Below are 57,671 nucleotides of genomic sequence, written 5' to 3'. Positions count from 1 at the left end.
AATACCAAAAATTGATAATATCAAACCTGATGAAGCAACAAAAAATGGGAAAAGTGCTCCCTTAGCAGAAAAAACGATACTTCCTAAGACTGAGGCAGAAAAAATAGAACCAACGTAGGATTCGTACAGATCAGCTCCCATACCTGCAACATCTCCCACATTATCTCCCACATTGTCAGCGATAACTGCCGGATTTCTTGGATCATCTTCTGGAATATTTGCTTCAACCTTACCAACTAAATCAGCTCCTACATCGGCGGCTTTTGTGAAAATGCCCCCTCCCACTCTTGCAAAGAGTGCCACAAAAGATGCTCCCATAGCATAACCACTCATTAGTTCAGTATTTCCTTTGCCAAGAAAAAATATACCTCCCAATCCCATTAATCCTAAAGAAGTAACAATCATACCCATAACCGCTCCGCCATTAAAAGACACAGCCAATGCGTCTTTTAAATTGTTTATTGCTGCATTGGTTGTTCTGGCATTGGCTCTGGTGGCTATTGACATCCCTAGAAAACCTGATAAAACAGAAAATACTGATCCTAAAATAAAAGACAAAGCCATTTGATAAGAACTTACAAGCCACAGAAAAGCTGCGAATAAAAATATAACAACAAAAAGGATCCTATATTCAGAGAATAAAAAAGAGCGAGCTCCCACTTGAATAATTTTTGAAAGTTTCTGCATTTTTTCATTCCCAGGGGATTTTTCTAAAATATTGAACACCAAAAAAACGGTAAAAATTAATCCGATAAACCCAGATATAACCGATATGATTTGAGAAATAGCACCCATACTTTTCCTCCTTTGATAATTTAATTAATTATACCATATGTTTTTGAGTGATAGATAAAAAAATACTGATGAGGTAGATTAAGATACCTTATGCCTAATAAATATCTTTACTATTTCATTAACTACCAAAGGAACTATAGATAGCAATACAACAATTGACCAGTCATAAAGTCTTAAATCGAAGACCCCAAACACATTTCTGAGAAATGGAACTGTTATGACAATTTCCTGGAGGAATATCCCAAATAGGATAGAGGCGATAAGGTACTTGTTTGTAAACCAACCAACTTGGAATATGGATTTGGTTGGATGTCTCATATTCAAAGAGTGTATTAGTTGAGATACACTTAATACTACAAAAGCCATGGTTTGTGCGTGAGTTAACGCATCATCTGAAATATTCGCAGGAAATATTGGGAATAAATTAGTAGTACCTGTATAAACTCTTGCCCCAATTACAAAGGCGGTTAATGTTACTAAACCAATTAATGCCCCGTTTAGTATTAAACTTACTCCTGTACCGCCTGCAAACAAACTGTGATTTGGATTACGTGGTTTTTCTTTCATAACATCTTTGTCCCCTGGCTCTACTCCAAGAGATAATGCAGGAAAAGTATCAGTTATTAAGTTAACCCATAGTATGTGTATAGGCTTTAACGGTGTAGCCCAACCAAATAATATGGCAAAGAACAACGTAATTATTTCACCAATATTGCATGACAGCAGGAAGACGATGGACTTTTTAATATTATTGTATATATTTCTTCCTTCCTCAACAGCAGAAACTATAGTGCTAAAGTTATCATCTGTTAAGACCATGTCAGAAGCACCCTTTGCAACATCTGTACCTGTAATCCCCATTGCAATCCCAATGTCTGCAGCCTTTAATGAGGGAGCATCGTTTACCCCATCTCCAGTCATGGCAACGATGTTATCTTTGGCTTTAAGAGCTCGAACTATTTTTACCTTATGTTCAGGTGAGACTCTTGCAAATACTCTCAAGTTATCGATCTTACTAATTAACTCCTCCTCGGTAAGCTTATCTAGTTCAACTCCGGATATTACCTGTGAAGGATCATCAGTTATACCAAGTTCTTTTGCTATAGCAAAGGCAGTATTTTTATGATCACCTGTTATCATAATAGTCTTTATACCAGCCTGTTTGCATAAAGATATAGAATCCTTCACTTCGAGTCTTGGCGGGTCGATCATACCTATTAAGCCTATAAAGGTTAAGTCGGTTTCTAATTTATCAATATCTCCGTGAGGAGAATCTATTTTTTTGAAGGCTGCTCCTAAAACTCTAAGGGCATCCTGAGACATTGAATTTACTTTATCCATTATGTTATCTATAATTTCCTGTGTTAGTGGAACAATCTCACCATTGACAAATGCATTGTTACATATCTTAAGAAGATTATCCGGGGCTCCCTTAGTAAACACTAAATACTCATTATCATATTTATTTACAGTGGACATAAGCTTTCTATCCGAATCAAAGGGTACTTCATTTACTCTTGGGTGTTGCTCTTCAAAAGCAGTTTTAAATATATTGAATTTAGCTCCCATCTCAAGTAAGGCTGTTTCAGTTGGATCACCAGTCTTTGATTCCTGCGAATAAGTAGCATCGTTACATAGTACCAAACTCTCCAAAAGGAGTTTATGAGCTGGATTATTAATATTAAGTGAGTCAACATCGCCAAAAGCATTGTCTGCGTAGAATTTTACCACAGTCATCTTATTTTGAGTTAAGGTACCCGTTTTATCAGAGCATATTATGTTTACAGAACCTAAAGTTTCAACCGCCGGAAGCTTTCTAATTATGGCGTGCTTTTTAACCATCCTTTGAACACCCATAGCAAGTACTATTGTAACTATTGCAGGAAGTCCTTCTGGAATTGCTGCTACTGCAAGACTTATTGCCGTAAAGAACATTTCAAATAAAGGTCTTCCTTGGAGGATACCGACAAGGAACATAGCAATAGAAATTCCAAGAGCTGCAAAGCCAAGTATTTTACTAAGCTCAGTAAGTTTCTTTTGAAGTGGAGTCTGTTCTGTGTCAGTTTCTTCGAGCATCTTAGCAATTTTACCTATTTCTGTTTTCATACCAGTAGCTACTGCAACCCCAACACCTCTGCCATAAGTAGCAAAAGTTGACATGAAAGCCATATTCTTTTGGTCTCCAAGGGGAGTATCAAGCGTCTCTAAGATTAAATCAGCATTTTTATCAACAGGTACTGATTCACCTGTAAGGGCAGATTCGTCAATTTGAAGGTTGACAGTTTCGATAAGTCTTAAATCACAAGGTATATATCTTCCCGCATCAATAATAACTATGTCTCCAGGGACTACCTCTTCTGAAGGAATTTCAAGAATTTTTCCATCTCTTTTAACGATGGACTTAGGTGTAGAAAGCTTTTTTAAAGCCTCCAAAGCTTGTTCAGCTCTATACTCTTGTATAAGTCCGACTACTGCATTTATTAAGATAACAACAGCAATTATTATTGCGTCACTGAGTTCCCCCAATATTGCAGAGATCAAAGCTGCACCCAACAAAACATAGATCATTGCATCATTGAGTTGAGCAAAAAATAATTGTAGCAAGCTCCTGTTTTTTTGGGTAGCAAGCTTGTTTTCCCCATATCTGCTCAAACGTTCCTTTGCTTCTTGGGTTGAAAGTCCTTGAATAGTATTAACCTGAAGATCTTTGATAACTTCGTCTTTGCTTTTTGTAAACCACACAAACTTCACCTCTCTCAGATTATAAATAGAAAAAATTTATTTGATAAACAAAAAAAGACCTTTGCTCACTAATAAGAACAAAGGTCTTGCAATCTCTTTATGAGCTAACCGTCCGGGCTTGCGCCGTACTGACGAACAGTTAGAAGCGAAAAGCTTATGCTACTCCCCTTTTTTTGAATTATATCATAAGGTAATTAAAAAGACAATATAACAAAACTTGACATTTTAAAATTTTTGTTGTATAATGCTTATGCAAATCAGTTGCAAAAACAAATCGTTTGCATTTTATGCTATAAACAGTTTAACATCATCCATGTTTATCCCGAAGAGGTGAACTTTTCATGAGAAACACTAAAGCTCGCAGAGACATTTTAGGCGTGTTAGATGAGTACGATTATCCACTCAACGCCGAACAGATTTATGAAAAACTCAACGAAGATTACGATAAATCTACAATTTACAGAAACTTGAAAAATTACGAAGAAAACGGAGAGATTAAATCCATAGTTTTTTCCGACAAAATCAAATATTTTTTCAAGGGACAAGGGCATTTCCATTTCATATACTGTATAAAATGCAAGAAATTTGAAAGGTTCGATCTATGCTACTCTGAACAAATGAGTAAATATATAAAAGAAAGATTGGGCTTCAGAGTTTTGACTCATACGCTTTATTTTGAAGGAATATGTAAAGAATGTCAGAAGATTACAAAAGACAACTAATATGATAATTTCGATGAGTAGAAGGATTTTTGAAATAATCAAAAATATGAAAAGTAGGTGAGAGAAGGTATGAAAAAAACGATTTTAACAACCATCGTTTTATTAGCTTCATTCTTAGTATTCGCTTTAAACGTTTCAACGTCGATATTACCCTATTACTATGTAAGTAAAGAAATAGTACAAGAAAAAGGTCAAGTGAACCTTGTTGTTCCTCCAGGCAAGAGTCCACATACATACTCGCCAACACCAAAGGAACTAGTGCCCTTGTACGAATCTGATATTTTAATTACAAACGGTTTAGCTTTAGAAATTTTTATCTCTAATCTAACCAAGAATCTGGAAAATCAGGGTGTGAAAATAATTGAAGTTTCCGATTTTATTCCACGTGAAGAACTTATAAGTATGAGCGGAATTGACGAAGATCATGAGCATGAAGATTTTGCATACAACCCGCACATTTGGTTAGATCCATATATTATGTATACTTACATCATTCCAGGTTTGGCAGAGGTTTTTGGAGAATTAGACCCTTTAAATAAAGATTACTACACTCAAAACGCTGAAAGATATATAAACAGATTGATTTTGCTTGATAAATACCTTGCTGAAAAAGCGAAGGTCATCGATGGGTCAATATTTACGCTTCATAACTCCTACGATTATCTCGCAAGAAGATACGATATAAAAATTGCTGGTGTAATTCAACTTTCTCCCGGAGTAGAACCAACTCCAAAGCAGTTAGTTGAATTAACGAACGTTGCTAAAGAGGAAAATGTTAAGGCTATTTTCAATGAACCTCAACTCAGTGATAAGGCTGTGAATGCTGTAGCTGAAAACTTGAATTTAAGTATAGGGGTTTTGGATCCTTTAGGAAGTGTTGAAAGAGTATTCGATTTAGAGTCTTTATACATATACAATTTGTTTGAAATTATACGGGTGGTGAATTATGGCTACTGATCCTTTAATATCCGTTAGAGATTTGAATTATTCAGCTGAAAACAACAATATACTGATCAATATATCTTTCGATATTTATAAAGGAGACTTTGTAGGGATAATTGGACCTAACGGAGCTGGAAAATCAACCTTAATAAAAACTCTAATCGGGGAAATACAAGATTATACGGGAGAAATAAAGATAAATGGAAAAATAGGATATGTTCCACAATCCGAGGAAAGGGAAAGAGATTTTCCGATCAAAGTATATGAAGTCGCTTTAATGGGTTTGTACAATGAAGTTGGACCATTTAAAAGGTTTAAAGAAGAACATTATGAAAAAGTAAGACAAACCCTCAGACTTTTACAAATTGATCATCTATACGACAGGTTAGTGGGGAAATTATCTGGAGGAGAGTACAGAAGGTTGATGGTGGCAAGGGCTTTGGTTTCCGATCCCGATATATTAATATTGGACGAACCTGAAGCAAATATCGATAAAGAGGGACAAAATATACTTTATGGAACTCTTAGAGATCTCAAACATAATAGCAATATGAGTATAATTTTAATTAGTCACGATTTGAACATGATTTTCAAAGAAACAAACAAAATTATGTGCATGAACAAAACACTGCATTGCCATAAAAACACCGCTGATCTCGATATCAATGATTTACGAACTTTGTACTCTAAAGACTTTGAACTATTTATTCACATCAATGAAAAGATGAAGGTGGTTAGCAATAAAGATGATTGATATTCTAAGTTACCCTTTTATGAGATACGCCTTAATTGGTGCCATTCTTTCAGGTTTTGGTAGCGCGTTGTTATCAAATTTCATAGTCCTAAAAAAGATGGAGTTTATTGGAAACGGAGCGGCCCATGTGGCGTTTGGTGCTATCGCCTTTGCTCTTTTCTTTGGATTAAATATGAATCTTTTGTCTATAATAGTTGCCATTATATTTGCAATAACTATACATCAACTGGGCAAGAAAGAAAGAGTGCAAGAAAATAGCGTGATAGGTATGCTCTTATCGCTTTCTATGGCTATAGGTATAATTTTACTTTCATTCAAAAAAGGATACGTTCCCGAAATCGATAGTTTCCTATTTGGCGACGTATTAATGATAACTCAAGAAGATTTGATTTTATTGGGAATTTTTGACTTACTTATTCTTTTTATGGTTATTTTTTTAAACAAGGAGCTTAAATATTACTCGTTCAATCAAAGATTAAGTAAAATATTTGGGGTACCCGCAAACATAATAAACTTAGTGTTTTTAACGATCACATCTGTTACAATAGTTGTTTCCGTTAAAATAATAGGTATCATACTAATAACGGCTCTACTTATAACCCCTGGTGTTATTGCAAAGCTTTATGCAAAAAGTATAAACCAAATGCTGATAATATCTGTAATAGTTGGTGTTTTTTCATCTGTTTTGGGTATTTTTTTATCTTACTACTTAAACGTTCCATCAGGTCCAATGATAGTCCTGACAATGTTTCTAATATTTCTAATTGCATATCTTTTAAGAAAAACTGTTCTAAAGTCTTTTGCTCAATAGATACTTTTTGCTTTAAGTCACAAATTGCACTATAAATAAAATATTCTGCTCTTTTTAAGATAGTACTGAGAGAGCAGAATATTTTTTCTTTTAACTAGTTAATATCTTATTTTAGACGTTTATCGATTGTTCCATCAGGTAACATATTGTCTGGATGGTACCTCCCCGTTTCTTCCATTTGGTAGCGTACGCAACTTTTATAGTCACCATGACAATAATTTTCTATCCACTTTTTATCTAATTTACCCTCATCATAATATCTCTTCATTGGACAAACGATATACCATTTGCAAGTCATAATAATATTCTCCTCGTTTTTTTGAGTTTCTTTTTTATCCCTTCTTTTGGAAAAGAACTAAATACTCATTTTGATTTGTTTTCTTCAAATGATTTTTGTATTAGACTCTTGGCATTTTGAAATCTCTCGAGACTATCGATTGTTAACTCAACATTTCCAACTCCCCAGTGTCCGATATTTGAAACATCACGAACATATTCAGCTGGACTCTCTAAATCTGAATAATTCAATTTCAACCAAACACGAAGTCCACTTTTGTGAATATGAACACAACAAAAGATGTTATTACCATGTGTATATTTTATGTAGTGTTTAAGAGCTTCTCTTTGGACGCCCCTTGGATCAAGTTCTCTACAAAATTTATCAAATGTCTTAAATAATTCTACGACTTCTTGCGGTTTTCCATTTAGGTGATGCTCTTCATTATACTCTTTTACTTTAGATTCTGATGAAGGAACTGGCTTTTTAGTATGTTTATAAGTTGAAGGTATTTCTTTTTCCGATGGTTGGATCCAAAGCATCTTGAGGGCTTTCGTGATTTGAACTGGTTTAATGGAATCGTCCTCTAATGTTGAGCGTATAAGCTTAATTAATGTGTTTGGGGGGTCCATAAAAAGTTTGTCTAAAGCTTTTCTTATCTTTCCTGTCGTAAAGATTTGTTCACCAATTTCATCAAGCAGACCTTTAGCCATTGAATCACGTGAAAAACGTGCAAATTGTTCTGCAACTTGCTGAATCGACATGCCTTCTGTTTCTTTTGGATCAAGAGAAATTTCAAAAAGTAGTTTATTCGGGGCCTCTTCCTTTTCGGTACTATGATAAACCTTATAGTTAATACCGTTGGTAAGGATACACCATTCCACACCGGCATTGGCAGCGTAACCAACTACCTGTGTAATGGCTTTGACATCTGTAAGTGGATCATTTAACGCTTTCGCTTCGATGAATAAGACAGGCTTACGGTTTATTTTAGCAGCATAGTCAACAGACTTTCCATCAATAGTGGGATACTCAAGTTCCAATTCATCAGGGTCTCTAATATCCCATCCAAGAGATTGAAGTAATGGGTCTACAAATATCGTGCGTGTTGGATATTCTTTAAGACCACCCTTTCGGTACTTATTCAGTTTCATACGAAGGTCTTCGATACATCTAATTAAGGTATTTATTTTTATAGAATCCATTTTTTCCATCTCCTCAAGTTTCTGGATAATTCTAATTTACTTTATTCCACGGTTTCTTTCAGCTTCTCTTAGCACTTCGCCGTTTTCATTCACAGCCTCGTAAGCTCCATTAATTACAGCAGATTTTATTTGCCCTTTGGCAATAGAGTTGCCTTGTAACCCAACTGCATCTAAAATCCCTTTTTTTACCGCTAAATAAAGAGTTTCAGGATCGGTTAAAGGATCCTCTTTTTGAGGGGAGAGACTTTTAATTTTTTCTATTATGACCATGGCTTCTTCTTTCAATAAATTTACCCTTGCTTTGATCTCGGGATCACTGGCAAAATCAGGTAATCCACGAGATGCTAAAGAGTTTGCCCTTTTTACCATCTTCACACTTTCTATTATTTCTTTTGAAGTCGCCCTTTTCATTGCTTCACAGTACGCCACCACATGGATTATATGTGGTTGTAAGTAAGATGAATAAAACATGGAAGAAACAAGTTGACCCATTGCGCTGTTTGGGTCGGCTGGAAAAGAAAGAAGTCCTGTTCTTATCATTCTGTAAGGTGTAAAGGTTTCATCCTTTAGTGTTTCGACCAATTCTAATTTGGCTAAAGACTTAGCTATATCCATCTTTGGAGATAACTTTGGGGGAGTGTTCATCATATATTGTTGAACATACCATCTTACCCCAAGTTTTTTCGCTACATAAGCAGCTAAATAAGTAGTTGCAACAGCTAAACTGTCGTGCGCGTACCTTAGTTCCCATTGGTGAGAGTCGTTAATTTCTACCGGTATGTTGTTCATGGCATTCCACTTTATTCCTTCCATATTTTCTTTTATTGCATCTAATAAGTTCCTTTCAGATCTTCTATCAAGTTCAGAATACCAAAAAATGGGTATCGCTGCCCATGCGTTGTTGACAGTTCTTTTTAACACTTGGGAAAATTCGACCATGTGGTTGGTTCCTGAGTAACATCTTACCAAAGGATAATTCCCTCTTCTACTTGCTTCATACATGGTAACAAAATCTTTTTCATTTCTAATAGGAGCTCCTCCTGCCCCGTCTTGGTTGGGGTCCATCTTTTCTTGATCAAAAAAGTATTGTTGGCAGTTTTGATCCGGTGCCAAAGAGATGATATCCAAGAGTTCGGATTCTGCAAGTTTTTTGATTTCCTCTATGGTTTCCTCCATTGTTTGAAGTCCAATATGGTGTCTAATTAGCGGATATGGGGATTTAAATTCAATCCTTTCAGCTAAGGTTGATGGGAAATTTTCCTCTTCTTTATATTTGATTTGACCTCTTAAAAATAAAACCACATCTTCTTCTTCCTCTGAACCATCAAAGATCTTTTTGAAGAAGTTGTATTTTCTTGCAACCTGTGAGGTTTCAATCGTTCCTCCGAAGATAAAATCAATTTTTTCATAATTTTTTAATTTTTTAGCCTTTTCTATAAATTCTTTTATAAGATTTTCGAAGGCATCGGCTCCCAACCGGTAACTTATTGAAACTACATCAGGGGTTTCTTCATCTATCTTTTTAATAATTTTCTCGATCGGAACCGCTCCACCTAAGTAAATAACCTCATATCCTTCATTTCGTGCCAATTCCAAAAAGTTTAAAATACCTGCTGTATGTACATCACTTCCCATAGAAGCTCCAAGAATTTTTTTCATGATTCTCCCTCCTCAACAAGTCTTATTATATCTTCTATGCTCATTCCTTCTAAGCCCAAATCTTTTACGGTTCTACCTTCTTTCCAAAAATTTTTCCCCATCATTATATTGGCAAGATTTATAATAGAATCGATTACAGGGGTCTTCACACCATATTCTTCTCCAAAAGATGAGATAGGTACAAGACTCATTGGAAGATCTTCAAGAATATACCTGTTATCCAACGTTGGTGGTGCATATATGCCTCTATAACCAACGTTGTTTCTAATAGCTTCGTATAAAGAGTTTCCTCTTACATCGTAAGCATAGTTTAGCCAATCCTTTGCAGTCATAGGATCAGCATTAAAAAGCTCCATGACCTTACATCTTTCCTCATCTATTTTTTCTAAAACCTTTGCTACGGATGGGGAGATCCCTTCGAAGTAGAATTCAAACTTTCCTGCCGTTGTTTCAACCCTTGCTGCGTTCAGTATTAATGTTGCCGGGTGAAAAACAACGCCAATATTGTTAAAACTAGTGTAAATTACATTCTTAACTATTTCAAACTCAGGTATTGCATTACACAATACTTCTTCTAATTCGGCATTTCTGGTGGCGGGTAGTGCAGAAACAGGAACGGCATTTTTTATTCTAAACACTTTAGCCACCCCTGGATTGGACATTCTTGAGGCAAAAATGAAAGTTTGGGCTTCAGCTACTATAACGTCTTTTTTCACGTTCTCTTCTTTCAATACATTGTTGAATTCTAAAGCACCACCTGTCCTGCCAGGGTTCAACACTATTATTTGACCATCTTCTAAATAAGGAGCCATCCTCTTTGCTATCTCTTTATGTGCGAAAGCAGGAACAACTACCATAATCAACTTTCTGCCCTTTATCGCTTCTTCCATATTTGTTGTGGCAAAAGATATATGATATTCACCTACTACTTGACCTTCTATTTTTATTGAATGTGAGTCTATGATGGGAGATATTCTTCTTTTTGATCTATTAAAGAGAGATACATCGAACCCTTTCATAGCTAAATATCCAGCTAATGCCTGGCCTCCATTCCCCGCTCCAACTACCGCTATCTTAACCATGTAACCACCTCCATATTGTAATTCACTGTGTAGATATATATTATAGCAAGATAAATTGATTGTTGCAAAAATTACCTTTTCATTATATATTTTACATCATTTTTAGAAAATTATTTATGTTGTCTTTTAAAGCTCTAAAACTTGCTTAGCGCTCTTCCTCTAGCACCCGCCCATGAGGAATTATAAGGGCTTAGCATGAATTTTAAGGGATTAATTGAAAATTAAAAGTTTACTTGACATTACACTCTAATTGGAGTATGATACTCAATAAGGAGTATTAATTATGGGACGGAGGGATACAGATTGCAAACTTTATGGTTTTTTATAATCGTTGGATTCCTTGCCCAAGTCGTAGATGGGGCTTTGGGAATGGCTTATGGTACTATTTCAAATGCTTTATTGTTATCCGCTGGTGTACCTCCCGCTATCTCAAGTGCTTCAGTTCATTTTGCTGAGATTTTCACAACCTTTATATCAGGATTTTCTCATCTAAAACTTGGTAACGTTGATAAAAGCCTTTTCAAAAAACTTTTAATACCTGGCATAGTAGGGGGAGTTTTGGGGGCTTATATCTTGACAAATATAGATGGAGACAAAATCAAACCGTTCATTGGTATCTATTTATTGATTATGGGGGTAAGAATATTGTACAAAGTTACCACCATGCATAAACATTCAGAAGAGAAGATTACAAGAAGGAGGCATTACTCTATTTTAGGTCTTTTAGGAGGCTTTTTCGATGCCATTGGAGGTGGAGGATGGGGGCCTATCGTCACATCAACGTTGGTTTCTGATGGAAAGAATCCAAGAAAGACTATAGGTTCAGTGAATGCTGCTGAGTTTTTTGTTACTATTTCTGAAGTTGTGGCATTCTTTGCCTTGCTATCACAATTCAATTGGAGCGTTATTATTGGATTAATTATTGGGGGAAGTTTGGCAGCTCCAATCGCCGCTTTGATAACCAAGAAAATTCCTGCTAAAGTGTTGATGATTTCTCTTGGTTGTATTATTACTTTTCTAAGCATTAGAATGATCGTATTTTAATTTCAATCAGACAAATAATTATAAACTATCGAATTAAAAAAATCGGTAATTTTGTTGATTTTCAGAATTTTGTTGTTGCTTATAAAAATCCCATGGCTGGCGTGATTGGCATCATCAGGACCAATGTCGTTGTTATGTGTGTAAATGCTTTCATTACCTATGGTACCTTGACATCTCCAAGATAGATCATCAAAGTAAACAATCAAATCGGGAGGAATATTATTTACCTTATTATAAATTTTTTGGGGTTCATACACGTTTGTATTCATCTCATTTCCATCTTCATTCTTAATGTCTTTCAGCTCTTGTATAAGCTTAGTTTTGAAATTATCTAATTCATTTTTTTCAATTACCCCTAAAGGTTCCCTTCCTTTTATGTTAAAAAATAGCTTGCCATGGTAGCCACCATTTCCCCACACTTTGGTTTTACTCCAATCTATCTTTTTTTCTCTTATCAATTTGTTTATAGAAACGGGCTTTTTTGGATACTCCTTTAAAACCAAATAACCTTTCTTGATGAGCCAATCGTTAATAGCTATGCCACCGTACATAGGTTTTATGCCGTGATCTGATACTATTATAACGTCGAAATCGCCGTGAATACCATTCAAAAATTCTCCTATCTTGTTGTCTAAATGAATATAATAATCTCTAATGGCAGAATTAAATCTACTTTTTATATGTTTTGGATGTTTTTTATCGTGCAAAGCCCAAAATCCGTGGTGAATTCTGTCTGTTCCCATTTCAACCATTACAAACAAATCCCAGCGTTTGTTTCTTGCTAAATAATTCGCAATTTTAAAATGATTATCCGTCATTTCGTAGATATCTTTTAACAATCTTTCTTTATCTTCGGTTCTAAAATCATTTACATCAAAAATGAAATGTCCTGTATTGGCTGTCAATTCATTTTTTAAATATTTTGGATAAGTATAATTTGATTCAAAAGAAGGTGTTAAAAATCCAGTAATCATATGTCCTTTCAGGGGAGAAGGAGGGTAAGTCAATGGTACACCTATAACGATGTTTTGTTTGCCTTTTTGTGTAAAAATATCCCACAATTTTTTATATTTCACGCTTTTGGAAGAAACCAACGAGAAAGAGTGATAATCATAATTTTGCCTATTTGTAAAGCCGTATATTCCAAGCTCACCAGGATCTTTACCTGTAAACATGCTCATCCAGGCTGGTACAGTTATTGGAGGGATAGTCGACTCTAATTCATTGTACACTCCATTTTCCATAATTTTTCTTAAATTGGGTAAATCATCGAAAAATTCATCAAAGATTAAATTTGGTGAAGCACAATCTAATCCGATGATTACGATTTTTTTGTTCATTAAGCCACTCCTTTTAAAGAAGCTATAGACAAATAATAACATAAAGATCTTTCAAAAAGAAAAACCTTTGATTAATCAAAAACGACGTGATATAATACAATTAAAAGGATCATTTGGAGCGTGACTTTCATGTCTGATAAGGTGACCTTAAAAATACCAAAACCGTTGTATGATAAACTTAAATCCATAGTAGAAAATACTGGTTATTCCAGTGTTACAGAGTTTGTCGTGTTTGTGCTTAGAGATTTGGTGTCCTCTGAAGAAATCCAGCAAACCAAAAAGAATAACAAATCCACTAACCAAATTGAAACATTGACCGAAGAGGAAATAAAGGCGATCAAAAAAAGATTGAAAAATTTGGGTTATATAGATGAATGATATCATTTTTTAAGTTGATATTTTGAACGAAGGTTATTCAAAAGTGCTTGCAACTGTGTTGAAAGTAAGTTAAGGAGAGAGTTCAATGAAAAATTATAGCTTCATAAGTGAACAAAAACGCCAAGAGGAAATATTAAAAGAAAAATTAAATGGAACTCCAGATCTTGAAATTGGTCAAAAATACGGAGTCTCATTTAATTATATTGAGAAAGTAATTACTAAAATGCAAGGAGTAAACGTTAATTCTTTTAAAACTTCCAAAAAAATAAAAACACTTCATCCGAAAAACTTTAGAGAGGAACAAACGTCTGTTTGGAGTTTTAAACAAAGAGGAAGTTGGGCAACACACAGCAGTGAATATAGAGGAAATTGGTCTCCCTATATTCCTAGAAATGTAATTCTTAAATATTCAAAACCGAACGAATTAGTGTTAGATTATTTTTGTGGTGCTGGAACAACAGCCGTAGAAAGTAAGCTTTTGGGTAGAAAATGTATCGCTTTGGATATCAATGATAAAGCAATTGAATTAGCAAAAAAGAACATTGATTTTGAGGTGCAAACAGAACAATTAAACCTTTTTAATTCTGAGAATAAATTAAAGATTTATGAACCAAAACTAATGGTTGGAGATGCTAGGGATCTCTCATTTTTAAGAGAAAATTCTGTTGATTTAATCTCAGCTCATCCACCCTATGCTAATATTATTCAATATACAAATTCTAAAGAAGGAGATCTTTCCTTTTATAGTATAAATGAATTCTTAAATGAGATGAAAAAAGTAGCCAAGGAAAGTTATAGAGTGCTTAAACCAGGGAAGAAATGTGCTATATTAATAGGAGATACACGTAGAAAAAAACATGTGATTCCATTGGGTTTTATGCTTATAAATGTGTTTTTAGAAGCTGGTTTTAAATTAAAAGAGTTAGTTATAAAAAGACAACATAACTGTAGAACATCTGGTTTTTGGTATACAAATAGTATTAAATACAATTTTCTTCTTTTAGCCCACGAGTATCTTCCAATTTTCGAGAAACCGGTGGAAGCTTTATCTTATAATGCAATGGAAATGAATGATAATTATTCAAGTTCATTGATCCCATCTTTAAGGTCGCTCCCTTTAAAGAAGGAAATAAGTTCGTTTGAAACGACTACAGTATGGGTTTTACCAAAAGATCAATTTGAGCAAACCTTGAATAGAAACGTTATTGATAGATATTCAAAAGGGAAGAAATATTTGGCAATGAGTTTTAACTCTCATAATTTAGAAAATGAAAATACTCTCAAAGCAGAACAAAAACAGAGTAATTTACTTTTTATCAAATCACCTATTTTGAATAAAACAAATATTTCTAATTCTGAAATTGAAAGTTACTTAGTAAAACTAAAAGAAACTATTATAGATAAATTATCAAATATTTCAAAAGATGGTTTTATAGTAGTTCAAACTAAAGACGTCAGAATTGGTGGTTATATTGAGCCGCTCGCAAAAAGAATCATTGATTTTCTGAAAAGCAATAAATTATGGCTTAAAGAGATAATAATAGTTACTCAAAATGAAACAAACTCCATACCTTATAATTTCAAGAATTCTAAAGAACATTTGGAAATAGTTCATCAATATTTGCTTGTTTATGAAGTAGTTAATCATAAATAAGAACAACAAGTTGAAATTTAAATGCCCTCTATCATTCAGTGATTTGGCCCTTTTGTAAATTTACAATCCATTTTATCCAACCTCTTACGGTTGAAGCTCTTCTGTCAAATGTTGAAAAGGACGAAATATTGTAAAGTTTGGCTTGCTTCATAATGTTAACTATTTCTTCTTTAGAAGGAATATTTCTATATCGTAAGTATAATTTAAAAGTTTCACCAAACGTTTTGTGTTTCAAAATGGCTTCAACAAGTTTGAGATGCCTTTGCTTATAATCCAAATGAAGAATTTTATATCCTTCTGGATTCAATGAAAATGTTATTTCATGATCTTTTATACTCTTGTTTATTAATCTCAAATATAAAGCAGCATCTGTATAATATTTAGTTTGTCTTTCAGTAAAAGCATAGTTTAACGTTATTTCGTCTTTTGTCATATCACCCTTTGAAAGAATTTCACAAAGATTGATTATTCTCTTGAAATTATCAGCTTGAGGGAAAGGAACTTTTGGTTCTTCAATGTATTTAATTTTTTTCATAACGTTGATAATATCTGTTAAAGTGATTTCAACAGCTTCTAGGCTGTAATTTTTTTGTTTAACTAATACCAGAGAGTTATAATTTTCCGCATCTTCAAATTCGTATTGATACAGATTGAACGTCCCGTTTGAATAAATCATAAACACAGGTACAATTTTTTTCGAAACCTTCTTACTCCAAAGTCTAAATGGATAGTAAAGTTGTCTTATTAAAAAGTCCTCTGAAATAAAAAGTTTAGCTTCAATAATGGCTAATTTTTTTTCACCTTCAAATCCTCCGTCAATTTCTATTTGAGAGTTTTTAACATCTATTTTCATTTTTGAATTAATATCAGTGTTTCTTAAATAAAAGGAAAAAGTGCCGGAACTCATCCTTCCACTAACCGTCGGTACAAGCTGTTTATCTTCCAAAAAATCTGAAAGTATGCTTGACACATAGGCACAATTTAAAGCCATAGATTCGCTGGTTAGGTTATTGTAGTCAATACTTTCAATATACTTAGGGAGAGAAACCTTGATGATTTCATCATCTGATTGTTCTAAAATTTTATATGCTTCAAACTTTGAGATAATATAACTCCCTCTGGTAATAGGTAAAATGGCCAAATTGTTTTCAGAGAATAAATTTGGTAGGTTTACAGAGTGATCAAACTTTGTCATCAATCGAGCTTCTCTTTGAATTTCATTTATTTGCTTGGATGTAATTATAAAAAATCCCTTACGTTGTACTTTTTCCAATATCTTATATTTAATAAACAATTTTTCCCAAGCTACTTCATTTTTTGTTAATTTTTGGTTACTCATCAAAATTTCTTTCCCCTTTCTTTAATTCAGATATGACTAAGAGAATTGATTTTTATTCGTTTAATCTTTAATATACTGTCTAAAAAGTATATATCTTCAATAGATGTAAAATTTTATGTTTCTCATCGAAGATGAAGAGAATTTTCTCAATAGAATATTTAAATTCCGTTACTAACATAATTTTCTAGTATCCCTATTTTCTCTATTTTAACTGCCACCTTATCTCCAACATTCATTGGTCCCACCCCTGAAGGTGTACCTGTGGCAATTACATCACCAGGATTTAAGGTCATTATTTTTGATATGAAACTTACGAGTTTTTCCACAGAAAAGATCAATTGATTAGTATTTGAATTTTGTTTGATTTGATCGTTGAGTAAAAGTTGAATATTTAGGTTACTTGGATCAATATCCGTTACAATTGTAGGACCAAAGGGCGCAAAAGTATCAAAGGATTTTGCTCGTGTCCATTGTCCATCTTTCTTCTGTAAATCCCTGGCGGTAACATCGTTAAAGCAAGTATATCCTAAGATATGTTCTTTTACGTGGTCTTCTTCTATGTCTTTGATTTTGTCTTTAATTACAACTGCCAGTTCTGCCTCATAATCTACTTGATTGCTCATTTTTGGGTATATAATACTCTCTTTTGGCCCAATCACAGCCGTTGACGGTTTTATGAAGAGAACCGGTTCTTCTGGAATTCTGTCTTTCATCTCTTTTGCGTGATCTCGATAGTTTAAGCCAACGCAAACGATCTTGCTAGGATTACAAGGAGCCTTTAACGTAACCTCAGTGAACGGATAGATATTATCGGTAACTGTGAATTCGTCAAAGATATCGCCGTTAATAACTTTTATAATGTTTTCTTCCAAAACGCCGTAACTTATTTTTCCATCTTTTTGAAATCTGACGAGTTTCATAATTTTACCTCCGTTTTTGTTTTTGATAACCGCCTTGAGAAATTCTAAAACCTTGTATATAGCGCCCCTTCGCCCGATACTTCGCTGTGCTCTTTTATATATTTTTCAAGGGTTTTAATATCTCTGTATTCATTATACATCCAATCTGAATATTTTAAATCATCTGGTATAAAAGATTTCATTTCTTCTAAATCGTCTTTTGTTGTCATGGGTGGGTATAGTGTGGTTCTTAAGATCAGATCACCTTTGAAATCTTTTAGTAGATTCAAACTTTCTTTTAGTATAACACAATTTCCACCTATAGTTTTATACTTTTGACAGCTAGTTTTTATGTCTATCGCTATCATATCCACAATATCTATAACCGTATTTAAAACTTTTGGATTGTGCCCGTTGGTATCAAGCTTTACAGAAAATCCCATATCTTTTATTTTAATGATAAAATCTCTTAAATCTTTTTGAAGTGTTGGTTCTCCTCCTGTGATAACAACTCCTTCTAAAGTCCCGACTCTTGATTTCAAATAAGAAAATATACTTTCTTCGTTAACCAATTTGCCTGTGAAAAAAACTAATTCAGGATTATGGCAATAGGGGCATCTTAGGTTACAATAGGGACAAAATAGCACGGCAGCTATTTGGTCCGGGTAATCAATAAAGCTTACTTTTTGAATCGATGCAATTTTCATACCTTATACTCAAGCCTTTCTTTGAATTCTTGTTGTTTTCCTTTATTCCAACTTTTCACAGGCCTGTAATATCCAACAACCCTTGAATAAACTTCGGTAGGTTTGCCACAAATTGGACATTCAAAATGTTCTCCTGCAATGTAACCATGGGTTTCGCAAATGGAAAAAGTAGGCGTTATGGTCATATATGGAACTGGGTATTGACTAAAAGCTTTTTTAATAAAAGTTTTTAAAGTACTTGCTTGGGGTTTTTCCTGCAAAAAGATATGTACTACTGTACCCGATGTGTATAAAGTTTGTAATGGTGCTTGATGCTCAAGTACTTCAAATGGGTCTTCGGTGATTCCGACTGGTAAAAATGTCGAGTTTGTGTAGTACGGTTCATCGTCACCTGAAGTTATTATGTCAGGATAAAGTTGTTTGTCTTTTTTAGCTAATCGATAAGATGCTCCCTCTGCAGGTGTCGCTTCTAGGTTGTATAGGTTTCCAGTTTCTTCTTGATAATCTTTTAAAACCGATCTCATATAATTCAAAACTTCTATTGCAAGTTCTCTTCCTTCAGTGGTTTCAATACCTCTTCCCATGAAATTTAAAAGTGATTCATGCATTCCTATTATTCCTATGGTTGAAAAATGGTTGTTGAAATGGCCCAAATAAACTTTTGTATAGGGCATAAGATTTTTGGAAAGATTTTCTTCTATCACGTATCTTTTTATTTCTAAAGAAGTTTTAGCCAAATCCATCATTGATTTTAAGTTTTCAAAATATTCTTCTTTAGTTTTAGATATATATCCTATTCGAGGAAGATTGATTGTTACTACACCTATGGAACCTGTTTTGTCTGCTGAGCCAAAAAGGCCCCCACCTCTATTTTTTAATTCCCTTAGATCGAGTTGTAACCTGCAGCACATACTTCTTACATCGCCCGGGTTCAATGAACTTGAGATGAAGTTTTGGAAGTAGGGTAACCCATATTTGGCTGTAGCTTCCATCAATAAATCGACATTTTCACCTTCCCAATCGAACTCTTTGGTAATATTGTAAGTTGGGATGGGGAAAGAAAAAATTCTGCCATTTGCATCTCCTTCAAGCATAGTTTCTAAGAAGGCTTTGTTCACCATATTCATCTCTTTTTGATAATCTCCATATACTCCAATTTCCTTTCCGCCAACAATTGCAGGTTCGTTTTTTAGATCATCAGGAACTGTCCAATCAAGTGTAAAGTTTATAAAAGGTGGTTGCGATCCCCATCTAGAAGGTACGTTCATTGCGAAGACCATTTGTTGAATGAACTGTTTCACCTCATCATAACTTAATTTATCCGCTCTTACAAAGGGTGCGAGCAAAGTGTCTACAGAGTTAAAAGCCTGGGCACCTGCAAATTCCATTTGCATAACACCCAAAAAATTCACCATTTGTCCAGTTAAGGCGGAAAGGTGTTTGGCAGGCTTGGCATTGATTTTCCCTTCTACACCCCCAAAACCTTTCTTTATTAGATCCATAAGTGACCATCCGGCACAGTAAGCGACTATACCATGGGATAAGTCATGAATATGTAAAGCACCTGATGAATGAGCCTGTGATATTTCTGAAGGGTATATTTCGTTTAACACATAATTTGCTAAAGCGCTCCCAGCTAAGTGTAAGTACAAACCCGGATAAGAATAAGTAGTGTTTGAATTTTCGTTGGTTCGCCAGTCTTTCATTTCGATATATTCATTTATCGTTTTCCTTACATCAAAACTCATTTTTTCTGCATTTGAATAATTCTCTACACTGCGTTTTTTTTGTTCTTTAATTAAATTTTCTTTCCTTAATTCTCCTTCTTGGCGTTTATTTATAGTTACTGGTTTCAACAACAAACTGTCTTTGATAGAATCTAAATCCATATTTTTCAACCCCCTTATAGTTAAATGTCAAAATGTTTTACAAAAGACTCAATTTATTGTGTTATATTTTATATCATACCACTGTATATTGTATTTGTCAATGTTGTTTATCTTACAAAAAAATGGTATAATACAAAAAGTAATTTTACTTAGACTCATAAGAAATTTGGGGGGGCCACAGGGCGAAGGGGTACTAAAAGAGGCTTTAGAATTTTAGAGAGAGTAGAAGAGAAATTACTTGGGAGGGATTCTTATGAAAAATGATTTTTTAGGGAGAAGTTTAACGGTTATGAATGATTTAACGGTTGAAGAGCAGTTATTTCTTTACAACCAAACAAAAAGGCTAAAAGCAAAATGGGCAAATAAAGAAGATCTTACTGAGTTTCAAATAAAAAATCAAACAGGTATTTATATAGTATTCCTCGAATCAAGTACCAGAACCAAAGAATCCTTCATTAATGCTTCTAAATTCCACAAAAACGCTAAAATCAACATCTTCGAATCAGAACACTCCTCGTTTAATAAAAATGAAAGTTATATAGATACCTTCAATATGTTAACGGGCTATTCGGATTATTCTATATTCATTATCAGATCAAAACTGGAAGGTACATGTAAGTTATTAGACGAAAAGGTATCAGAATTTGCTTCAAGGCATAACCTACCACATCCTTCTTTTATAAACGCCGGAGATGGTAAGCACGAGCATCCTACTCAAGAGATATTAGATGAATTCACATTTTTAGAACAGATGGATTTCAGCAACGAGTACATTCATATAGCTCTTATTGGGGATCTTCTTCATGGAAGAACGGTCCATTCCAAAGTGGAGGGTTTAAAAATATTTAAAAATGTTGAGGTTGATTTGATAGCCCCGGAAGAATTACAGATGCCAAAACACTATATTAGCAAAATGAAGCAAAAAGGGTACAACGTTAGAATCTTTTCTTCCATAGAAGAGTACCTAAAACAAGGTAAAAAAGCGAACATTTGGTATTTCACAAGGCTTCAATTAGAACGAATGGGTGAAGATATTCTAGAAAAAGAACATATTTTGAGAAAAAGTGTGACTTTTACAAAAGAATTTCTCCCCCTTATTTCCGAAAACGTAAAATTTTATCACCCCCTCCCTCGTCATAAAACTTACCCCACTATCCCAACCTTTTTAGATCCCTTACCGCTTAACGGCTGGGAAAAACAAGCAATAAACGGATATTGGACAAGGATAATCTTACTTTCTATGTTTGGTGGTGCATTGACTGCTCCTTTTGATACCTCAAGAAAGAATGTTGAAATTAATGAAGAGGATTTCATTATCCCTGCTCCGATAAAGGATGGTAAAAAAGGGTTGTTGAGCGAAGGAAAAAGAGGGATCAAGCCGATTGAAAATGGGACGGTAATAGATCACATAGCCAAAGGGCAAAAGTCGGAAAAGATATATGAGACTATCATGAAGATAAGGAAGATTTTGAAGTTTTATAATATTGATAGTGCAGACGGAATATTTAGATCAGCCGATGGTAGATTAAAGGGTTATATTAGTTTGCCCGACGTTCATCTATCAAAGAAAGAAATAAAAAAGCTTTCAGCTATATCTCCAAATACAACTGTGAATATTATTGAAGGTGGAAGAGTAAAAGAAAAATACAGAATTTCTTTACCGCCTATTATATACGGTTTCGAAGAGTTAAGGTGTAAAAATGAAAACTGTATAACCAACCCTCAAAACAACGAAAACGTACAGGTCTCTTTCATTAGAAATGAGGAGAATGAGTTAATATGTGAATATTGTGAAACCCCTCATACCTTTGAAGAAATATGGCGCTTTTAATAGTAAAAAATCTTTTTTTATCTTTGTTTTTAATCTTTTAATATTTTTGTGATAAAATTTAGTCGAAGGGTAGAGACTAAAGAAGGGGGATTTTTTTTGAGAAATATCGTTTTTGATTTGGGAAATGTCCTTTTTAAATTCGATCCTGATGAGATTTTAGATGGTCTTTTCAAAGATCCGCTTATAAAAAGGAAGTTAAAAGAGGCTGTTTTTAAAACAAGTATATGGAAAGAATTGGATAGGGGGACCTTGTCTTTTGAGGAAGCCAAAAAGATTTTCATCGAGAAAAATCCTGATTTAAAAGAAGAAATAGATATATTGCTCAAAGACTGGAAGAATTATCTTCATCCCATAACTGAAAACATAGAAATTCTACCTGAATTGAAAGAAAACAACAAACTTTTCATATTGTCTAATTTTCATGAAGAGGCCTTCAATTATATAAGAGGGAAATACTCTTTTTTCGATATCTTTGATGGAATGATTATTTCCTACAAAGAGAAGCTATTGAAACCCGAAAAGGAAATTTATCAACTTTTGCTTAATAGGTATAATTTGAAACCAGAAGAAACTTTTTTTGTGGATGATATTGTTGAGAACATAATGGCTGCCGAAGAAGTTGGAATTAAAGGTATATTATATACGGATCCTGAATCCTTGAGAGAATTGTTAAGAAGAATAGGTGCCTTATAATTGTGAAAGGAGGCAATGAAGTGGATAATGTTTTTGATAAACATTGTGTATTTATCACTTCAACCGGAAGGACAGGTACGAGATTTCTCGCAAAAAGTTTATCAAAAATGGTTGAAGATTGTTATGCGGTCCATGAACCTGCAAATGTGTTTATTAGAGATCTAAAAAAATGGAGTGATGATATAAAAAGGTTCGGTTTTTATCAAATGACCGTGGGGCAGTTTTTGCCTTCCAAATCTATGTGCAAGTTGAGTACTTACAGGAGAAGAGGAAAAATAACAGATGAAAAAACTAAAGAGTATATAAAAGGTTTGAGAAAACAGATTTTGGAAGAAACAAAAGAAAGCTTATACGTCGAATCAAGTAACCATCTTCACGGAGTTATAGATCTATTGGGAGATGTCTTTCCCAATAGTAAAGTCGTGTTTATTATAAGGGATCCAAGAACATGGATCCGTTCAGCCATAAGTTCTCCTGTTTATTTATTGTATAGTAAAGTTGATTTTTCATTTTTGGGAATGAGCATGAGAGCTTTCCATTTCAAAGATGATCCTTACTCGACGAAATGGAATAGTATGAGTAAATTTGAAAAGTTTGCCTGGTATTATAATAAACTGAATACCTTGGTATTGGAATCTATGAAAAATAAAAAGAATTTCAAATTGTATCGCTACGAAGACTTATTCCTTGGTGAGAAAAAAGAAGAAAATTTTATAGATTTATTAGAATTTTCTACAAAGTTTGATGATGGGTTCAGTAGAAAGTATACTTTTGAGCCTTCTTTCCTAAAGAAGAAAATAAACTCTGCGTCGGATGAGTATAAGATACCACATTGGAAAAATTGGGATAAAAAGAGGGCTCAGATACTTCAAAAACATTGTGGGAATTTGATGGATATGTTTGGTTATGGAAAGGAACCCGAGTGGTTAGAAAAGTTGAATTCGAATTATAAAGAAGAGTATGCCTAATTTATAGGGGTATTAAATGATTTCAGAAGATCTTAAACTCAGCTTGTACGCAGAAGGATGCGATATTAAGCAAAATGAATTTCTCAAATATTATACGAGTTTTAGAATAGGTGGACTTGTTCCATATATATTATTTCCAAAAACTCTAAATGCTTTTATAAATGCTTTATCGCAATTAGTTAAAAGGGACATTCCTTTCAGAATTATAGGGCAAGGAACCAACCTCATCGTAAGTGATGAGCCCTTAAAATTTGTAGTACTTTCCACGAAATACTTAAATAAAATGAATTTTGAAGAAAAAAATAATATGGATTTGATTGTAGAAGCGCAGAGCGGAGTTTCTTTATCTGCTCTTTCTTTTTTGCTTTCGGAAGATGGATACTCTGGACTTGAATTTGCTTGCGGCATTCCAGGAAGTGTAGGCGGAGGAGTTTTCATGAACGCAGGAGCCTACGGCGGTGAGATAAAAGATGTCGTTTTGGAAACAACGGTACTCGATTTAAAGGATGGAAAAATAAAGACTTTAAATAAATGTGATTTAGAGTTTGATTATAGAACCAGCATTCTCCAGAAAGGTTCTTTCGTCCTTCTATCTACTAAATTGTTACTAAAAAAAGATGACCTTAAAAAAATTAAAAATAAATTGATAGATTTTTCAACCCGCAGATGGGAGAAACAACCAATCGATTTACCATCTGCGGGAAGTATATTCAAAAGGCCGAAGCCAGATTTTTTTGTGGGTACTGCGATAGAAAATTTAGGATTGAAAGGCTTTTCCATAGGTGAAGCTCAAATATCAACAAAACATGCAGGTTTTATAATCAACAAAGGCAACGCTACTTTCAATGATGTGATTTCATTAATTGAGTATGTAAAACGTATTGTAAAAGACGAATACAATGTTGATCTACAGGTCGAGCCAGAGATTTGGAAATGACTTATGATTTTTTCTTTTTTTTCTTATTTTTTTTGTTAACTTTTATTTTGGCATGAGGATGATCCTTTTTCAATTTTTCAAAATCATCTTCCGTATATGGGATAAAATCTACTTCAGTTCCGATTTTATCCGCTCTTACCACTTTGGCTTGTAACTTGTCTCCGATTCTATAAACTTTGCCAGTTCTTTCGCCTTTCAACGTATTGTCACGTTCTTCGTAGATATAATAATCATCGCTCAACTCTGATATATGTATCAATCCATTTATCATCTTTTGGGGTATTTCTACAAATAAGCCAAACCTTGTTACACCTGTTATGTACACCCAAAAGACTTCTCCTATATGTCTTGAAATGTATTCAACTTTTTTCATATCTATTAGATCCCACTCGGCTTGGTCTGCTACCCTTTCCATTTCAGAAGAATTTTTAGCTATTTCAGGAAGCATTTCAGAATACCTCTTAATTTCTTTCTTTGAAAGGGTTCCTTTATGTTTGATGAATTCTTTCAACAATCTATGAACCACTAAGTCAGGATATCTTCTTATTGGTGATGTGAAATGTGTATAGGATGATGAAGCGAGGCCAAAATGCCCTACGTTCTCCTCTGAGTACAACGCCCTCTTCATAGATCTAACGAGCATCATTTGTATATTTTTACTTAAAGGATGGTCCTTTGTTTTTTCCAAGATTTCTTGTAGAACCTTCGGATGAATATTTTGAGGAAACTTTATATTTATTCCCAATATATCCAGATAATTTCGCAGCTGAAGCAATACATCAGGGTCGGGATTTTCATGGATTCTATAGATAAAGGGTAAGCCTTGAACATCAAAGTATGAAGCAACTGTTTCGTTGGCCAAAACCATGAACTCTTCAATCATTTTTTCCGATAGGCCTCTTTCAACAGGGATGATATCCTTTACATAACCCTTTTCATCGAATTCAAAATATACTTCGTTGCTTTCTATATCAATTATGGATCCTCTTTCTTTTCTTTTTGCAGCAAGTATTTCCATCAGTTCTTTCATCATCTCAAGCTCTGGCTTTAAAAAGCCTATCTCTTTTTTTACCTCTTCACTACAGTTGTGGGATAAGAGTTCGTTAAATTTGTTATAGGTCAATCTTTTGGTACTTCTTATCACTCCATTGTATATTTTTGAGTTTACTAAGTTTCCATAAGGGTCAATTTCCATTACTAGGGACATTGTCAATCTGTCTTCACCTTCAACCAAAGAACATATCCAGTTGGATAACTCAAATGGAAGCATTGGTATGACGGTGTCGATAAGATAAACGCTTGTACCTCGTTTGTATGCCTCTCTATCAAGAGCACTGTTGCTTTTCACATAATGAGATACATCTGCTATATGTACCCCAAGTAAATAATTACCATTATCTAGCTTTTTTATACCAACGGCATCATCAAAATCTTTTGCTGTATCACCATCGATGGTAAATATGGTTTCTTTTCTAAAATCTTTTCTTCCCTTAATTTCATTTTCAGAAAGTTTTTTTGGAAGTTCTTTGGCTTCTTGTAACACTTTTGAAGGGAAATAACCTGGTTCAGGTAAATCATGTTTGAAAATCACTATAGGTAAATCTATGGAAGGGTCATCTTTATCCCCAAGGACGTTGACTATCTCGACTTCTGGCTTTTTCGTGGGAGATTGATATTTTGTTATCTGGGCTTTCACTATTTGACCATTCTTAGCTTTTCCTATACTTTCTGGGGCTACGTAAAAATCGGTGTTTATTTTTCCATCAATGGGTATAACGAATCCAAAGATCCCTTTTCTTACGAACTCACCTACTACATATTTTAACCCTCTTTTTAATATTCTAACTACCCTACCTTCTTTTAAATCCCGCCATTTGCCAATTGTTTCGACTAAAACTAAATCTTTATGTAAACTGATTCCAGAATTTTCAACCTTTACAGCAATTTCGCTTCCATCTGGGCATTGTACAAATGCCATATTTCCACTCTTTGTGAATTCGATGATTCCAATAGCCATGTTTTCATCTAATTTTCTGTATCTGTTTTGTGAATCTTTAATTATTTTCCCCTCACTTAGAAGTTTGTTTAAGGTTCTTCTGACTTTATCCTTTTCCGATTTTTGATATGCATTTAGATTTTCATATAGTTCTTTTTGTATCGTAGGATTTTTGTCTATTATTTCTAATATTTGTTTTTCTAAGTTGTCTTCATTCATATTTTACCCCCTTTCAATGTAATTATACTTTTTAAAAAAGCTAAAACTTGTTTCAATGCCCCTGTAATCCTTTTAAATCAGAGTCTTATTTTTAAACTTACTGATATCCTCTATCAGAGGTGTAAAAAGTTGCAAGTTTAGGATTGAAAGTTAGTTTTATTGTTCCAACGGGCCCGTTTCTTTGCTTACCTAGAATAAGTTCTGCTTCATGTTCATCATTTAAAGTATCTTTTCCGGGCTCATCTTTTTTTCTTTTGTAATATGAATCTCTATACAAAAACATAACGAGGTCGGCATCCTGCTCAATTGCTCCTGATTCTCTGAGATCACTTAAACGAGGCCTTTTATCTTCTCTTTGCTCAACCGCACGGGAAAGTTGAGACAAAGCAACGACGGTGATATTTAACTCTCTAGCGAGCAATTTCAGGGATCTTGATATTTCTGTGATTTCTTGTTGCCTACTTTCATAACCTTTAGATCTAGAAGTCATCAATTGTAAGTAATCGATAAAAATTACTTCGATGCCATACTCTCTTTTCATTCTCCGTGCTTTAGCCCTCAACAGTCTGGGGGTCAAATCTGGTTCGTCGTCAAAGATAAGCCTTGATTTCGATAATTCTCCTGCTTTTTGAACTAATTTTTCCCACTCTTCGTCAGAGATTTGTCCAGTTCTAACCTTGTGTAAATCGACTTTGGCTTCAGAACATAAGATTCTGTTAGCTAGCTGCTCTTTCGACATTTCTAAACTAAAGATTGCCACAGCAATATTTGCCTGTAAAGCCATGTTAGTTGCAATATTTGCTGCAAAAGAGGTTTTACCCATTGATGGTCTAGCGGCGATGATAATTAACTCGGATCTATGAAATCCCGAAGTCATGCTGTCTAAAGGTTTGAATCCAGTAGAAACTCCTGTAACGAGATCTCCCTCGCCTTTTTGAGCCCTGTTTTTCAATTCTTCTATCTGTTCAAAAACATCATGCATTACGTTGGATAAAAGATCATATGTTCTGGTTGCGCGGGCTTCGGCTATAGAAAATATTCTCTTTTCTGCATACTCTAAAACTTCTTGGGCATCTCCAATATTTCTTACGGCATCAACTATCTCTGAAGATGCGTTTATTAAAGCTCTTAAAAGGGCTTTCTCTTTTACAATTTGAGTATAATACATCACATTAGCCGTTGTTGGAACAACCTGGGCTAAATATATTATTGTATCTTCTCCACCGATTTTCTGTAAAAGATTGGATTCTCTTAGTTTTTCAATCACCGATACAGTATCAACAGGTTCCCCTTTGTCAAAAAGTTCTTCCATAACTTTAAATATTATTTTATTATTTTCGTAGTAGAAGTCTTCCCATCTTACCTCTTCGATTACGTCAGGAAGTATGGAAGGGTCTAAAAAGATGCTGCCTATGACCGACTCTTCGGCTTCTTTACTATTAGGAGGGGTAAAAGAAGTAAGTTCCATTTGTATCCACCTCTCAAACTAATAAGCTCAAAAAATAAGATAAAACAAAAATTCCAACACTTATCAAAAGGCCTAACAGTCCATTTTTGTCCATTTTTTTTACGTCTTCATCAGAACTTTTACTACCGTTTCTTATCATTTTAGCAGATCTCCATAAAAATACCGTTGAAATTATAAAAAGGATCATTGCAATTACAAAAAGAGTGTTTATAAAAGCAAACATTAAAGTATCACCTTTTCAACATAAGGACTTGTGAAGGCTCTCAAAACGGAGGAATAACCTAGCCTAAATCTTATCTTATCTCCTACTTTATACCTCACTTTAGATTCAGTTAAATCTACGATCGTATGATCACTACTTGCATGGAGTATTTCAATATCGTCATCCAACGGATGCATGCAGGTAGGATCAACATCTTGCTCTCCCACCGCTAAAATGCCTTTCATTCTATTACCTTTATCTTCAAATGTTGGTTTACGACCAAATGCATCATAACCAATGTTGCCAAACGGGACGGAAGGTTTTTCTTTCAATTCCACAATTTCTGCTTCCAAGATTATCGTATCTTGCCTGGTGCCTGGAACGTTGCGGTTGTTAGTTGCGTCCGTTCCACAGATGATCGCTTCCCCTAATCTAAATTGGTTTATACCCTTTGGTAAACTTCCTTTTTCAATTAAAGGTAAGGCAGCAGTATTTCCACCGGAAATTATTTTCAGACTTCTTCCAGTTTCTCTTTGGAGTTCTTCTTTTATTTTCACAAGCCTTCCCATATTAGTCTTATCGGGGATTACTCCACCAAAACATCCTAAGTTTGTGCCTATTCCAACAATATCTATTCCTTCTATGGTCATTGCATTTGAAATCTCAGAAACAGCTTTTTCAAACCAAACTCCTTCCCTTAGATCCCCAACGTCAATCATGTAGATGACTTTAGATCTCTTATTGAATTTAGAAGAAACGTTCCCCAATCTCTTAGTGATTTCTAAGTCACTTACTAAAGTATAATCAACATAATTTGCGACGTCATCAAGTTCAGAAATCATAGGTATTCGAAGTAACATAAAAGGTCCTTTTATACCAGAATTCCTCATTTTCTTTATGTTTTGAATCCTTGAGTCACCCAGTATTTCAATTCCAGATTCTTTAAGTGCACGAGCTATTGTAGGTTCACCACAAACTACTTTAGTGACACCTACCATTTCAACACCCGAATCGTCACACAATGATTTTAAAAATTTCGCATTTTCTTGAATCCTTTCCAAGTAAACGTAAACCTTTGGATACAAGGAAAATCCTCCTTTATTTAAAATTGCGGGCAATCTTGGCCCGCAATTAAGAAAATTTTACTTAGGTTAAAACATCCAAATTTTGACCTTGATACAATTCACCAACGGTTCTAACTAATTTCATCGAAATTCCAGTTTGTTTGTAAATTACAAAAGATAAAAGTTTTTCCATCTCTTCCTTGGACATCGTGGGACTCTGGTTAGTGTTTTGACTATTCACGCGCGGAAGTTGATCACTTCCATAATCAAAACTCCTTAAATAAAGTGGCTTGTATTGTTGAGAGGATATAGGATCGATCAATTTGATCCCCCCTTTTTAATTTTGTTTTAGTAGTTTTAATATTTTAGAATCGTCTTCCCCACTTTCCTCATATATTTTGTTCAATTCATCAATAGACATCTTAGAAATTTTCTCTAAAAGTTCTGGGACTCCTTGAGCTTTACCAGGAACGCAACCGTCTTTTCCGACCTCTCCCTTGATAAATGCCTTAGCGAAGGCTGCACATCCAGGATAACCACAAGATCCACAATCGTTGTTTGGCAATACCGCTTTAACAATAGCCTCTCTTGGATCTTCCTTTACTTCAAATTTTTTTGCAGCAAAAGCCAAAAAAGTGCCGGAAGCAAACCCTAAAATTCCTAATAATAATACCGAATAAACTATTGTGATCACTGCAAAAAACACCTCCAAAGAAATTCTTTCTAGTATTATTATATCACATATTAGTTATATGTTAATTTAAAAGTGTCGACAGTATTTCGCTTATTTTCTTTCCATCAGCTCTTCCTTGAACCTTTTGAATTATCAATTTCATTACTTTGCCAAAATCTTTTTTTGATGTTGCATTGACTTCGCTTATAGTTTCTTCTATTATTTTTTTCAATTCTTCGTCAGAAAGTTGTTCAGGAAGATAGCTTTGTAAGATCTCAACTTCTTTTCTTTCTTTTTCAGCAAGATCTATTCTATCTGCTTTTTCGAACTGTTCAATCGAGTCTTCTCTCATTTTTATCTGCTTTTTTATTACTTGGATTATTTCTTCCTCTGTTAACCCTGCTCCTTTTTCAACCTCTTTATTTTTAATCTCAGATATTATAGATCTAACCGCATTTAAAGCAAGGGTATTCTTTTCTTTCATATATTTTTTTAAATCATTATTTAATATATCTTTTAACATTTATCGTTCCTCCTTATTCAATGCTTCATTTCTCTTTTTTCTTAGATATTTTAATTCTAAAAAGAATATCATTATGCTTAGTATACCAAAGATTATAACATAAATATTTAAATTTATTTCGGAAAATTCACCTGCTAACATAGTGAACAACATATCCAAGATTTCATAAGCTAAAAGAAATAGACCGATAAAAGAGGAAACTATTATATGCGCTGATTTATGATACCATATTCTATTGTCATTAGAAAAACCGTAGATCGAAATTAAGAGTATAACAAAAAAAGAAAAGACGTAGAAAAAGTTTTTCTGTATATTCAGCAACATGAAAATAATCGATAATATTGCTATCAAAGAAAGAGTGAAGTTTTTGTGTTTCATAAAAAGATTCCTCCTACAAAAAATACCACATTAGCTATAAGATAAGCAACAACGGTGGTGTAAACAAGACTGAAAACCGCCCATTTCCACCCATTTGTCTCCGCCTTAATCGTGGCTAAAGTTGCAAAACAAGGAATATAAGCCATAATGAAGAATATGAGTGCTAAAGCAGATGCCGGGGTTAATGCATTTTGTAAAGCGTAGGTTAAAGAGCCTTCTCCAACATTAAAAATTGTGGCATAGGAAGACACAACTATTTCTTTTGCGGCGACACCAAAAATCAAGCCGGTGTTTATTCTCCAATCCCATCCCAAGTGATTAGTTAAAGGTTCGAACACTCTCCCTATAGAAGCGGCAAAACTATTGTTTATATCTGTGCCAAAATTAGGGAAGAAAGACAAAAACCAAATTAGTATGGTGGCTATTAGAATTATGCCTCCGGCTTTTTGTAAAAAGTGCTTTCCTCTGTTCCATGTATAAATGGATAAATTTTTTAAAGTAGGCATCCTAAACCTGGGCAGTTCTATTATGAAAGGGATGTCTTCTGATTGGGTAATGAATCTTTGCAAAAATTTTGAGGATAGTAAGACCAACGCTATACTCGATAAATAGACTAGTAGCATTATAGTAGCTGCGTGTGTTGAAAAGAACGCACTTATTAAAAGTATGTAAACTGGTAACCTAGCACTACACGATGCAAAGGGAAGGCTAAGAATTAAAGCCAGCCTTTCTTTTTTATTGGCAATCGTTTTGGTAGAGATAATGGCTGGAACATTGCAACCGAAACCTAAAATAATAGACATAAAAGATCTACCACTTAATCCAAAATTTCTCGCAATTCTGTCAACTAAAAAGGCTGCTCTTGGCAAATATCCTGATTCTTCCAAAAATCCTAAGAAGAAAAATAAGATAAAAATCTGTGGAATAAAAATCAAAACCCCACCAACGCCGGCTATAACCCCATCAACTAGTAGTGACTCTAACCAAGGAACAGTTACCATTTGGCTGATTGAATTACCTAAAAAAGTAAAAGCCGAATCCAGCAAATCCGATAATGGTTGAGCGAGGCTGAATGTTAGAGAAAACACTGCAAACAAAGCAAAAACATATATCAGTATTCCCAAAATCTTATGTGTAAAAACGTGGTCTAAAATATCTCTCAAAGACCAGTCTATACCCTCTTTTATTATCGAAGAACTAACTAGATAAGAAATGAAATTAAACTTCCAATTTAAATATTTGTTTTTAAGTTCTTCTATATCAAAATTTTCTTTTAACTCAGTCAAAAAATCCTTGGGAAGTTCTAAATCTTCACTTCCAAACTCTAAAAAATATATTGGTAACCAACTACTATCTATATAATTTTGATATTTCGAACTTATTTTATGATACTTTGCGATTTTGTCTTGAAAAAAATTGATAAAATTCTCTATTTCTTCTGGATACATTATTTTCTTTTTTGTAAGATTTTTTTCTTTTGAAAGCTTATATGCTTCTTCTAAAAGTTCTTCCTTACCTTCACCTGTCTTGGCGGAAGTCAATATGACAGGGATGTTTAAAGTTTTGGAAATTGGGGATGGATCGATGATTCGTCCTTTTTCCCGAGCTTCATCTACGGAGTTTATAACCAAAATAGTCTTCACACCAATTTCTATGAGTTGAAACAATAAAAACATAGAACTTTCCAAGTTCAAGGCATCTGCTACGACAATTACTATCTCTGAAGTATTACTTATTAAGTAATCCTTAGCAACTCTCTCATCTTCACTTTTAGCTGAAAGGGTGTAAACACCTGGAAGATCAACTAATTTAAAGGTTTTACCTTTATACTTAAAACTTCCAATTTTCTTCTCTACTGTAACCCCTGGCCAATTGGCAACATATTGTTTTGTGCCCGTTAAAAGGTTGAATAGAGAAGTCTTTCCAACATTAGGATTTCCAATTATTGAAATCTCAGCTTCATTGTCAACGGTTTCAACGTCATCTTTGAGGGTATCCTTGCTCATCCATGCTCCTCCCCATATTAAATTTGTTTTGTAGAGTTATTAGTGTAATAACAGTTATTTAACAGGCCTTTTCCACATTTATCTGACAATGGACAACTTTTACATACAGGTTCTATTTTATTTATTTTTTTAATTTCAACATCCATTATCCTTAAAAAAGGGATCAAAAGTTTTATTTCACTTTGATTTAAGTGAAATTTCTCTTTTAATTCCAAAATATCAACTTCTTTATTCTTTCTTACGTATTCTTCTACAACAGATATATCCATTTTCTAATCCACCTTTTTACAGAATATCTTGGCAGCTCTTCCTCTACCCAATTCGTATTTGCTTCCATCAACCTCAACAATTATTCTGTTTCCAAGCTTATTAACTAAATTAATATTAACTCCTTTATACAACCCCATACTTTTCATTTCCTCTATGAAGTTGCTTCCCCCTTTAAGATCGATAATTTCATATTTTCCAGTTTCACTTTCCAAAAGGTTGAATACTTTGTAAGGAACATCGACAAGGATCTTAGAAGCTTCGCTTTTTCTTAAAACTACTTTTTTTTCTCCAATTTTAAATACTAAAGGATCTCCAAAAGGAGAAACATGAGCTAATTCTATAGATTTACCTGGCGTGATTCCCATTGCAAGAAGACGATTTTTCGTACTTTCTTCTTCATTGTTTAAACTCACTATCTTACCCTTTTGCCCAATAAACAAATCGTGTAAAGGAATTAGCAAATTATAATCACCTCTTTCGAATATTTCAATTCAATTATAACACTTTTTAAAAGAGTTAGCTGTGCCTAAAATTAACAATAAAATGAACTATTATAACGCAACAGTTAAGTTATATACAGTTTGTAGTATAGTCACTAATCTTATTAGACAAGTTATTATTTTTCGATTTTTTTATTGGTATTCACTTCGATTAAAAAATATGATAAAATCAATTATAGAATAATAAGAATTCGGGGCGTAGCGCAGTTGGTAGCGCGTTGGTTTCGGGAACCAAAGGTCGCTGGTTCAAGTCCAGTCGTCCCGACCATTATCAAATTCTTTTTCTATGAAAGCTCAAAATCTTTTTCGGATTTTTGAGCTTTTTGTTTTTTATTTAAAAATTATTGGTAGAATGAGTTAACTTGACTTTTTAATATTCTCTGTGGCATGATTTAAATAAAACTTATAATCATAAAAAAGGAGAAGAGCATTTTGCTTACCCTCATAAAGAATGCAACAGTTTACTCGCCTAAAGCTTTAGGGGAAAAAGATATATTAATTGGTGGAGAAAAAATCTTAGAACTAGTCGATTCGATAGAATTAAATTCTAATCTTAAAGTTGAGATTATCGATGCTGAGGATTATATAGTAGTTCCAGGTTTTATAGATTCACACGTTCATATAACAGGGGGAGGTGGAGAAGGGGGATACAGCACAAGAACTCCCGAAATATCCCTTTCCAAGATAATAAGTTCTGGAATTACTACATTAGTAGGTGTTTTGGGAACCGACAACGCAACTCGAAGTATGCAAAACTTAATTGCAAAAGCAAAAGCATTAAAACAAGAAGGGATAAGCTGCTATACGTATACGGGTTCTTATCATCTACCAGTAAAAACTTTTACCGGCAGAATTATAGACGATTTGGTTTTCATTGAAGAAATAATAGGTGTTGGAGAAGTTGCTATTTCAGACCATAGAGGTTCCCAGCCAACCTTAGAAGAGCTGATAAGATTGACTTCAGAAGCTCGAGTGGGTGGAATTTTATCAAAAAAGGCGGGCATTGTAAATATTCATGTTGGCAGAGGAGAAAAATTCATTCAGATATTACTAGATGTTGTTGAAAATTCAGAATTACCTATTACACAGTTCCTTCCAACTCACATGAACAAGGGAGAAAAAGCTCTTCAAACATGTAAAAATTTCATAGAACAGGGTGGAAGGGTAGATTTCACAACTAGTTCGTCAAAAAAGAAAGACAAAGAGGATCCATCAAAACCATCTAAAGCCTTGAATCTTTTACTTGAAGATGGGGTAAATATTGACAATATATCTTTCTCATCTGATGGACAGGGGAGCTTACCACAATTCGATGAAAAAGGAAATTATATAGGTCTAACAGTAGCAGATGTAGGCACACTCTTTGAAGAAGTAAAGGATTGTGTAATACAAGAAGATATCCCTTTGGAAGAAGCTTTGAAGGTAATCACTATCAATCCTGCAAATTTTCTTAAATTGGAAAACAAAGGCCAAATAAAAGAAAACTTTGATGCAGATATAGTGTTCTTAGATAAAAGTACTCTGGAAATAAAAAAAGTTATGGCAAAGGGTCGCACTATTTAAAAAATCTTGTGGAGGGCAGAGAATGAAAATAACAGATTTAAAATTTGAAAAAATCAAAATTAAACTCAAAAAACCTTTTGTTATCTCGCGAGGATCAACGGAGTATTGTGAATCGGTGCTTGTAAAAATAACTACTGATGAGGGATACTTCGGCTTTGGAGAAGCTACTCCCTCTTGTTCAGTAACGGGGGAAAGCATCGACAGTGTAACAATAGTTCTTAAAACATTCAAAGAAATATTAATAGGGCAGGATCCACTCGCAATAGAAAGAATTCATTATATATTAAACAAAGCAATCGCAGGAAATACAGCAGCAAAAGCAGCGGTTGATATCGCTCTCTACGATATAAAAGGGAAAGTAATGCAAGAACCCCTTTATAAGCTTCTTGGTGGATTTGAAAGCAAAGTACAGACAGATATCACGATAGGGATTGGTGCGCCACAAGAAATGGCAAATGAAGCCAAAGAGAGCGTAGATAAAGGATTTAATATATTAAAAATCAAAACTGGCGTTGATCTTAAAAAAGACGTTGAAGCTATCAGGCTAATAAGAAATAGCGTGGGAGATAAAGTAAGATTGAAAATAGATGCCAACCAAGGATGGAATATACACGATACGTTAACTGCAATCAAGATGATGGAAAGTTACAACGTTGAAGCCTTTGAGCAACCGTTAGCTGATTGGGATCTTGATGGATCTGCACTTTTGAGAAAAAAGACTGATATGAAGATTATTTTAGATGAATCAGTTCATAACGCTCACGATGCAATGCATGTGATAAAAAAAGATAGTGCCGATATGATCAATATAAAACTGATGAAAAGTGGAGGGCTTTACGAAGCAGAAAAGATTAACACAATTGCAGAATCTGGTGGAATTAATTGTATGGTTGGATGTATGGTGGAAACAAAGGTGGCTCTTACTGCGGGAGCAAGCTTAGTTGCAGCTAAGAAAAATATAACAGACGCTGATTTAGATTCTTTCATGTATTATGAAGAATACGAAGGAATAAAAGGAGGATTTGAAGTAGAAGGAGATACAATAATTCTTTCGGACAAACCTGGTTTAGGGATAGAAATCAATATGTGAAAAGAAGAGGGGAGTAGATCTTGATTATAACAAGATCTAGACTGACTATATATCCCTCTTCAATTCCATAGTTGAAAAATCGATTGGAAATTTCACAGGTCTGTCCAAAAGGGCAGACTTGTAAATTCCCAAAACAGCTTCTACAGCCTTTTTCCCTTCGTCACCGTTAATAAAGGGATCTCGATCTTCTTTTATCGATTGATAAAAATCTCGGTACAGTGGAATGTGCCCACTTCCATAAACCGTATCAGGATCTGGGAGATTTTGAAATGGATGTCCATCTTCTCCTTCAAATCTCCAATATTTTATCTTATTCACCGCTAAGCCGCCGATAACCACTGTGCCTTTTTCTCCGAATATCGATAGAGTTTCTTCCAAGTTTTTTGGATATATATTTGCTGATCCTTCTATAATTCCTACAGAACCGTTTTTAAATTTTATTATTGCCCCTCCAAAATCCTCGGCTTCTATATAAGGATGGGTGAAGTTCTGAATAACACCGTATATTTCATTTATTTCAGAGCCCATATTCCACAATAACAAGTCTATATTGTGAGTACATTGGTTCATCAACGTACCACCGTCGTATTCCCAAGTGCCTCTCCATTTTGCTTGTTTATAATATTCTTCGTTTCTATTCCACCTAATGGAAGCTTGACCGTGAAGAATTCTTCCAAAGGAATTTGTTGTAATTTTTTTTCTTAATTCTTGTATAGGTGGATTGAACCGATTTTGAAAGCAAACCCCTAACTTTAAATTTTTCTTTTTTGCAAACTCTATCATCTCATTCATATGTTTTGTTGATAGGGCCATTGGTTTTTCCACTAACACATGTTTGTTGTTTTGCAGAGCTGCCAAGGTGAGTTCATAATGTTTCCCACTTTCGGTAGCGATTGCCACGGCGTCTACATCGGTTCTTTTCAACAACTTGCCGTAATCCGTGTATATATCTGGTTTCTTTAACCCAGAATTTTCAACCTTACTGGCAAATTGTTCTGCTCTTTCTTCTTTTAAATCGCAAACAGCCACATTTTCAATGATATCAGAATTTTTTATAATTGCTTCTGAGTGTTTTGTTTGAGCAATTCTTCCACAACCTATTACAGCCAATTTAAGCAAAGAATATCACCTACTTTTAAACTTTTCATAATAAAGAAACTTTTTCTGGATACTTCTCTCTAAGCCCTTTTGTGACATTTTTTGTATCAAAAACTATATCAGCATTTTCCAAAACGAAATTGTAATTCACCTTTTTGTGCCCAGTAGTAATTAAAACCGCATCTGATTCCTCTAACAATTCTTTTGTTAAGTCTACCGTTTTATACTCTATTCCTTTGTGAGAAAAATTTTTTATATAAGGGTCATGAATCTTCACTTCTGCACCCTTTTTTTCCAAAAGCTCCAAAACTTTCAAAGCAGGAGACTCTCTTAAATCGTCTATATCGTTTTTATAACTCACCCCTAACATCAATATTTTGGAACCATTCAAACACTTTTTATTTTCGTTTAAAATGTCCATTAGTCTTTCAATTACATACTCAGGCATATAATCGTTTATTTCCCCAGCCAATTCTATTATCCTTGTGTGATAGTCAAACTCTCTAGCTTTATACGTTAAATAAAAAGGATCTATTGGAATACAATGACCGCCCACACCTGGTCCTGGATAAAAGGGCATGAATCCAAAAGGCTTTGTAGCAGCTGCATCTATGACCTGCCAGATATTTATTCCCATTTTCTTTGCTAAGATAGCCATTTCATTGATGAGACCAATATTGACTATTCTAAAGGTATTTTCCAAAATTTTTGACATTTCTGCTTCCTTAGGGGATGAAACGGTGAAAACTTCTGCGTTTAATACGTTTTCATAGAGGGTTTTTGCATGTAAAGTGCATTTTTCGGTAACTCCACCGACTACTTTTGGTGTATTTTTCGTCTTGTAAATCAAATTTCCTGGATCCACCCTTTCTGGGCTAAAAGCTAAATAAAAATCTTTTCCAACCTTGAACCCATACTCTTGTAATAACGGCAGAATTACTTCTTCGGTAGTTCCCGGATAAGTAGTGCTTTCTAAAACAATCAACATTTCTGGATGAAGCCTTTTGGCTACCTCTTTGGTTGAATCAACAACAAAACTTAAATCAGGTTGTTTGTATTTATCCAAAGGAGTTGGAACACATATTGTTACACAATCGCACTCCTTTATTCTATCATAATCGCCTGTAGCGCTTAGATAACCATCGTCAACCAGCTTTTCTAACTCTGAATTTACAACATCTCCGATATAATTTATCCCTTTGTTGACCTTTTCTACTTTTTCTTTTTGAATATCGAATCCTAAAACCTTGTACCCTGCCTTCGCCTTTTCCACGGCAAGAGGTAAACCAACATAACCCAAACCTATTACCCCTATCTTTGCAGTTTTATCTTTTATTTTATCCAATAATGCCATTTTTTAGTCCTCCTCTTTCTAAAATATCGCTATCTTTAGAAACTCTAAAACTATTTTGAAAAAAACTCTTTAATACTTTTAACTACGTATTCCTGCTCTTTTTTGGTGAGCTCTGGAAACATTGGCAAGGCTAACGTCGATTTAGATGCATTTTCAGCTACAGGGAAGTCCCCTTCTTTATAACCCAAGTTCTCAAAACACTTTTGAAGGTGCAAACCAAGAGGATAGTATATCGATGTTCCAACCCCTTTATTTTCTAAGAATTTTTTCAATTTATCCCTATCTTTGGGGTTATTCAAAGTGACTACGTATTGGTGATAGACATGGGTTCTGTCGTTAAAATAAGCAGGATAACTTAAATCTTCGTTGAGGTTATGTAATTCAAATAATTCTTCATAATTTTTTGCCTTTTTTATTCTTTTATCAATGTATTCATCTAAATTGTTTAGTTTTATTCTCAATATTGCAGCTTGAACTTCGTCTAATCTTGAATTGTAACCAACTTCATCGTGATAATATTTTTTTGCAGCACCATGAACTCTTAATTTTCTGATCCTATCTGCCAAATCCGCATTGTTTGTAACAACCATTCCACCATCACCATAACCACCTAGATTTTTTGTTGGGAAGAAGGAAAATATGCCCAAATCTCCGATGCTGCCACTAAATTTTCTTTCACCATTCTTAAAGTGCCATACAGATCCAATAGACTGAGCGGCGTCTTCTATAATTTTTATGTTGTAATTCTCTCTTATTCTTTCCAATCTCTCTAAATCAACGGTTTTTCCAAAAAGGTGTACAGGAATAATCGCTTTAATTTTTTCTTTTTTTGGATGATTCTCAAGCAAATCTTCGACTTTATCCAAATCAAGGTTGTAATATTTATCTTCTACATCCACAAATATAGGCGTGGCGCCATTCAGTAAAATTGCACTTGCGGTTGCAAAAAAAGTATATGGTGTGGTGATAACGTAATCTCCTTCTTTTATACCTATAGCTTGAACGGATATCCTTAAGGCATCAGAGCCATTGGCAACACCAATAGCGTACTTTACGTTTATATACTTTGCAATTTCCTCTTCTAAGGCTTTTACATTACTTCCCATAACCACATTTCCAGAAGTGAAAACAGCATCCAACTTTTTTAGAACATTTTTTCTCAATTTTTCGTATTGTCGTGTTAAATCAAAAAGAGGAACCTTCATCTTGTCTTCCATCTCATCTCCCCTCCAAAGAAATATTGCCTTCCTCATCTATCTTAAAAACATATAATTTTTCCAAATTTTTTTCAGTTGCCTTTTCCAAAATTTTTTCTGACTTCCTAAAAGAAGCTATTATGAGTGCATCGTAGGTTAGCTCTTTGGCTTTTTCCGGAGGGTAAATATCTATTCCTTGAAGTTTATCACCTTGTTTTAAAGGGGAATCATCCAAAAATCCAATTATATTAATATTTTCATCCTTCAAAACCTTCAATACAATTCCTCCAACAACCCCCGCACCATACAAAAGAATATCCTTTAAATTATCTTTTTTAAGAGTTTGAAAAACTTTTTTGAATGAGTCTTTGGTTTCTGTATATAACTCAGAAACCTCGTCAACGAAACTGAGGGTTAAAAATTGCAACCTCTTTTTTCCTGCCTCTGTGAGCTCATAACTCATATTGCGTTTGTTTTCACCGCTTTTTATGATATTTCCATTCTCTTCAAAATCTTTTAAGTACTTGTTTATCATAGATGGAACGACCCCTACTTTTTTTGCCATTGTATCTTGAGAAATATCATTTTCTTGAGAAATTAACTTTAAGATCACCATTTCTCTAAAATTCGGAGAAGGATTAAAAAATGTGTAATTTTGTATATTGAGCATTAAGAAAATCACCTCTAATCATTTCATTCATACACTAAGTGAATAATCATAATTAATTATATCAGGTATTTTTTTAAAAGTCAATTGAAGTTTTAAATTCAAAAAAAATAAAGACGCACAGATCGTGCGCCTTCAAAAGTTTTTAAAAGTCGATATTTTAATTTTACAGTTTATACTCTGAAGTATCACCCAAAAAGCTTTTTTGCTATTTCAGCTACTCTTCTTCCTTGACTTTTTGCAATGTTGAGGTCTATTTCATTAGGTCTATTTTCCTCGCCTTGGATAATAATTGCCGAGGCACCATATGGTGTACCTCCATGAATATTCGACACATCGCTCAGACCTGGCTCATTGAAAGGAATTCCCACAATAATCATCCCATGATGCAATAACGTTGTATGAAAATTTAAAATGGTAGATTCTTGACCTCCATGTTGAGTACTGGTAGAAGTGAAAACACTACCTATTTTTCCAACTAAGCTTCCCCTTGCCCAAAGTGGACCTGTTGTATCAAGAAATTGCCTCATTTGTGCCGCCATCATGCCAAATCTAGTGGGAGTACCAAAAATTATCGCATCAGCTTCAACTAAAGAATCCAACGTTGCTACTGGAATATGTAAAAATTGTTCTTGTGCCTTTTTAGCCCCAGATTGGATTAGAATATCTTCGGGGACGGTTTCAGGCACTCTGTAGATCTTAACATCCGTTCCTTCCACTTCTTTTGCACCTTCCGCTTCGGCTTTAGCCATTTGATAAATACTGCCATACATACTATAGAATATAATGTTGACTTTTGCCATCTAAATCCTCCTTTAATTACGATAAATTTAGTCCCTTTTATTATACAGGTATTTCATTAATATTTTTTGAATTATATTATAAATATAGTAATACTTTTTAGCCTTTCATTCCAGTAAATGTGATTCCTTTTATGAAATATCGTTGAGTAAATAAAAATACAATTATTAGAGGCAAAATTACTATAACCGAACCTGCCATTTGCATCGCTATGTTTTCAGTATATTGTCCTCCTAAAACAGATACGGCAACAGGAAGTGTGTACATGCTTTCATCGGTCGCTATAATCAAGGGCCATAAAAAATTGTTCCAAGAACCTGTAAATGTGAAAATCGTTATTGCAGCCATAGCAGGTCTGGCCAAAGGCAATATTATTCTAAAAAATATCCATCCTTCATGTGCTCCATCTATCTTAGCTGCTTCTATTAGTTCGTCGGGGACACCCATAATGTATTGTCTCATGAAAAATATGTTGAAGGCATTTGCTATAGCAGGCAATATTAAACCCCAATAGGTGTTTAATAGATTCATTCGTGACAACAACAAAAATACTGGAATCATAGTTATTTGGCCAGGCACCATTATCGTTCCTAAGATAAACAAAAACAAAAGGTTTTTATTTTTAAAATGGAATTTGGCGAACCCATAACCTGCCATAGTAGCTATTAAAACGGATAAAAATGTGGTAGAAAGAGAAACAAGAACAGAATTCAAAAAAGGTCTTCCAAAGTTCATTTCTTGAAATAAATCTATATAATTATTAAAAGTAGGATTTCTAGGGATCCATCTGGGAGGAAATATAAAAATTTCTCCAGGTCCCTTAAAAGAAGTTGAAACCATCCATACAAAAGGTATAACAGAAATTAACAGCCAGATAATTAATAATCCATGTACCGCCACTTGTTCTATAGGAGAAACTTTTCTGGATCTCACATTTATCACTCCTTACCAATACTCTCTTATACTTCTGATCTTCTTGCACTCATTTGCATGTATGTTAAAGCAAATATCATTAAAAATAGCATAAAAGCGATCGAAGAGGCATACCCTAATTTGAAGAACCTGAACCCTTGTCGATACAGATACAGAACTATAGATAAAGTAGAATTCAAAGGCCCGCCTGCCGTTAACATGTAGGGTTCTTCAAATAATTGCAAATAACCTATTACAGTCATAACTGTAACAAAAAATATCGTTGGTCTCAACGATGGGATAGTAACATGTAAAAATTGTTGAAACCTTGAAGCTCCATCCAACTCGGCAGCTTCATATAGATAGTCGGGTATATTTTGTAAACCAGCCGTGAAGAGAATAATGTTGTAACCTACCGCTTTCCAAACTACAAGCATTATTACCGATGGCATTGCCCATATGGGATCACCTAACCAATTAGGTCCTTGTATACCAAATAAACCCAAGAACCAATTTATTAATCCATAATCAGGATTGAGCATCCATGCCCACACGATAGCAATTGCAACTGTGTTTGTAATAGAGGGGAGGTAAAAACTTACTTTAAAAAAATTCTTAAAATATGTGGCTTCCCTATTTATAAGAGCAGCAAAGCTTAAAGCTAATACTACTGTTAAGGGCATCGCAACAACTAATGCATATAGTGTATTTAGTAAAGCCCTCCAAAAAAGGGGGTCTTGCATTAAGTTTACGTAATTTTCAAAACCAATAAAACTAGCTCTTCCCCAATCATATATAGCATAAACATCGAAATCGGTGAAGCTTATGACTAAAGAAACTACTATAGGTATTAACATGAAGATCAACAATAATATTATTGAAGGTCCTATGAAACCAATAATCGCTCTTAATGGGGTCTTCAATTCTATCGCTCCTTAATAATCAAAATCAAAAAAATTTGATCAAAAGCCCCTCTTTTTTGTAACAAGAGGGGCATAAAACAAATTATTTCAATATCTTTTCAATATCTTTTTTCAAATCTTTAGCTGCTTGTTCTGGCGTTTTTCTGCCATAAATCGCTTCTTGAACTCTGCTATCAATCGAAACTGAGATCTCTTGAAATTCGGGTATATTTATAGGAGCTTTTGCATCATTCAACTGTTCACCAAACGTCGCTATCATCGGATCTGATTGCAATAAAGGATCTTCCCATGCTTTGGGGACTGAAGGTAGTGCATTCACAATTTGGTACCACTTTACTTGGATATCCGGTCTCGACAAGAACTCTATGAACTTCCAAGCAGCTTCCTTGTTTTTGGAATCTCTGAAAATTACTAAATCACTGCCACCCATAAAGGATGTTCTGCTTTTATTCTCGGGCATTAATGCAACATCCCAATTACCATCTATTTGAGGTATTTGTGCCCTTATCATACTAACCATCCATGGACCGGAAAAAAAGATTGGTGTATCTCCAGAGGCAAAATCTTGGAATAGGTTCCCTCCACCAGCAATTGGAGTCAATCCTTCAGTGAAGAATCTTGTGTAATACCCAAAAGCTTCGACGAATTCTGGTTGGTCTACTATCACATTTCCAGCGCTGTCTAAAATATCTCCACCATTTTGCCAAACAAATGGTAACAGTACTTGATAATTATCCTGAGGTTGGTAAAGTGTAATGCCATATCTACTACCATTTTCAACTAACTTCTTTACAGCATCGTATAACTCATCCCAATTTTGAGGAGCATGATCGTAACCTACTTGCGCTAATAAATCTGTTCTGTAATACATAGCTCTAGTATCCACATACCAAGGAATACCAAACTGCTTCCCATCAACTATTCCTGTTTCCCAAGCACCTTGGAAGAAATTCTCTGGCTTTACCACTTCAGAGTTTTCTATGTACGGAGCTAAATCTTCAAACGCTCCCATGCTTCCAAACGGAGCCATCCAAGTTGTTCCCATCTGTGCAATATCCGGGACTTGTCTGCCAGCGATTCCTGTTAAAATTTTATCGTAGGCATTTGCCCAGGGTATGGCTTGAATATCGACCTCATATTCAGGGTATTCTTCCATGAAAAGCTCAGCTAATTGATCCAAACTTTTTGCCTCTTCACCCATAGCCCATACTGTGATCTTTGTTGCTCCGAAATTGAATGAAACCAACAACATCACAACACTCAAAACGACCAAAGTCTTTCTCATGTTCCTACACCTCCTAATAACAATTTTTTACAGTATTTAGAAGTTTAAAACTTCTATTAAATCCCTACCCCCCTGCAAACCTTTTAAAATCGAAATTTTATTTTTGATAATCTTTTTATTTTTAATATTCTGATTCAGAAAAGAATCTTATTTTAATTCTAAAGTTCCCCAATTTTGTGGATTTGCCCAAATATCTGGCAGAGGATTCCAAGAAATTATATTCTCTCTCACATATTCTCCTATAGCCGCATCTCCTTTGTTAGAATTATGGATTGTGTGGCTAAATCCAAGTTTTAAACCAGGTTGTGGATTCGTTATACCTAAATATTCAAATGGGATCATGACTTCCACAACATATCCATAATCTGTTTTTTTAGAAGCTACCTTCATTTTAGGTGCCGTTGTGGATATTGGACCTGGTTTTGCGTCTTCGTGTCGTACAGCCTGGACGTTTCCTTCTGTATCAAATGGAAGAATAGCTAATTTGAAAATTCCCGCATCTGAGCCAGCAACTGCTGGGTTTATATAAAATTCAATTGAATCAGTCCTGTAATAACCACCGACATCGTTGGGGGCTATGTTAATAACGACAACTTCATCGTATACGTCTGCTGCTAAATACAAGTTTTGATCATCCCATGCAACTTGAAAGTAACTATGTAGAACCTGAGACCTTTTATCTACAGGTTTTATTCCACCGCCTGGTACGTTCATATCTTCTGTTACGTCATATTTTGGAATGTTTTTCCATTCTTCTAAATTCCCGTCGATGTTTATATTATTTGAAATTTTTGGTGCTTCCGCTAACTTTTCTTCGGAACTAGTTAACAATCGTTTGTATTCTTCAACATACCAAGGAGTAACTGAATAATCAGATACTTTTTCAACGAATCCTATTTCATCTAAAGCCTTTTGAACATTTTCATTCTTCATGAAAAGTTCCCAAATTAAACCGGTCCTATAATTTTCGATCATTAAAATAATATCTCCTTGATCAATCCCTATATATTGATCAGAGAACCATACTTCATCTACGTTGAATGCACTATAAAATCCATACTCGCCCCATACTAACGGTCCATATTTACTCAACATTCCTCTGATAGCGTTCATTGATATATCAGGAGTGAATGGTATAGATGATATAGATGCATAGGGTGCAACCGTTCCATCGTTGTTCCCATCAACAGCTCCGTAAGCTTTGTATCCTGTAGGTCCATCAGAAGCACTTAAACCCCAGATGTCCATGGCGTAAGTTTCGTATTTAAAACGATTCTGTACAGCATATAACCAGTTGTATCTTGTTGCGGCTACTGCGTTGTTGAAATAATTAGCGTATTTGTCTTCTTTGTCTCTAAAATCTATCCAAATATTAGGGTATTGGTATACGAACAGTGTTTCTTGAGGTAGATAAATATATGTATCGTTTTTTACGGGTCTAAAAATTTTGTCCCATGAATCCGCAGGAACTGGATAGGTTGGTGAGCCAATAGCTAACACATAGGCGAGTAATCCTTCGTTGAAAGAATCCCATCTAGCGCCTAAGAAACCTGCCTCTGGTTTCCAACCCATGGACAAAGTGTCCCCACCGGCAAGCATCCATTGCCAATTTACGTTTTCATATAATTTATTTGCTAGTTCATCTACTTCCGTATTTTCAAAATAGGCTCCTGCTGTCAATGCGCCGGCAACGAGTATTGCGGTATCGATAGAAGATACCTCGCTGTTCCACTCTCTCTTGCCAGTATTCATGTTCACAAAATGGTAGTAAAAACCATTGATTCCTTCGACTTTGCCTTCTACAAAGGTTTTTAACGTTGTTAACGTTCTTTCGTAACCTTGATCATAAGTTATCCATCCCCGTTCAATACCTACTGGAATAGCTGAAAGTGCCATTCCAACAGCGGCTATACTTGAAGCTGAATCTGGCGTACTTCTATCTTTTACCAGACCATTTTCAGGGTTTACTTCTTTCCAAAGGTACATGAAGGTTCTTTTTTGTATTTCATCTAATAAGCTTTCATCGTCAAGTTCTAAAAGATTTTCTACTTCTTCTTTAAGCTTTGAAGGGACGGCGGATAAAAGATCTTCCACTGTGGGTTTAGAATCTGATGATTTTTCTACAAAGATCCCATCTACATAGAATGGTTCCGTTAAAGGTACTTTTTCATTGTTTTGATTGAAACCAGCAAAAGCCAAGTAAATCATGTACTTATTTCCTTCTTTTAATTTGCTCATATCTCCGGCTATCTCAAATTCTATCCTGTTCCATCCATCATTTATACTTGTTTGAGAGAATACCCCTCCAACCCATTGCCATTCAGTTGTTAAATCTGCCATACCTAAGAAATACATCGTTGGTTTTATTTTATTGTCCTTTGGTATATATACGTTCATTGTTACTTTGTCGGTATCTGACCAAGAAATAATTTTTTCACCTGAAAGTTCAATTGCTATCTTTGTTTCTATTGCCTCACCGTTGGGAATAACCTTCATGGAGTATAACCCTTCAGCTGCACGATCTTGGGCTAACTCGAAAACAGCTCCTGTATTATCGTTACCAAAGGTATTTATCTCCTCAATCGTGTCCATATTCCAAATATATACCCGTTCTGTTTGTGGTTCTTGAGAGTTTAAAGCAACAAGGTTGTCAACGTAGAAAGGATCCTTTAAAGGAAGTTTTGCTGATCCTTCAGAATAGAAAAAGGAAAAGTAAAGCATATATTTGTTATCAGGTAAAAGATCTTGCATCTTTTCGGATAATCTATACTCTATTAGATTCCAACCATCTTTTTGTGTTGTTTCAGAGAATATTCCATCAACCCATTCCCAGCCTTCAGTAACATCAGCCATACCAAGAAAAAAATTGTTAGGTTTTAAAGAACTATTTGGATTTGTGTAAAGCGCTAGCTGCAATGTATCATTACCAAACCATTTACTCAATCTTTCTCCTGATAATTCGAAAGCTAACTTCGTCTCTTCAGATGAGCCTGAAGGTACGACAATCGTAGAAAATTTACCGTTGTATACATATCTACCACTCAGTTCAAAGGTTGCTCCAGTGTTATCATTGTTCAAACCAACAGTAGAATCGAAATCATGGATTACCACTTGAGAGAAAGATGATAAAAACAACATCACAACCGCTAATACCAAAAAATATCGTTTTTTACTCATCGTAAATTCCTCCTTTTCTAGAATTTTATACTATCTTTAGAAACTCTGAACCCTACTTTAAACCTTGCTTCTAGAATCTAAAAATTTTTAAAATACCTCCATCATTCTAAGCTACATACAATCTGTTTTAGCTGCCCTGTAATCCTTTTAAAATCAAAATCTCATTTTTTGAAAATTAATTGTTTCTAAAATTTTTATACTTTTTAAAAAAGTACTTCAACGTTCAAAACACTTTCTTCAAATAATTCCGGATTAATAATATTTCCATTGATTTCTACACCATTAACTACAATCTTTTTCTCATTACTTTTTTTGTAAGTTATGTTTAACTGTTTTCCCCTGAATATTCTCCTTACTTTTACTTCTTTCCAATCTTCTGGGAACAAGGGTTCTATTCTTAATCCTTCCCATTCGGGTTTTAGCCCAAAAATTCCCTCAACTCCAACTATGAAATACCAAGCTGCCGATCCTGTATACCAAGTCCACCCTCCTCGTCCAAAATAAGGAGAATCTGGCCCATCAACGTTACCAGGGGTAACATATGGTTCAGCTAAGTATTTATCAGGTTCCAAACCCCTATAAATAGGCATAAAGCTTTTGTAGATTTTGTATGTTTCAGGATCTTTCATCTTTGAGGCTGCCAATATCGCCCAAGTGCCTGCATGAGTGTATAATCCACCATTTTCTCTAACTCCTGGAGCGTATCTGCTTAAGTATCCAATTTCTGAATCGGGGTTCGCAAATGCTGGTTGAAAAAGAAGTGGCCCATAATCTTTAAAAAGGTACTTTTTTGCTGATTGATAAGCTGCTTCAATTCGTGTTTGTGTTGCGGTGCCGTTGATTATTGCCCAAGTTTGTGCGTTTAAAAATATCTTACCTTCACTGTTTTGTTTACTCCCAATCGGTTCTCCATTGTCTTTGAATGCCCTTACGTACCATTCTCCATCCCAGGCGTATTTGTTTATATTTTCTTTAAGCTTTTCAGCTTCATCCAAAAACCTTTGCATATTTTCTAAATCTCCTATCTTTTCACAAACAACAGAGAAATCTTTTAAAATACCGTACAAGAAATGTCCAAGCCAAACACTTTCCCCTTTTCCTTGAGTGCCAACAGCGTTCATGCCATCATTCCAGTCTCCGTCACCTATTAAAGGAAGTCCTCTTGGGCTCATATGATTTAAATTGTAGTGAATCGCTCTAATACAATGGTCGTATAAAGAAGATTCCCCACCATCCAGGAACTTTATGTTTTCTTTCAAGAATTCTAAATCATTGGTTTCTCTTAAAAGCCTTAGAACAACAAAAGGCAACCATAATCTGTTATCCGATATATTATTTTTGTAGCCAAGTTCGGAAAGCGGATGCCACCAATGGTAAACACTCCCATCTTTGAACTGGTGGGCTGCATGAAGTCTTATTTGATTTTTGGTCTGTTCAGGATCGATGTACAAAAATATCTGACTATCTTGAAGCTGGTCTCTAAAACCATATGCACCACCAGTTTGATAATAAGCCGACCTTCCCCACAATCTTCCAGAAATAGCTTGATATTTCAACCAGTTGTTTAGCATAAAATCTAGGGCTTTATCTGGAGTTTCAACAGTAAATTTCGAAAGCATTTTATCCCACATACCCTTTACTTTTTCAAATTCTTCTTCAACGCTTTCTACTGTCTGATATTTTTTAACAAGGAAATTCACACTTTCGTTGGTATTTTTTTGAGAAACAGCTCCAAGAAGATAAATCAACGTTTTTTCTTCTCCTGGTTTTAAAATTATTTGATTTTTTAAGCTGGCAATAGGATCTTCCCACTTTCCATAGGTGTTTGATATTTCTCCAGTAATAATGGCTTTTGGATTAGAAACACTTCCGTACGGTCCTAAAAATCTTTCCTTTGACCCTTCAAATCCTGCCACTGTCTCACTAACTGAATGAAAAGCTGTATATTCCCAGTTTCTGTTCCAATTTTGACCTTTTTCATTTGGTATCTCCCACATTCTTTTTTCAGCCGTCATACAGTTTAAACCGTTTAAAAAATCTGTTTCTATAAAAGTTTTGTGAAACTCTCTGTGCCAGTCAGGAGCGGCTCCCAAATTCCATTCTAAATAGGTGTAAACAGATAGTCTACGTTCTTTTTCGGAAGTATTTTTTATAGTTAACTTCCATATTTCAACTGGGTCATCTTTAGATACAAACATAGTTAAATTCGTTTTTATATCGAAGTATTTGGTTTCAAATATGGAATAACCTTGACCATGTCTTAATTTATACTCTTGAGGTTCTTTACAACTGGGTTTCCAGCTTGGAGACCAAAAATCCCCGCTTGTATCATCTTTTATGTATATATATTTACCCCATTCATCCTTTATTAGATCTTGTTCCCACCGTGTAATTCTATTTAAACTTGCATGCGTTCTCCAGCTATAACCAGAGCCACTCTGAGATATAATCATTCCATAATCTCTATTAGAAATAACATTTATCCAAGGTTTGGGAGTTTTAGGTGTGGTTATAATAAATTCTTTTCCATCTTCTGTGAAATATCCGTATTTTGTCTCGAACATATCTTCCCTCCTGATTTTTAAAATTACTGTTATAAAGGCTATTAAAAACTTTATTTATAGTTACTTAATCGGTTAAGTTATCTATAAAAATTTAAATTCTTATGCAAGAATGTCTTTCGATTAATTTTGTTTTTAACATATATCTTTTTTCTTCAATTTTTTCTTCATTGATTAAAGCTGTAATAATATCTACAGCTTTTTTACCCATTTCATATATGGGCTGTGAAACTGTTGTTAAAGGCGGTTCTATTATAGAACTGGCCTCGATATTATCAAACCCCACAATGGAGATATCTATGGGAATTTTGTAACCACTTTCTTTTAAAGCCCTTATTGCTCCTATGGCCATTTGATCGTTTGAAGAAAAAATAGCAGTGAATTTTTCTCTTTTTTCTAACAATCTTTTTGTAGCGGCATATCCTTCTTCTTTTGTGAAATTACCGTTTTCAACTAATTCTGGGCTGAATTGGATTCCATAAGTTTTTAATGCCTTTAAATACCCCTTGAATCGTGCCTTTGAATCCCAGGCAACTTCTGGACCTGCTAAAAACGCTATTCTTTTATGTCCAAGTTTTATCAAATATTCTGTCGCCTCATACGCTCCATTTTCGTTGTCAACCATTACGGAATAAATTTCTTCATCTTTTGGTGGATAGTCGATAAAGACAAAAGGAATCTCTCTTTCTTTCAATGATTCTATGAAATTATCAGTAATAAAATAGGCCATTATAATTAACCCGTCAACTATACTTTTATTCAACAGTCGAACTACTTGTTGCTCTCTTTCTGGTCGTGCGTGTGTGGTAAATAAGGTGAGAAGATAATCTTTTTTATTTAAAGTTTTTTCTACTCCTCTAATTATATTGGCATAAAACATATCAGAAATATCCGGGATAACTAAACCTACAAAATGTGTTTTTTCACCAGCTAAACCTCTTGCTGCGGAATTAGGAAAATAATTAGTTTCTTCAATTATACTTTTTATTTTATTTCTAACTGGTTCACTTACACCAGGTTTATCGTTGATCACGTATGACACGGTAGCTTTAGAAACTTGTGCAATCTGTGCAATATCTTCAATAGTTATTCGAGAATTTTTATTCTTCTTTGGTGGCATTGTATATCCTCCAATATTTTATTATAAGAGTACTTAACCGCTTAACTATTCATATTATACCTCTTAAATTCTCAAAATAAAAATCCGATTAAAGCTAATTATAGACAATTAAAGTCGATTAGAGCCGATTAGGACTTAAAAACTTAAAAATTCTTAATTTTTCATTTTTTTATGCTAAAATTTCAAAAAAATGGAAAAATAGACGATAATATAGAAGCTTTAGAGATTAAACAATTAGAATTTCTAAAGAGAGTAATCGATTATAAAAAAGGAGTTTGAGATGATACATAAGCGTGAAATACTAGAAAAATTGTCAAATCATTTATTAAAGATCAATGAAACGATAAACCCAGAAGTAAAAGCTTACATAGACGGATACGTTGGCCCATTTTCCCAAGCACTTAAAGAAAATTATAAAATTGCAGAAGCTGAAAAATTACCCCTCTGTCAAGATACGGGTATTGTTGAATTCTTTGTTTTTTTAGGAAACGAAGTTAGACTTGAAGAACCGATATTTTCAACTTTAAATGAGGTGGTTGAAAAGGTATACACAGAAAATCCATTCCGATTTTCACTTGTCAGTGACCCCCTTTTTGAAAGAAAAAACACTAAGAACAACATTCCTGCTGTTGTACACATATTTCAAATTTCTGGGAAGAGTTTAGAGATCAAATTTTTAGTAAAAGGTGGGGGAAGCGAGAACCTTTCAGCCTTGTTCATGTTAAAACCATCAATCAATGTCCAAGAGTTAAAAGATCTAATAATCGGGCATGTGAAAGAAAACGGGGCAAAAGGTTGTCCGCCTTTACATGTTGGAATAGGAATAGGTGGAACTTCTGATAAAGCGATGGTTTTATCCAAATTGGCTTTAACTAAAAGTTTCAAAGAAAGAAATCAAAACCCTGTATACGCAGATTTTGAGGAAGAGCTATTGAAAGATTTAAATACTTTAAAAATAGGTTTTCAAGGATTAAAAGAGGGGGCTTCGATTTTTTCGGTACATGTAGAATATGCTCCCACCCATGTTGCAACACTTCCGGTTGGGGTTTCCTTAGATTGTTACCTTTGTAGAAAAGGTGTGGTAAAATTTGAAGATGGATGAAATAAAAAAATTAAAGGTCAGAGAACTCTTACAATACACAGGTGAATTGATAGTTATGAGGGATGCTGGCCACCAAAGACTTTTGGAATTAGTATCAGAAAATTCAAAGCTTCCAGTAGATTTAAATGAAAAAATTGTTTTTTATGCTGGTCCTGCTAATCCTCCAAAGAATTCTAAGATAGGCGTTATAGGCCCAACAACGAGTGAAAGAATGGATAAATATCTTGAAATGATCTTTAAATTAGGGGTGTTAGCAACGGTTGGAAAAGGGAAAAGAAGTGATTTAGCAGTAAAGCTCTGTGTGAAATACAAGCGAGTTTATTTTATAACTCCAAGTGGTGCAGCTGCATATCTTTCTAAATGTGTGAAGGATATAAAGGTTCTAGCCTTCCCAGAATTAGGGCCAGAAGCTATTTATAACATAAGCGTGAAAGATTTTCCTTTAATGGTGGCAATAGATACAAACGGCAATCAGATATTCTAACTTTTAAGGAGTGTTAATCTTGGACGCGAAAGAATTACACAAAATACTCAAAGGAAAAATTAGGACAATTTCGAACGTCGACAATTTGAACGAAGAATCGTTATCCCTACTATACACTCCTGGGGTAGCAGATGTTGCAGAAGAATGCTCTAAAGATCCAGAAAATACATTTTTATACACAAGACGTTGGAACACCGTTGGTATCGTTTCAGACGGGAGTGCCGTATTGGGTCTTGGTAACATAGGACCATATGGAGCGCTTCCCGTTATGGAAGGTAAAGCCTTGTTGTTTAATCTTTTTGGTCAGCTTGATGCCTTTCCAATTTGCCTGAATACACAAGATCCAGAAGAAATTGTTTCAATTGTGAAAAACTTAGAACCTTCTTTTGGAGGTATAAACTTAGAAGATATCTCCGCTCCTAGATGTTTTCGAATATTAGAAGAATTGAATAAAACAATGAATATTCCAGTTTTTCATGATGATCAGCAGGGAACTGCTGTAGTAGTTACGGCAGGATTGTTGAATGCATTGAAATTAACGGGCAAAGAAGCAAAAAATATTAAAGTTGTTATTAACGGTATAGGGGCAGCGGGGTACAATATAGCCAAGTTTTTGATAGATTTTGGCGTTATAAATCTTATTTTAGTTGACAAGAATGGAGTATTGAATAAAAATGTTCCAGAAAGTTGCTTACATGAATATCACAAAGAATTAGCGCAGATAACAAATCCAGAAAATATAATAGGGAATCTCACAGATGCTCTTTTTGGTGCAGATGTGTTCATAGGGGTATCCAAGGGCAATATTTTGAACGAAGAAATGGTAAAAAAGATGAATAAAAATCCTATAATATTTGCACTTGCCAACCCTTTGCCAGAAATAGATCCAATATTAGCAAAAAGCTTCGGGGCAAGTATAGTGGCAACTGGAAGATCAGATTATCCTAACCAAATCAACAATCTCATAGCCTTTCCAGGAATAATGAAGGGAGCGATAGAAAAAAAATCTAAAATAACTAAAAAAATGCTCCATTCTGCAATACTTGCAATTTCAAATTCGTGTATTCCCACGCCTACCAGGATCTTACCCGAAGCTTATGATAAAAGATTACATTTAAACGTATATGAAGCGGTTAAAAATGCTTCAGAATCGAACTAGTTGTTTCTATAATCCATTTTTTGCCTTTACTTTCTCACTTCTCTTTTGGACTTAGCTTCTACTACGAGTGGTCTTTTTCTATTTGATTTTTGCTTGAATATCTCTATTATTGCTTCAGCTTTTTCTGAAGGAACTGTCACAAAAGAAAATTTATCCATTACTTGGATATCTTTTATTTTTTTAATGGTTACACCAGTTTCCCTTTCAATGAATTCAGCAAGCTTTTTTGGTGTCATTTTACTTGAACTACCTAATGCAACAAATAACCTTTGATCCTTGCTTTTTGAAGAACTTTTAACTTCCTTTATTTTGTTATAATTTTCTTCTTTCAAGATTCCACCATAAAAATACTTTAAAATAGAAGAAATTATTTGACTGGGTTCTTGGTCAGTTTCCTCTATTATTTTTTCCGTCAAGATTTCGTATATGGGATCTATATCTTTGGAAAGATTAGATTTGATCTCGTCTTTTATTTTTTCAACTTTTGCATTAACAATATCTTTTGCTTGTGGTATTTTAGCTTCTTCTATTAAGGCTTTTGAGGAATGCTTAATGAACATGAATTTTCTATACTCGCTAGGTGTAACAAAAGTAATAGCTGTACCCTCATTTCCGGCCCTTGCAGTTCTTCCGATACGATGTATATAATTTTCTGGATTTTGTGGAAGAGAATAATTGATAACGTATTTAAGATTGTCTATATCTATACCTCTAGCTGCAACATCTGTGGCTATTAAAATTTTTATTCGTTTGTTCTTAAATTTATCCATTATTCTTTCTCTTTGATTTTGAGAAACGTCTCCATTCAGGGCTTCTGCTTCGTAACCTTTTCTGACTAATTCGTTTGCGATTTCTTCCGATTGGACTTTTGTTTTAGTAAATACAAGACCGTAAAAATTAGTGTCTAAATCTATTAGTCTACTCAAAAGTTCGATTTTATCAGATTCAGAAATCATGTAATAAATTTGTTTTGCCTTTTTTACTGTTATGTCCTCTTTGTTTTCTTGAACTGTTGTTACCGTTTGAAAATTTCCCATATACTTTCTAGCAAGGGTAACAATCCTTTGAGGCATTGTAGCTGAAAACATCAAAATTTGCTTTTCTTTATTAGTTTTTGAGAGTATCGTCTCCACATCTTCTATAAAACCCATATCTAGCATTTCATCGGCTTCATCAATGACCAAATACTTAATTTTACTAATATCTAAAGTACCTCTATTCAAATGATCTATTATTCTTCCAGGGGTACCTACCACTAAATCTACTTTTCTTTTGAGGGTTCTGATTTGATTTCCAATTGAGACCCCTCCATACACGGGAAGAAGGTTCAATCTTTTGTTTCCTTTCAATGAGTCTATCTCATTACAAACTTGCAAAGCTAACTCTCTTGTGGGAGTTAATACCAAAGCTTGAAGGTCGTTTGCTTTCTCTTCTAATCTTTCAATTAGAGGTATACCAAATGCTGCAGTTTTTCCTGTACCAGTTTGAGCCTGACCGATTACATTATTCTTACCAGATAAAAGAAGGGGTATAACCTTTTCTTGGATAGGAGTTGGTTCTTCGTACCCTTTTTTATCAATCGCGTTGAGTATGTTATCAGAAAGGCCCATGTGTTGAAATTTTGTCATGTTTTTACTCCTTTTTCTATTTTTTGGGCCAAAATAACCTTTTACATTATACCATAAGTTTCGTGAACAAATGGTATTTGTTTAAGAATTTAAATAACAATTCCCTTAAATATCTTTATCCTCACAGCGAGCTGAAGAGTTTAGGTATTATTATCGGCAATCGGTTTGCATTACTCCAATTTATTTTTAAAATACTAAGAAAATTAGAGTTATTTGTCTTTAATTGAAAATAATCGTATATAATTACCCATAACCACCACTGTTGAAAGTTGACAGTTTTTGTTATTTGTTGTAGAATTTTGCTGAATGTTGTTGTTTTTTAATTCTGGATCTATAAGAACAATTTTCATAAGAGGAGGTCATCAAAATGAAAAAAGTAGTAAGTATTTTGTTTGTTTTATTGATCTTTTTGGGCATCTCTGTTTTTAGTCAAGTTGAAATTACTATGTGGTTCCACTCAGGAAGAGGCGAAGAGAGAGAGGTTATAGAAGATCAAGTAAAACGATTTAATGCCATGCAGAACGAAGTTAAAGTTGTTGCTGTTCAATTGCCCGAAGGTAGTTACAACGATCAAGTGAACGCCGCTGCTTTGGCTGGAGATTTACCGGATATATTAGATCTGGACGGACCATTTGTTTCAAATTATGCATGGGCCGGTTATTTGAGACCCCTAGATGAATTCATGCCCTCAGAGTTGAAAGAAGATTTCTTACCCTCTATTATTGCCCAGGGGACTTACAATGGAAAAATATACGCGTTGGGAACCTTTGACTCAGGTTTAGCCTTGTGGGGTAATAAAGCCTTGCTGGAAAAAGCCAATGTAAGAATCCCAAAAAACGTAGAAGATGCCTGGACATTTACCGAATTCATGGATGTACTAAGAAGATTGAAAGAATTACCAGAAGTTACTTATTCCTTAGACCTTAAAGCAAACGATAGAGGAGAATGGTACACCTACGGATTGTCGCCATTTTTCCAAGGATTTGGAGCTGATTTAATAGACAGAGAAACCTACATGAGTGCAGAAGGAGTATTAAATGGTCCTGAAGCCGTTGCAGCTGCATCTTGGTTACAGGCTCTGTTTGAACAAGGATTTGTCAATTCAAATCCTCCAGGATATAATGTAGAATTTTTGAACGGTGAAATCCCATTAGAATGGGCTGGACACTGGGAATATCCACAAGGTAAAGGAGCGTTGGGAGATGATCTTGTTTTAATTCCTGCTCCAAAATTTTTCAAACATGTTAGTGGTATGGGATCTTGGGCATGGGCAATAACAACCAACTCAAAAAATCCTGAAGCCTCATGGAAATTCTTAGAATTTCTCTTGAAACCGGAAGAAATTGTTAAAATGTCCAATGCCAATGGAGCTGTCCCCTCTAGATATTCAGCAATTGAACTTTCTGAGCTGTACAAAGAGGGTGGACCACTCAACATTTATGTTCAACAATTAAATACAATAGCCCTTCCTCGACCAGTTACTCCTGGTTACCCTGCTATTACTTTAGCTTTCCAAGACATGATAGGAAATCTAATCAGAGGTGTAGATGTCCAAGAAATTCTGGACAGAGCGGTTAGGGTGAT

Annotated in this window: 52 protein-coding genes and 1 tRNA gene (2 of these 53 cut by a window edge); 18 read left to right on the top strand and 35 right to left on the bottom strand. The window is 34.5% G+C overall.

From position 1 onward, the window contains the following. Together X925_RS06670 and X925_RS06665 are read right to left on the bottom strand one after the other, a co-directional pair. Window positions 1-795 carry the start of a sodium-translocating pyrophosphatase gene (locus X925_RS06670; protein WP_121959501.1) on the bottom strand. The gene continues 1,188 nt to the left of window position 1, outside the view, so only the first 795 of its 1,983 coding nucleotides appear in the window; its start codon is at window positions 793-795; its stop codon lies off the left edge, out of view. A gap of 78 nt (window positions 796-873) precedes the next feature. After that, a complete protein-coding gene (locus X925_RS06665) occupies window positions 874-3,537 on the bottom strand; it encodes a calcium-transporting P-type ATPase, PMR1-type (protein WP_121959500.1) in 2,664 nt (887 codons plus the stop codon). 341 nt (window positions 3,538-3,878) lie between these two features. On the opposite strand from X925_RS06665, the gene X925_RS06660 reads away from it, so the two are divergent. From X925_RS06660 to X925_RS06645, 4 genes are all read left to right on the top strand, one after another. Further along, window positions 3,879-4,259 (top strand): Fur family transcriptional regulator, encoded by a 381-nt coding sequence (locus X925_RS06660; protein ID WP_121959499.1) that lies wholly within the window; start codon window positions 3,879-3,881, stop codon window positions 4,257-4,259. A gap of 69 nt (window positions 4,260-4,328) precedes the next feature. Then, window positions 4,329-5,216 carry a metal ABC transporter substrate-binding protein gene (locus X925_RS06655; protein WP_012208814.1) on the top strand — a complete coding sequence of 296 codons (888 nt, stop codon included), beginning with the start codon at window positions 4,329-4,331 and terminating at the stop codon, window positions 5,214-5,216. Next, window positions 5,206-5,955 carry a metal ABC transporter ATP-binding protein gene (locus tag X925_RS06650; RefSeq protein WP_121959498.1) on the top strand — a complete coding sequence of 250 codons (750 nt, stop codon included), beginning with the start codon at window positions 5,206-5,208 and terminating at the stop codon, window positions 5,953-5,955. The genes X925_RS06655 and X925_RS06650 overlap by 11 nt, the downstream gene beginning before the upstream one ends. Beyond that, a complete protein-coding gene (locus X925_RS06645; RefSeq protein ID WP_012208812.1) occupies window positions 5,948-6,766 on the top strand; it encodes a metal ABC transporter permease in 819 nt (272 codons plus the stop codon). Before X925_RS06650 ends, X925_RS06645 begins: the two co-directional genes overlap by 8 nt. A 106-nt stretch (window positions 6,767-6,872) precedes the next feature. On the opposite strand, the gene X925_RS06640 is transcribed toward X925_RS06645, so the two are convergent. The 4 genes from X925_RS06640 to X925_RS06625 form a co-directional block, all read right to left on the bottom strand. Beyond that, complete coding sequence (locus X925_RS06640) at window positions 6,873-7,064, bottom strand: uracil-DNA glycosylase (RefSeq protein WP_103064972.1); 192 nt, start codon at window positions 7,062-7,064, stop codon at window positions 6,873-6,875. 65 nt (window positions 7,065-7,129) lie between these two features. After that, on the bottom strand, window positions 7,130-8,248 hold the full coding sequence (locus X925_RS06635; RefSeq protein WP_158245435.1) for a DUF5655 domain-containing protein: 1,119 nt from the start codon (window positions 8,246-8,248) through the stop codon (window positions 7,130-7,132). Between the two features lie 36 nt (window positions 8,249-8,284). Continuing rightward, window positions 8,285-9,907 carry a cobalamin-dependent protein gene (locus X925_RS06630; RefSeq protein ID WP_121959496.1) on the bottom strand — a complete coding sequence of 541 codons (1,623 nt, stop codon included), beginning with the start codon at window positions 9,905-9,907 and terminating at the stop codon, window positions 8,285-8,287. Next, complete coding sequence (locus tag X925_RS06625; protein ID WP_121959495.1) at window positions 9,904-10,989, bottom strand: NAD/NADP-dependent octopine/nopaline dehydrogenase family protein; 1,086 nt, start codon at window positions 10,987-10,989, stop codon at window positions 9,904-9,906. Before X925_RS06625 ends, X925_RS06630 begins: the two co-directional genes overlap by 4 nt. A gap of 303 nt (window positions 10,990-11,292) precedes the next feature. Between X925_RS06625 and X925_RS06620 the strand changes: the two genes are divergently transcribed. After that, complete coding sequence (locus X925_RS06620; protein ID WP_121959494.1) at window positions 11,293-12,033, top strand: sulfite exporter TauE/SafE family protein; 741 nt, start codon at window positions 11,293-11,295, stop codon at window positions 12,031-12,033. Between the two features lie 2 nt (window positions 12,034-12,035). Here the strand turns inward: X925_RS06620 and X925_RS06615 are convergent, their stop codons facing one another. Then, window positions 12,036-13,373 carry an alkaline phosphatase family protein gene (locus X925_RS06615; RefSeq protein WP_121959493.1) on the bottom strand — a complete coding sequence of 446 codons (1,338 nt, stop codon included), beginning with the start codon at window positions 13,371-13,373 and terminating at the stop codon, window positions 12,036-12,038. A 129-nt stretch (window positions 13,374-13,502) separates the two neighbouring features. Here X925_RS06615 and X925_RS06610 point away from each other — a divergent pair, with 129 nt between their 5' ends. After that, the gene (locus X925_RS06610; RefSeq protein ID WP_233187753.1) at window positions 13,503-13,751 is read left to right on the top strand and encodes a CopG family transcriptional regulator; all 249 of its coding nucleotides are present in this window, start codon (window positions 13,503-13,505) and stop codon (window positions 13,749-13,751) included. 223 nt (window positions 13,752-13,974) lie between these two features. Next, window positions 13,975-15,405, top strand: a complete 1,431-nt coding sequence (locus X925_RS06605) for a TRM11 family methyltransferase (RefSeq protein WP_369973999.1) — start codon at window positions 13,975-13,977, stop codon at window positions 15,403-15,405. 31 nt (window positions 15,406-15,436) lie between these two features. On the opposite strand, the gene X925_RS06600 is transcribed toward X925_RS06605, so the two are convergent. The 4 genes from X925_RS06600 to X925_RS06585 all read right to left on the bottom strand — a co-directional run bounded on the left by X925_RS06600 (window position 15,437) and on the right by X925_RS06585 (window position 20,239). After that, window positions 15,437-16,744: a hypothetical protein gene (locus X925_RS06600; protein WP_199171508.1), complete on the bottom strand. Its 1,308-nt coding sequence runs from the start codon at window positions 16,742-16,744 to the stop codon at window positions 15,437-15,439. A gap of 158 nt (window positions 16,745-16,902) precedes the next feature. Continuing rightward, complete coding sequence (locus tag X925_RS06595) at window positions 16,903-17,664, bottom strand: fumarylacetoacetate hydrolase family protein (protein WP_121959491.1); 762 nt, start codon at window positions 17,662-17,664, stop codon at window positions 16,903-16,905. Between the two features lie 44 nt (window positions 17,665-17,708). Beyond that, on the bottom strand, window positions 17,709-18,350 hold the full coding sequence (locus X925_RS06590; RefSeq protein WP_121959490.1) for an anaerobic ribonucleoside-triphosphate reductase activating protein: 642 nt from the start codon (window positions 18,348-18,350) through the stop codon (window positions 17,709-17,711). Further along, window positions 18,347-20,239: a ribonucleoside triphosphate reductase gene (locus tag X925_RS06585; RefSeq protein ID WP_121959489.1), complete on the bottom strand. Its 1,893-nt coding sequence runs from the start codon at window positions 20,237-20,239 to the stop codon at window positions 18,347-18,349. The genes X925_RS06590 and X925_RS06585 overlap by 4 nt, the downstream gene beginning before the upstream one ends. A 253-nt stretch (window positions 20,240-20,492) precedes the next feature. Between X925_RS06585 and X925_RS06580 the strand changes: the two genes are divergently transcribed. The 4 genes from X925_RS06580 (at window position 20,493) to murB (ending at window position 24,668) form a co-directional block, all read left to right on the top strand. Next, window positions 20,493-22,070 carry a bifunctional aspartate carbamoyltransferase catalytic subunit/aspartate carbamoyltransferase regulatory subunit gene (locus X925_RS06580; protein ID WP_121959488.1) on the top strand — a complete coding sequence of 526 codons (1,578 nt, stop codon included), beginning with the start codon at window positions 20,493-20,495 and terminating at the stop codon, window positions 22,068-22,070. A 96-nt stretch (window positions 22,071-22,166) separates the two neighbouring features. Further along, window positions 22,167-22,763: an HAD family phosphatase gene (locus X925_RS06575; protein WP_121959487.1), complete on the top strand. Its 597-nt coding sequence runs from the start codon at window positions 22,167-22,169 to the stop codon at window positions 22,761-22,763. A gap of 20 nt (window positions 22,764-22,783) precedes the next feature. Beyond that, the gene (locus tag X925_RS06570; protein WP_158245434.1) at window positions 22,784-23,731 is read left to right on the top strand and encodes a sulfotransferase; all 948 of its coding nucleotides are present in this window, start codon (window positions 22,784-22,786) and stop codon (window positions 23,729-23,731) included. A gap of 16 nt (window positions 23,732-23,747) precedes the next feature. Then, window positions 23,748-24,668 carry a UDP-N-acetylmuramate dehydrogenase gene (gene murB / locus X925_RS06565; protein WP_121959485.1) on the top strand — a complete coding sequence of 307 codons (921 nt, stop codon included), beginning with the start codon at window positions 23,748-23,750 and terminating at the stop codon, window positions 24,666-24,668. Between the two features lies 1 nt (window position 24,669). On the opposite strand, the gene rnr is transcribed toward murB, so the two are convergent. From rnr to X925_RS06510, 11 genes are all read right to left on the bottom strand, one after another. Then, window positions 24,670-26,883 carry a ribonuclease R gene (rnr, locus tag X925_RS06560; protein WP_121959484.1) on the bottom strand — a complete coding sequence of 738 codons (2,214 nt, stop codon included), beginning with the start codon at window positions 26,881-26,883 and terminating at the stop codon, window positions 24,670-24,672. A gap of 97 nt (window positions 26,884-26,980) precedes the next feature. After that, window positions 26,981-28,351 (bottom strand): replicative DNA helicase, encoded by a 1,371-nt coding sequence (gene dnaB / locus X925_RS06555; protein ID WP_103927442.1) that lies wholly within the window; start codon window positions 28,349-28,351, stop codon window positions 26,981-26,983. Window positions 28,352-28,364: 13 nt separating this feature from the next. Next, window positions 28,365-28,574 carry a hypothetical protein gene (locus tag X925_RS06550; protein ID WP_103927441.1) on the bottom strand — a complete coding sequence of 70 codons (210 nt, stop codon included), beginning with the start codon at window positions 28,572-28,574 and terminating at the stop codon, window positions 28,365-28,367. Continuing rightward, complete coding sequence (locus tag X925_RS06545; protein WP_121959483.1) at window positions 28,574-29,638, bottom strand: alanine/ornithine racemase family PLP-dependent enzyme; 1,065 nt, start codon at window positions 29,636-29,638, stop codon at window positions 28,574-28,576. Before X925_RS06545 ends, X925_RS06550 begins: the two co-directional genes overlap by 1 nt. A 61-nt stretch (window positions 29,639-29,699) precedes the next feature. Beyond that, complete coding sequence (locus X925_RS06540) at window positions 29,700-29,939, bottom strand: hypothetical protein (protein ID WP_103927439.1); 240 nt, start codon at window positions 29,937-29,939, stop codon at window positions 29,700-29,702. Between the two features lie 15 nt (window positions 29,940-29,954). After that, window positions 29,955-30,311, bottom strand: a complete 357-nt coding sequence (locus X925_RS06535) for an RnfABCDGE type electron transport complex subunit B (protein WP_121959482.1) — start codon at window positions 30,309-30,311, stop codon at window positions 29,955-29,957. 61 nt (window positions 30,312-30,372) lie between these two features. Continuing rightward, window positions 30,373-30,813, bottom strand: a complete 441-nt coding sequence (locus X925_RS06530; protein ID WP_121959481.1) for a GatB/YqeY domain-containing protein — start codon at window positions 30,811-30,813, stop codon at window positions 30,373-30,375. Further along, window positions 30,814-31,191 carry a hypothetical protein gene (locus X925_RS06525; RefSeq protein ID WP_121959480.1) on the bottom strand — a complete coding sequence of 126 codons (378 nt, stop codon included), beginning with the start codon at window positions 31,189-31,191 and terminating at the stop codon, window positions 30,814-30,816. Further along, a complete protein-coding gene (gene feoB / locus X925_RS06520) occupies window positions 31,188-33,197 on the bottom strand; it encodes a ferrous iron transport protein B (RefSeq protein ID WP_121959479.1) in 2,010 nt (669 codons plus the stop codon). The genes X925_RS06525 and feoB overlap by 4 nt, the downstream gene beginning before the upstream one ends. Window positions 33,198-33,214: 17 nt before the next feature. Continuing rightward, window positions 33,215-33,466, bottom strand: a complete 252-nt coding sequence (locus tag X925_RS06515) for a hypothetical protein (RefSeq protein ID WP_121959478.1) — start codon at window positions 33,464-33,466, stop codon at window positions 33,215-33,217. Window positions 33,467-33,469: 3 nt separating this feature from the next. Further along, window positions 33,470-33,928: a ferrous iron transport protein A gene (locus X925_RS06510; protein ID WP_121959477.1), complete on the bottom strand. Its 459-nt coding sequence runs from the start codon at window positions 33,926-33,928 to the stop codon at window positions 33,470-33,472. Between the two features lie 231 nt (window positions 33,929-34,159). Here X925_RS06510 and X925_RS06505 point away from each other — a divergent pair. The 3 genes from X925_RS06505 to X925_RS06495 all read left to right on the top strand — a co-directional run bounded on the left by X925_RS06505 (window position 34,160) and on the right by X925_RS06495 (window position 36,620). Next, window positions 34,160-34,235: transfer RNA gene (locus X925_RS06505), tRNA-Pro, on the top strand. 164 nt (window positions 34,236-34,399) lie between these two features. After that, on the top strand, window positions 34,400-35,530 hold the full coding sequence (iadA, locus tag X925_RS06500; RefSeq protein ID WP_012208789.1) for a beta-aspartyl-peptidase: 1,131 nt from the start codon (window positions 34,400-34,402) through the stop codon (window positions 35,528-35,530). A 22-nt stretch (window positions 35,531-35,552) separates the two neighbouring features. Beyond that, on the top strand, window positions 35,553-36,620 hold the full coding sequence (locus X925_RS06495; protein ID WP_121959476.1) for a mandelate racemase/muconate lactonizing enzyme family protein: 1,068 nt from the start codon (window positions 35,553-35,555) through the stop codon (window positions 36,618-36,620). A gap of 45 nt (window positions 36,621-36,665) precedes the next feature. Here the strand turns inward: X925_RS06495 and X925_RS06490 are convergent, their stop codons facing one another. The 11 genes from X925_RS06490 to X925_RS06440 form a co-directional block, all read right to left on the bottom strand. Next, on the bottom strand, window positions 36,666-37,739 hold the full coding sequence (locus tag X925_RS06490; RefSeq protein WP_121959475.1) for a Gfo/Idh/MocA family protein: 1,074 nt from the start codon (window positions 37,737-37,739) through the stop codon (window positions 36,666-36,668). Window positions 37,740-37,764: 25 nt separating this feature from the next. Then, window positions 37,765-39,072: a nucleotide sugar dehydrogenase gene (locus X925_RS06485; protein WP_121959474.1), complete on the bottom strand. Its 1,308-nt coding sequence runs from the start codon at window positions 39,070-39,072 to the stop codon at window positions 37,765-37,767. 50 nt (window positions 39,073-39,122) lie between these two features. After that, window positions 39,123-40,289: a DegT/DnrJ/EryC1/StrS aminotransferase family protein gene (locus X925_RS06480; protein WP_121959473.1), complete on the bottom strand. Its 1,167-nt coding sequence runs from the start codon at window positions 40,287-40,289 to the stop codon at window positions 39,123-39,125. A gap of 1 nt (window position 40,290) precedes the next feature. Further along, window positions 40,291-40,938 (bottom strand): winged helix-turn-helix transcriptional regulator, encoded by a 648-nt coding sequence (locus tag X925_RS06475; protein WP_012208784.1) that lies wholly within the window; start codon window positions 40,936-40,938, stop codon window positions 40,291-40,293. Between the two features lie 185 nt (window positions 40,939-41,123). After that, complete coding sequence (gene wrbA / locus X925_RS06470) at window positions 41,124-41,738, bottom strand: NAD(P)H:quinone oxidoreductase (RefSeq protein ID WP_121959472.1); 615 nt, start codon at window positions 41,736-41,738, stop codon at window positions 41,124-41,126. Between the two features lie 97 nt (window positions 41,739-41,835). Further along, the gene (locus tag X925_RS06465) at window positions 41,836-42,669 is read right to left on the bottom strand and encodes a carbohydrate ABC transporter permease (protein WP_121959471.1); all 834 of its coding nucleotides are present in this window, start codon (window positions 42,667-42,669) and stop codon (window positions 41,836-41,838) included. A 26-nt stretch (window positions 42,670-42,695) separates the two neighbouring features. Continuing rightward, the gene (locus X925_RS06460) at window positions 42,696-43,571 is read right to left on the bottom strand and encodes a carbohydrate ABC transporter permease (RefSeq protein WP_121959470.1); all 876 of its coding nucleotides are present in this window, start codon (window positions 43,569-43,571) and stop codon (window positions 42,696-42,698) included. 82 nt (window positions 43,572-43,653) lie between these two features. Next, on the bottom strand, window positions 43,654-44,856 hold the full coding sequence (locus tag X925_RS06455; RefSeq protein WP_103066642.1) for a sugar ABC transporter substrate-binding protein: 1,203 nt from the start codon (window positions 44,854-44,856) through the stop codon (window positions 43,654-43,656). A gap of 147 nt (window positions 44,857-45,003) precedes the next feature. Further along, window positions 45,004-48,033 carry a glucoamylase family protein gene (locus X925_RS06450; RefSeq protein WP_121959469.1) on the bottom strand — a complete coding sequence of 1,010 codons (3,030 nt, stop codon included), beginning with the start codon at window positions 48,031-48,033 and terminating at the stop codon, window positions 45,004-45,006. A 203-nt stretch (window positions 48,034-48,236) separates the two neighbouring features. Further along, window positions 48,237-50,597 (bottom strand): GH36-type glycosyl hydrolase domain-containing protein, encoded by a 2,361-nt coding sequence (locus tag X925_RS06445; protein ID WP_103066640.1) that lies wholly within the window; start codon window positions 50,595-50,597, stop codon window positions 48,237-48,239. 91 nt (window positions 50,598-50,688) lie between these two features. Continuing rightward, entirely contained in the window at window positions 50,689-51,714 is a 1,026-nt protein-coding gene (locus tag X925_RS06440) for a LacI family DNA-binding transcriptional regulator (protein ID WP_103066639.1), read from the bottom strand. A 280-nt stretch (window positions 51,715-51,994) separates the two neighbouring features. Here X925_RS06440 and X925_RS06435 point away from each other — a divergent pair, with 280 nt between their 5' ends. The 3 genes from X925_RS06435 to X925_RS06425 are packed head-to-tail and all read left to right on the top strand — an operon-like array spanning window position 51,995 to window position 54,459. Beyond that, window positions 51,995-52,816, top strand: coding sequence for a fumarate hydratase (locus tag X925_RS06435; protein WP_103066638.1), 822 nt, complete (start codon window positions 51,995-51,997; stop codon window positions 52,814-52,816). Beyond that, window positions 52,809-53,300, top strand: a complete 492-nt coding sequence (locus X925_RS06430) for a FumA C-terminus/TtdB family hydratase beta subunit (RefSeq protein ID WP_103066664.1) — start codon at window positions 52,809-52,811, stop codon at window positions 53,298-53,300. The genes X925_RS06435 and X925_RS06430 overlap by 8 nt, the downstream gene beginning before the upstream one ends. Window positions 53,301-53,319: 19 nt before the next feature. Beyond that, on the top strand, window positions 53,320-54,459 hold the full coding sequence (locus X925_RS06425) for an NADP-dependent malic enzyme (protein WP_103066637.1): 1,140 nt from the start codon (window positions 53,320-53,322) through the stop codon (window positions 54,457-54,459). A gap of 26 nt (window positions 54,460-54,485) precedes the next feature. Here X925_RS06425 and X925_RS06420 read toward each other — a convergent pair whose 3' ends face one another. Together X925_RS06420 and X925_RS10320 are read right to left on the bottom strand one after the other, a co-directional pair. Next, complete coding sequence (locus X925_RS06420; RefSeq protein WP_103066636.1) at window positions 54,486-56,087, bottom strand: DEAD/DEAH box helicase; 1,602 nt, start codon at window positions 56,085-56,087, stop codon at window positions 54,486-54,488. 209 nt (window positions 56,088-56,296) lie between these two features. Next, entirely contained in the window at window positions 56,297-56,437 is a 141-nt protein-coding gene (locus X925_RS10320; protein ID WP_158245433.1) for a hypothetical protein, read from the bottom strand. Between the two features lie 17 nt (window positions 56,438-56,454). On the opposite strand from X925_RS10320, the gene X925_RS06415 reads away from it, so the two are divergent. Then, window positions 56,455-57,671 carry the 5' portion of a sugar ABC transporter substrate-binding protein gene (locus tag X925_RS06415; protein ID WP_103066635.1) on the top strand. It continues 43 nt past the right edge of the window, so the window shows 1,217 of its 1,260 coding nt (coding positions 1-1,217); the start codon lies at window positions 56,455-56,457; its stop codon lies off the right edge, out of view.

It is taken from the genome of Petrotoga sp. 9T1HF07.CasAA.8.2 (assembly GCF_002895585.1).
GTDB classification, from domain to species: Bacteria; Thermotogota; Thermotogae; order Petrotogales; family Petrotogaceae; genus Petrotoga; species Petrotoga mobilis.
Note: the sequence above shows the minus strand (reverse complement) of the source record. Positions and strands in the feature narration are given on the sequence as shown.

Bases quoted from the DNA above. Each gene is read 5' to 3' on its own strand.
- X925_RS06660 (WP_121959499.1), top strand. From the start codon at position 3,879: ATGAGAAACACTAAAGCTCGCAGAGACATTTTAGGCGTGTTAGATGAG.
- X925_RS06655 (WP_012208814.1), top strand. From the start codon at position 4,329: ATGAAAAAAACGATTTTAACAACCATCGTTTTATTAGCTTCATTCTTA.
- X925_RS06650 (WP_121959498.1), top strand. From the start codon at position 5,206: ATGGCTACTGATCCTTTAATATCCGTTAGAGATTTGAATTATTCAGCT.
- X925_RS06645 (WP_012208812.1), top strand. From the start codon at position 5,948: ATGATTGATATTCTAAGTTACCCTTTTATGAGATACGCCTTAATTGGT.
- X925_RS06640 (WP_103064972.1), bottom strand. From the start codon at position 7,064: ATGACTTGCAAATGGTATATCGTTTGTCCAATGAAGAGATATTATGAT.
- X925_RS06635 (WP_158245435.1), bottom strand. From the start codon at position 8,248: ATGGATTCTATAAAAATAAATACCTTAATTAGATGTATCGAAGACCTT.
- X925_RS06630 (WP_121959496.1), bottom strand. From the start codon at position 9,907: ATGAAAAAAATTCTTGGAGCTTCTATGGGAAGTGATGTACATACAGCA.
- X925_RS06625 (WP_121959495.1), bottom strand. From the start codon at position 10,989: ATGGTTAAGATAGCGGTAGTTGGAGCGGGGAATGGAGGCCAGGCATTA.
- X925_RS06615 (WP_121959493.1), bottom strand. From the start codon at position 13,373: ATGAACAAAAAAATCGTAATCATCGGATTAGATTGTGCTTCACCAAAT.
- X925_RS06610 (WP_233187753.1), top strand. From the start codon at position 13,503: ATGTCTGATAAGGTGACCTTAAAAATACCAAAACCGTTGTATGATAAA.
- X925_RS06605 (WP_369973999.1), top strand. From the start codon at position 13,975: ATGCAAGGAGTAAACGTTAATTCTTTTAAAACTTCCAAAAAAATAAAA.
- X925_RS06600 (WP_199171508.1), bottom strand. From the start codon at position 16,744: ATGAGTAACCAAAAATTAACAAAAAATGAAGTAGCTTGGGAAAAATTG.
- X925_RS06595 (WP_121959491.1), bottom strand. From the start codon at position 17,664: ATGAAACTCGTCAGATTTCAAAAAGATGGAAAAATAAGTTACGGCGTT.
- X925_RS06590 (WP_121959490.1), bottom strand. From the start codon at position 18,350: ATGAAAATTGCATCGATTCAAAAAGTAAGCTTTATTGATTACCCGGAC.
- X925_RS06585 (WP_121959489.1), bottom strand. From the start codon at position 20,239: ATGGATTTAGATTCTATCAAAGACAGTTTGTTGTTGAAACCAGTAACT.
- X925_RS06580 (WP_121959488.1), top strand. From the start codon at position 20,493: ATGAAAAATGATTTTTTAGGGAGAAGTTTAACGGTTATGAATGATTTA.
- murB (WP_121959485.1), top strand. From the start codon at position 23,748: ATGATTTCAGAAGATCTTAAACTCAGCTTGTACGCAGAAGGATGCGAT.
- rnr (WP_121959484.1), bottom strand. From the start codon at position 26,883: ATGAATGAAGACAACTTAGAAAAACAAATATTAGAAATAATAGACAAA.
- dnaB (WP_103927442.1), bottom strand. From the start codon at position 28,351: ATGGAACTTACTTCTTTTACCCCTCCTAATAGTAAAGAAGCCGAAGAG.
- X925_RS06550 (WP_103927441.1), bottom strand. From the start codon at position 28,574: ATGTTTGCTTTTATAAACACTCTTTTTGTAATTGCAATGATCCTTTTT.
- X925_RS06530 (WP_121959481.1), bottom strand. From the start codon at position 30,813: ATGTTAAAAGATATATTAAATAATGATTTAAAAAAATATATGAAAGAA.
- X925_RS06525 (WP_121959480.1), bottom strand. From the start codon at position 31,191: ATGAAACACAAAAACTTCACTCTTTCTTTGATAGCAATATTATCGATT.
- feoB (WP_121959479.1), bottom strand. From the start codon at position 33,197: ATGAGCAAGGATACCCTCAAAGATGACGTTGAAACCGTTGACAATGAA.
- X925_RS06515 (WP_121959478.1), bottom strand. From the start codon at position 33,466: ATGGATATATCTGTTGTAGAAGAATACGTAAGAAAGAATAAAGAAGTT.
- X925_RS06495 (WP_121959476.1), top strand. From the start codon at position 35,553: ATGAAAATAACAGATTTAAAATTTGAAAAAATCAAAATTAAACTCAAA.
- X925_RS06485 (WP_121959474.1), bottom strand. From the start codon at position 39,072: ATGGCATTATTGGATAAAATAAAAGATAAAACTGCAAAGATAGGGGTA.
- X925_RS06480 (WP_121959473.1), bottom strand. From the start codon at position 40,289: ATGGAAGACAAGATGAAGGTTCCTCTTTTTGATTTAACACGACAATAC.
- X925_RS06475 (WP_012208784.1), bottom strand. From the start codon at position 40,938: ATGCTCAATATACAAAATTACACATTTTTTAATCCTTCTCCGAATTTT.
- wrbA (WP_121959472.1), bottom strand. From the start codon at position 41,738: ATGGCAAAAGTCAACATTATATTCTATAGTATGTATGGCAGTATTTAT.
- X925_RS06455 (WP_103066642.1), bottom strand. From the start codon at position 44,856: ATGAGAAAGACTTTGGTCGTTTTGAGTGTTGTGATGTTGTTGGTTTCA.
- X925_RS06450 (WP_121959469.1), bottom strand. From the start codon at position 48,033: ATGAGTAAAAAACGATATTTTTTGGTATTAGCGGTTGTGATGTTGTTT.
- X925_RS06445 (WP_103066640.1), bottom strand. From the start codon at position 50,597: ATGTTCGAGACAAAATACGGATATTTCACAGAAGATGGAAAAGAATTT.
- X925_RS06440 (WP_103066639.1), bottom strand. From the start codon at position 51,714: ATGCCACCAAAGAAGAATAAAAATTCTCGAATAACTATTGAAGATATT.
- X925_RS06435 (WP_103066638.1), top strand. From the start codon at position 51,995: ATGATACATAAGCGTGAAATACTAGAAAAATTGTCAAATCATTTATTA.
- X925_RS06430 (WP_103066664.1), top strand. From the start codon at position 52,809: ATGGATGAAATAAAAAAATTAAAGGTCAGAGAACTCTTACAATACACA.
- X925_RS06420 (WP_103066636.1), bottom strand. From the start codon at position 56,087: ATGACAAAATTTCAACACATGGGCCTTTCTGATAACATACTCAACGCG.
- X925_RS10320 (WP_158245433.1), bottom strand. From the start codon at position 56,437: ATGAAAATTGTTCTTATAGATCCAGAATTAAAAAACAACAACATTCAG.